Origin of the sequence: Burkholderia sp. AU38729, assembly GCF_020419725.1 — a bacterium.
GTDB lineage: Bacteria > Pseudomonadota > Gammaproteobacteria > Burkholderiales > Burkholderiaceae > Burkholderia.
On sequence record NZ_JAIZQO010000007.1, the window covers coordinates 343053 to 400723 of the forward strand.

The 57671-nt window shown below is 67.0% G+C and carries 52 protein-coding genes (2 of these 52 cut by a window edge); 23 read left to right on the top strand and 29 right to left on the bottom strand.

Annotation, left to right across the window (positions count from 1 at the left end; translation table 11 throughout):
* A protein-coding gene (locus tag LGM56_RS20595) for a fimbria/pilus outer membrane usher protein (RefSeq protein ID WP_226206638.1) crosses the window boundary here: on the top strand, nt 1-905 show its 3' portion. It extends 1480 nt beyond the left edge of the window; 905 of the gene's 2385 nt are visible here — the last part of the coding sequence; the start codon falls outside the window, past its left edge; its stop codon occupies nt 903-905.
* Entirely contained in the window at nt 887-1864 is a 978-nt protein-coding gene (locus LGM56_RS20600) for a spore coat U domain-containing protein (RefSeq protein WP_319000775.1), read from the top strand. The genes LGM56_RS20595 and LGM56_RS20600 overlap by 19 nt, the downstream gene beginning before the upstream one ends.
* Before the next feature lie 35 nt (nt 1865-1899).
* Here LGM56_RS20600 and LGM56_RS20605 read toward each other — a convergent pair whose 3' ends face one another.
* The 4 genes from LGM56_RS20605 to LGM56_RS20620 form a co-directional block, all read right to left on the bottom strand.
* Nucleotides 1900-2208 carry a hypothetical protein gene (locus tag LGM56_RS20605; protein ID WP_089494547.1) on the bottom strand — a complete coding sequence of 103 codons (309 nt, stop codon included), beginning with the start codon at nt 2206-2208 and terminating at the stop codon, nt 1900-1902.
* A 104-nt stretch (nt 2209-2312) separates the two neighbouring features.
* Nucleotides 2313-3335: a histone deacetylase family protein gene (locus LGM56_RS20610; protein ID WP_226206640.1), complete on the bottom strand. Its 1023-nt coding sequence runs from the start codon at nt 3333-3335 to the stop codon at nt 2313-2315.
* Between the two features lie 41 nt (nt 3336-3376).
* The gene (locus tag LGM56_RS20615) at nt 3377-4648 is read right to left on the bottom strand and encodes a Zn-dependent hydrolase (protein WP_226206641.1); all 1272 of its coding nucleotides are present in this window, start codon (nt 4646-4648) and stop codon (nt 3377-3379) included.
* A 31-nt stretch (nt 4649-4679) separates the two neighbouring features.
* The gene (locus LGM56_RS20620) at nt 4680-5990 is read right to left on the bottom strand and encodes an MFS transporter (protein WP_226206642.1); all 1311 of its coding nucleotides are present in this window, start codon (nt 5988-5990) and stop codon (nt 4680-4682) included.
* Nucleotides 5991-6180: 190 nt separating this feature from the next.
* Between LGM56_RS20620 and LGM56_RS20625 the strand changes: the two genes are divergently transcribed.
* A complete protein-coding gene (locus LGM56_RS20625; RefSeq protein ID WP_124575889.1) occupies nt 6181-7137 on the top strand; it encodes a LysR family transcriptional regulator in 957 nt (318 codons plus the stop codon).
* 57 nt (nt 7138-7194) lie between these two features.
* Here LGM56_RS20625 and LGM56_RS20630 read toward each other — a convergent pair whose 3' ends face one another.
* The 4 genes from LGM56_RS20630 to speB form a co-directional block, all read right to left on the bottom strand.
* Nucleotides 7195-8265 (bottom strand): porin, encoded by a 1071-nt coding sequence (locus LGM56_RS20630; protein ID WP_226206643.1) that lies wholly within the window; start codon nt 8263-8265, stop codon nt 7195-7197.
* Nucleotides 8266-8426: 161 nt separating this feature from the next.
* Entirely contained in the window at nt 8427-9857 is a 1431-nt protein-coding gene (locus LGM56_RS20635) for a purine-cytosine permease family protein (RefSeq protein WP_226206644.1), read from the bottom strand.
* Between the two features lie 303 nt (nt 9858-10160).
* The gene (locus LGM56_RS20640; RefSeq protein ID WP_226206645.1) at nt 10161-10838 is read right to left on the bottom strand and encodes an SOS response-associated peptidase family protein; all 678 of its coding nucleotides are present in this window, start codon (nt 10836-10838) and stop codon (nt 10161-10163) included.
* Nucleotides 10839-10933: 95 nt separating this feature from the next.
* Nucleotides 10934-11890: an agmatinase gene (gene speB, locus LGM56_RS20645; protein WP_226206646.1), complete on the bottom strand. Its 957-nt coding sequence runs from the start codon at nt 11888-11890 to the stop codon at nt 10934-10936.
* A gap of 127 nt (nt 11891-12017) precedes the next feature.
* Here speB and LGM56_RS20650 point away from each other — a divergent pair, with 127 nt between their 5' ends.
* On the top strand, nt 12018-12935 hold the full coding sequence (locus LGM56_RS20650) for a LysR family transcriptional regulator (RefSeq protein ID WP_226206647.1): 918 nt from the start codon (nt 12018-12020) through the stop codon (nt 12933-12935).
* 24 nt (nt 12936-12959) lie between these two features.
* On the opposite strand, the gene LGM56_RS20655 is transcribed toward LGM56_RS20650, so the two are convergent.
* Nucleotides 12960-13589: an NAD(P)H-binding protein gene (locus LGM56_RS20655; protein ID WP_226206648.1), complete on the bottom strand. Its 630-nt coding sequence runs from the start codon at nt 13587-13589 to the stop codon at nt 12960-12962.
* Nucleotides 13590-13715: 126 nt separating this feature from the next.
* Entirely contained in the window at nt 13716-14744 is a 1029-nt protein-coding gene (locus LGM56_RS20660) for an AraC family transcriptional regulator (protein ID WP_226206649.1), read from the bottom strand.
* Nucleotides 14745-14989: 245 nt separating this feature from the next.
* Between LGM56_RS20660 and LGM56_RS20665 the strand changes: the two genes are divergently transcribed.
* Nucleotides 14990-15940 (top strand): alpha/beta hydrolase, encoded by a 951-nt coding sequence (locus LGM56_RS20665; protein WP_413226792.1) that lies wholly within the window; start codon nt 14990-14992, stop codon nt 15938-15940.
* An 18-nt stretch (nt 15941-15958) separates the two neighbouring features.
* On the opposite strand, the gene LGM56_RS20670 is transcribed toward LGM56_RS20665, so the two are convergent.
* From LGM56_RS20670 to LGM56_RS20685, 4 genes are all read right to left on the bottom strand, one after another.
* A complete protein-coding gene (locus LGM56_RS20670; RefSeq protein WP_226206651.1) occupies nt 15959-17023 on the bottom strand; it encodes a porin in 1065 nt (354 codons plus the stop codon).
* 238 nt (nt 17024-17261) lie between these two features.
* Nucleotides 17262-18713 (bottom strand): aldehyde dehydrogenase family protein, encoded by a 1452-nt coding sequence (locus tag LGM56_RS20675; RefSeq protein ID WP_069353680.1) that lies wholly within the window; start codon nt 18711-18713, stop codon nt 17262-17264.
* Between the two features lie 29 nt (nt 18714-18742).
* Nucleotides 18743-19537 carry a class II aldolase/adducin family protein gene (locus LGM56_RS20680; protein WP_089430853.1) on the bottom strand — a complete coding sequence of 265 codons (795 nt, stop codon included), beginning with the start codon at nt 19535-19537 and terminating at the stop codon, nt 18743-18745.
* 141 nt (nt 19538-19678) lie between these two features.
* On the bottom strand, nt 19679-20635 hold the full coding sequence (locus tag LGM56_RS20685) for a LysR family transcriptional regulator (RefSeq protein WP_226206652.1): 957 nt from the start codon (nt 20633-20635) through the stop codon (nt 19679-19681).
* Between the two features lie 211 nt (nt 20636-20846).
* Here LGM56_RS20685 and LGM56_RS20690 point away from each other — a divergent pair, with 211 nt between their 5' ends.
* Nucleotides 20847-22517, top strand: coding sequence for a GMC family oxidoreductase (locus tag LGM56_RS20690; RefSeq protein WP_226206653.1), 1671 nt, complete (start codon nt 20847-20849; stop codon nt 22515-22517).
* 67 nt (nt 22518-22584) lie between these two features.
* Entirely contained in the window at nt 22585-23532 is a 948-nt protein-coding gene (locus LGM56_RS20695) for an MBL fold metallo-hydrolase (protein WP_089430852.1), read from the top strand.
* A 46-nt stretch (nt 23533-23578) separates the two neighbouring features.
* Here LGM56_RS20695 and LGM56_RS20700 read toward each other — a convergent pair whose 3' ends face one another.
* The 8 genes from LGM56_RS20700 to LGM56_RS20735 all read right to left on the bottom strand — a co-directional run bounded on the left by LGM56_RS20700 (nt 23579) and on the right by LGM56_RS20735 (nt 29928).
* A complete protein-coding gene (locus LGM56_RS20700) occupies nt 23579-24142 on the bottom strand; it encodes a DUF924 family protein (protein WP_089424953.1) in 564 nt (187 codons plus the stop codon).
* Between the two features lie 83 nt (nt 24143-24225).
* Nucleotides 24226-24495 carry a hypothetical protein gene (locus tag LGM56_RS20705; RefSeq protein WP_089424952.1) on the bottom strand — a complete coding sequence of 90 codons (270 nt, stop codon included), beginning with the start codon at nt 24493-24495 and terminating at the stop codon, nt 24226-24228.
* Between the two features lie 11 nt (nt 24496-24506).
* A complete protein-coding gene (locus LGM56_RS20710) occupies nt 24507-25883 on the bottom strand; it encodes an aldehyde dehydrogenase family protein (protein WP_226206654.1) in 1377 nt (458 codons plus the stop codon).
* Nucleotides 25884-25943: 60 nt separating this feature from the next.
* Nucleotides 25944-26261: a nuclear transport factor 2 family protein gene (locus LGM56_RS20715; protein WP_069353673.1), complete on the bottom strand. Its 318-nt coding sequence runs from the start codon at nt 26259-26261 to the stop codon at nt 25944-25946.
* A 99-nt stretch (nt 26262-26360) separates the two neighbouring features.
* On the bottom strand, nt 26361-27134 hold the full coding sequence (locus LGM56_RS20720; RefSeq protein WP_069353701.1) for an SDR family oxidoreductase: 774 nt from the start codon (nt 27132-27134) through the stop codon (nt 26361-26363).
* A 94-nt stretch (nt 27135-27228) separates the two neighbouring features.
* Nucleotides 27229-28128 (bottom strand): SDR family oxidoreductase, encoded by a 900-nt coding sequence (locus LGM56_RS20725; RefSeq protein WP_069353672.1) that lies wholly within the window; start codon nt 28126-28128, stop codon nt 27229-27231.
* A gap of 52 nt (nt 28129-28180) precedes the next feature.
* Nucleotides 28181-28918 carry an SDR family oxidoreductase gene (locus tag LGM56_RS20730; protein ID WP_089424951.1) on the bottom strand — a complete coding sequence of 246 codons (738 nt, stop codon included), beginning with the start codon at nt 28916-28918 and terminating at the stop codon, nt 28181-28183.
* Between the two features lie 158 nt (nt 28919-29076).
* Nucleotides 29077-29928, bottom strand: a complete 852-nt coding sequence (locus LGM56_RS20735; RefSeq protein ID WP_226206655.1) for an oxidoreductase — start codon at nt 29926-29928, stop codon at nt 29077-29079.
* Between the two features lie 388 nt (nt 29929-30316).
* Here LGM56_RS20735 and LGM56_RS20740 point away from each other — a divergent pair, with 388 nt between their 5' ends.
* Entirely contained in the window at nt 30317-31678 is a 1362-nt protein-coding gene (locus LGM56_RS20740; protein ID WP_226206656.1) for an AraC family transcriptional regulator, read from the top strand.
* Between the two features lie 131 nt (nt 31679-31809).
* Here LGM56_RS20740 and lpdA read toward each other — a convergent pair whose 3' ends face one another.
* The 5 genes from lpdA to LGM56_RS20765 all read right to left on the bottom strand — a co-directional run bounded on the left by lpdA (nt 31810) and on the right by LGM56_RS20765 (nt 37995).
* Entirely contained in the window at nt 31810-33201 is a 1392-nt protein-coding gene (gene lpdA, locus LGM56_RS20745) for a dihydrolipoyl dehydrogenase (RefSeq protein WP_226206657.1), read from the bottom strand.
* Between the two features lie 7 nt (nt 33202-33208).
* The gene (locus tag LGM56_RS20750) at nt 33209-34537 is read right to left on the bottom strand and encodes a dihydrolipoamide acetyltransferase family protein (RefSeq protein ID WP_226206658.1); all 1329 of its coding nucleotides are present in this window, start codon (nt 34535-34537) and stop codon (nt 33209-33211) included.
* A gap of 1 nt (nt 34538) precedes the next feature.
* The gene (locus LGM56_RS20755) at nt 34539-35579 is read right to left on the bottom strand and encodes an alpha-ketoacid dehydrogenase subunit beta (RefSeq protein WP_089439648.1); all 1041 of its coding nucleotides are present in this window, start codon (nt 35577-35579) and stop codon (nt 34539-34541) included.
* Between the two features lie 2 nt (nt 35580-35581).
* Nucleotides 35582-36814 carry a 3-methyl-2-oxobutanoate dehydrogenase (2-methylpropanoyl-transferring) subunit alpha gene (locus LGM56_RS20760; RefSeq protein WP_089455926.1) on the bottom strand — a complete coding sequence of 411 codons (1233 nt, stop codon included), beginning with the start codon at nt 36812-36814 and terminating at the stop codon, nt 35582-35584.
* Between the two features lie 470 nt (nt 36815-37284).
* Entirely contained in the window at nt 37285-37995 is a 711-nt protein-coding gene (locus tag LGM56_RS20765) for a response regulator (RefSeq protein WP_197523792.1), read from the bottom strand.
* Between the two features lie 372 nt (nt 37996-38367).
* Here LGM56_RS20765 and LGM56_RS20770 point away from each other — a divergent pair, with 372 nt between their 5' ends.
* From LGM56_RS20770 to LGM56_RS20800, 7 genes are read left to right on the top strand one after another with little or no spacing between them, the layout of a single operon-like run.
* Nucleotides 38368-39003: an energy transducer TonB gene (locus tag LGM56_RS20770; RefSeq protein ID WP_226206659.1), complete on the top strand. Its 636-nt coding sequence runs from the start codon at nt 38368-38370 to the stop codon at nt 39001-39003.
* 56 nt (nt 39004-39059) lie between these two features.
* Nucleotides 39060-39848, top strand: a complete 789-nt coding sequence (locus tag LGM56_RS20775; RefSeq protein WP_226206660.1) for a MotA/TolQ/ExbB proton channel family protein — start codon at nt 39060-39062, stop codon at nt 39846-39848.
* Between the two features lie 3 nt (nt 39849-39851).
* Complete coding sequence (locus tag LGM56_RS20780) at nt 39852-40283, top strand: ExbD/TolR family protein (protein ID WP_226206661.1); 432 nt, start codon at nt 39852-39854, stop codon at nt 40281-40283.
* A gap of 28 nt (nt 40284-40311) precedes the next feature.
* Nucleotides 40312-40740, top strand: a complete 429-nt coding sequence (locus LGM56_RS20785; protein WP_089494522.1) for an ExbD/TolR family protein — start codon at nt 40312-40314, stop codon at nt 40738-40740.
* Nucleotides 40741-40764: 24 nt separating this feature from the next.
* Nucleotides 40765-42126 (top strand): MFS transporter, encoded by a 1362-nt coding sequence (locus LGM56_RS20790; RefSeq protein ID WP_226206662.1) that lies wholly within the window; start codon nt 40765-40767, stop codon nt 42124-42126.
* A gap of 22 nt (nt 42127-42148) precedes the next feature.
* Entirely contained in the window at nt 42149-43168 is a 1020-nt protein-coding gene (locus tag LGM56_RS20795; protein ID WP_226206698.1) for a dipeptide epimerase, read from the top strand.
* A 9-nt stretch (nt 43169-43177) separates the two neighbouring features.
* Complete coding sequence (locus LGM56_RS20800) at nt 43178-44839, top strand: serine hydrolase domain-containing protein (RefSeq protein WP_226206663.1); 1662 nt, start codon at nt 43178-43180, stop codon at nt 44837-44839.
* 33 nt (nt 44840-44872) lie between these two features.
* On the opposite strand, the gene LGM56_RS20805 is transcribed toward LGM56_RS20800, so the two are convergent.
* Both LGM56_RS20805 and LGM56_RS20810 read right to left on the bottom strand, forming a co-directional pair.
* Nucleotides 44873-46339 (bottom strand): M81 family metallopeptidase, encoded by a 1467-nt coding sequence (locus LGM56_RS20805; RefSeq protein ID WP_226206664.1) that lies wholly within the window; start codon nt 46337-46339, stop codon nt 44873-44875.
* 126 nt (nt 46340-46465) lie between these two features.
* Nucleotides 46466-47458: an ATP-binding protein gene (locus LGM56_RS20810; RefSeq protein WP_226206665.1), complete on the bottom strand. Its 993-nt coding sequence runs from the start codon at nt 47456-47458 to the stop codon at nt 46466-46468.
* A gap of 264 nt (nt 47459-47722) precedes the next feature.
* Between LGM56_RS20810 and LGM56_RS20815 the strand changes: the two genes are divergently transcribed.
* The 8 genes from LGM56_RS20815 to LGM56_RS20850 all read left to right on the top strand — a co-directional run.
* A complete protein-coding gene (locus LGM56_RS20815; protein ID WP_226206666.1) occupies nt 47723-50101 on the top strand; it encodes a TonB-dependent receptor in 2379 nt (792 codons plus the stop codon).
* Nucleotides 50102-50119: 18 nt separating this feature from the next.
* Complete coding sequence (locus tag LGM56_RS20820) at nt 50120-51787, top strand: serine hydrolase domain-containing protein (RefSeq protein WP_226206667.1); 1668 nt, start codon at nt 50120-50122, stop codon at nt 51785-51787.
* Between the two features lie 857 nt (nt 51788-52644).
* Nucleotides 52645-53670, top strand: a complete 1026-nt coding sequence (locus LGM56_RS20825) for a substrate-binding domain-containing protein (RefSeq protein ID WP_226206668.1) — start codon at nt 52645-52647, stop codon at nt 53668-53670.
* Between the two features lie 67 nt (nt 53671-53737).
* Nucleotides 53738-54766 carry an ABC transporter substrate-binding protein gene (locus LGM56_RS20830; protein ID WP_226206669.1) on the top strand — a complete coding sequence of 343 codons (1029 nt, stop codon included), beginning with the start codon at nt 53738-53740 and terminating at the stop codon, nt 54764-54766.
* Nucleotides 54767-54782: 16 nt separating this feature from the next.
* Nucleotides 54783-55607, top strand: a complete 825-nt coding sequence (locus tag LGM56_RS20835) for an ABC transporter permease (RefSeq protein WP_226206670.1) — start codon at nt 54783-54785, stop codon at nt 55605-55607.
* A 10-nt stretch (nt 55608-55617) separates the two neighbouring features.
* Nucleotides 55618-56520, top strand: a complete 903-nt coding sequence (locus LGM56_RS20840) for an ABC transporter permease (protein ID WP_226206671.1) — start codon at nt 55618-55620, stop codon at nt 56518-56520.
* A 13-nt stretch (nt 56521-56533) separates the two neighbouring features.
* Nucleotides 56534-57565: an ABC transporter ATP-binding protein gene (locus LGM56_RS20845; RefSeq protein ID WP_039352318.1), complete on the top strand. Its 1032-nt coding sequence runs from the start codon at nt 56534-56536 to the stop codon at nt 57563-57565.
* A gap of 84 nt (nt 57566-57649) precedes the next feature.
* Nucleotides 57650-57671: the 5' portion of a phosphodiesterase gene (locus LGM56_RS20850; protein ID WP_226206672.1), read on the top strand. The gene runs 803 nt beyond the window's last position; the window shows 22 of its 825 coding nt (coding positions 1-22); its start codon is at nt 57650-57652; its stop codon lies beyond the right edge, outside the window.

The following is a 57671-nucleotide window of genomic DNA, read 5'->3' on the forward strand; positions in this document are numbered from 1 at the left end:
GCACCGTGTCGTACACGCTGGGCCTCGGCGATCTCGCGTCGCTGACCATGAGCGCGTACCGCGATTTCGCGCAGCAGGGCGCGAGCGGCGCGTTCGTATCGCTGAACATCGGGCTCGGCCGCACCACGTCGATCAATACGACCGTCGGCCGACAGCGCGGCCAGTCGAACTACACCGTCGACGCGAGCCGCCCGCCCGACTACGACGGCGGCTGGGGCTGGGGCGTACAGGCCGGCGGCACGGGTGCGGTGCCGTACCGGCAGGCACAGGTCCGCTATCTCGGTCATGCGGGCGAAGTCATCGCGGCCGCGCAGAACATCGACCGCCAGAGCGGCGCGTCGCTCGACGTCAGCGGCGCGCTCGTGTTCATGGACGGCAGCCTCCTGTTGTCGCGCCGCATCACCGACGGCTTCGCGCTCGTGTCGACCGACGGCGTCGCGGGCATCCCGGTGCTGCACGAAAACCGCGTGATCGGCACGACCGATCGTGCCGGGCACCTGCTTGTGCCCGACCTGAATGCGTACCAGAACAACCGGATCGCGATCGATGCGATGAAGCTGCCCGCCGATGCGCGGATCGCCCGCACGTCGATGACGGTCGTGCCGCAGGCGCAATCGGGCGTGTTCACGCATTTCGGCGTGTCACGCTATCGCGCGGCATCGGTGATCCTGCATGACGATACCGGCCGCCCGCTGCCGGCCGGCGCGCGCGTGCATCACGCCGAAAGCGGCGCGGATACGATCGTCGGCTACGACGGGCTCACGTTCATCGACGGACTGCAGGACGACAACCACCTCGCGATCGACTACGGCACGCAGCACTGTGTCGCGGCATTCGCGTTCACCGCGCCCGGCAACGGCACGCTGCCGACCATCGGGCCCCTCACGTGCCGGACGACGCCGTGAGGATCGCGCTGCTGGTTCTCGTCGCCTTCATCGCGTGGTGCGGCTCGCCCCGTCACGCACAGGCCGAAAGCTGCACGGCGACCGCATCGAACGTGAGCTTCGGCTCGGTCAGCCCGATCTCGAACGCGCCGGTCGCCGCGACCGGTACGGTCAGCATCACCTGCACGTGGTCGGCCGTCTCGCTGACGCCAAACGTGCTCGTGTGCCTGAACCTCGGCGGCACAAGCCCGCGCAGCCTCGTCAACGGCAGCAACGCGATGCAATACGACCTCTATCTCGACGGCGGGCATTCGGTCGCATGGGGCTCGGTGTATTCCGGCACGACCCCGGCGTCCGTCACGCTGGTCAAGCCCGCGCTCGGCACGAGCGCGTCCGCGACGGTCACGGTGTACGGACAGATCACCGGGAACCAGCCGACCGTCCCGACGACCGGCAACAGCACCACGACCTACTCGCAGACCTTCGGCGGCAACACGACATCGATCAACACCGGGTTCTACCTGCTCGGCGCGCCGACCTGCGCGTCGCTGACGACGTCGAACGGGACCTTCCCGTTCAGCGCGACGGCGAACGTCGTCAACAACTGCAACATCAGCGCGACCAATGTGAGCTTCGGCACCGCGAGCCTGCTGTCGGGCTCGCTCACGGCGAGCGGTTCGATCACCGCGCAGTGCACCAACGGCGACGCATGGCAAATCGCGCTGAACGGCGGCGGCAGCGGCAGCGTGACGGCGCGCCAGATGCAGCGCAGCGGCGGTGGCGGCGCGATCGGCTACGGGCTTTACACGGACGCCGCGCGCTCGATCGCGTGGGGCGACGGCACGGGCGGCAGTTCGACGGTCACGGGCGTCGGCACGGGCACGTCGCAGGTCGTGACCGTGTACGGCGCGGTGCCGGCGCAAACGACGCCCGCGCCCGGCAACTACAGCGACACGATCACCGCGACGATCAGTTTCTAGCGTTCAGGGGTACGAGCGAGCGGGCGCGCGCCCGCTCAAAACATGACGGTCCATGCGGACGGCGCGCCCGCACCCGCGCCCACGCCGCGCGACGCCGACCGCGCATCGGGCAGCGGCGCGTGGCTGAGCATGAACGGCGTGCCGTGCGCGCAACTGACACTCGGGATGCCGGTATCGGCGACGCCCTGCGGCGCGCCGGTGCCGATCGTGCACGTTTCCGGAATGGTGAGACTGACGCGCAGCGGAATCGAGGGCTCCGTCGCGTTCGCGAGGGACCCTACGCCGGGCGCGGCGAGCGCGAGCGCGAGCGCGATCGCACCGCGTCTGATTGGGTCGGCTGTCATCGTGCGGCTCTCCTTCGTGCATCCACTCAGCATATGCGCGAATTATCGGCGTGCGGGCGGAAAACCTGAACCCGCACGCACGTGGCCGTGCGCCGCCGCGCCGGTCAGCGCGCGGCGGCGAACCCACCGAAAAACGCCCGCGCATTCGCATCGAGGCTGTCGAGGTGATAGCCGCCTTCCTGCACGATCACCGTCGGCAACCCGAGCGCGCCGATCGCGCCGCCGAGCCGCCCGAAACCGTCGGTCGTGACGGCCACCTGCGATTGCGGATCGTCCTTGTAGATATCGAAGCCGAGCGCGAGCACGAGCGCATCGGGCTGGAACCGCACGAGCGCGCGCAGCGCATCGTCGAGCCGCTCGAAGAACGCCGACTCCGGCGCACCGTGCGGCATCGGCAGGTTGAGGTTGAAGCCGTCGCCGGCCCCCGTGCCCGTCTCTTCCTCATAGCCCGCGACGACCGGGTAGAAGTTGGTCGGGTCGCCGTGGATCGACACGTACAGCACGTCGTCGCGGCCGTAGAAGATCTCCTGCACGCCCTGCCCGTGATGCATGTCGGTGTCGAGGATCGCGACCCGGCGGTGGCGGCCGAGCAGCGACTGCGCGGCGATCGCCGCATTGTTCAGGTAGCAGAAGCCGCCGGCCGCGTCGCGACGCGCGTGATGGCCGGGCGGCCGGCACAGCGCGTACGCCTCGCGCGCGCCGTCGTTGACGTCGGCCGCGGCCGCCAGCGCGCCCTGCGCGGACCAGTACGCGGCGCGCCACGTGTTCGCGCCGACCGGGCAACTGCCGTCGGCGAGGTAGCGCGCGGCTTTCGCGAGCACGCCGCGCAGCGGATTCGGGTCGCGCACGAACACGTTCGACATCACTTCGTCGCCCCAGTCGTCGGGCATCTGCTTCCAGTCGCGATGCGCCTCTTCCAGGAAGCGCAGGTAGTTCATGTCGTGCACGGCCGCGATCGGCTCGGTGCCGCGGTCGGCCGGCTCGCGCACGTCGAAGTCGAGCGACCGCACGGCCGCGACGAGCCGCGCCGCGCGCTCGGGGACTTCCTGCGGCTCGCGCATCTGGCCGCGCGACAGGTAGCTGCGCGGATGGTGCAGCAACTGCTCGGGATGGAAATAGGTTTTCATCGTTCGCCCTCGTCGGTTTTTCGAATTATCGGTTCGCTGCGTCATGCATCCTGCATGGCGACCGCCACGGCAACGCCCGCCGCGACGCCGGCGCGCGCGAGCACCGCATGCAGCAGCACGTTCGTGCCGCGCGTCACGTCATCCGGCAGCGCATCCTCGGCTTCGTTGTGCGACAGGCCGTCGACGCACGGGATGAACACCATCGCGGTCGGCACGCAACGCGCGAGCAGGATCGCGTCGTGCCCGGCGCCGCTGACGATCCGTTCGTTCGTATAGCCGAACGCGGCCGCCGCCTGCGCGACCTGCTCGACGCAGTCGCGATCGAACGGCGTCGCCGGGCTGCGCCAGCAGGTTTCAATCGCGACCTGCACGCCGCGCGCGGCGGCGACACGCGTGCACGCGTCGCGCAAGTCGCGCTCCATTGCATCGACCTGCGCATCGTCGTGATGGCGGAGGTCGACCGTGAACGTCACGTCGCCGGCAATGGTGTTGCGCGATGCGTTGCGGATGCCGACCTGACCGATCGTCGCGAGCCCGCGCGGTGCATGACCGGCAACGATCCGTTCGAGTTCGAGCGCCATCTGCGCGCTCGCGAAAGTCGCGTCCTTGCGATACGGCATCGGCGTCGTGCCCGCATGCGCGGCCACACCCGTCACCGTCACGTCGAGCCAGCGGATCGCCTGCCCGCCCGTGACGATGCCGATCGTCGTGCCGTTCGCCTCGAGCACGGGGCCCTGCTCGATATGCGCTTCGAAGTACGCATCGACCGCGCCGCCGGTCGCCCGCGTGCCGCGATAGCCGCATGCGTCGAGCGCCGCGCCGAGCGTGACGCCATCGGCGTCCTGCTTCGCGAGCGCTTCGTCGAGCGGCAACGCGCCCGTAAACACCGCCGAGCCGAGCATCGCCGGCGCGAAGCGCGCGCCCTCCTCGTTGGTCCAGGACACGATCTCCAGCGGCTTGTCGGTCGCGATGCCGGCGTCGTTCAGCGTGCGCACGAGTTCGAGCGCGGCGAGCACGCCATAGACACCATCGAAGCGGCCGCCTTCGGGCTGCGTGTCGAGATGGCTGCCGATCAGCACAGGAGCCGCCTGCGCATCGGTGCCGTCGCGCCGCGCGAACAGGTTGCCGACGGCGTCGACGCTCACCGTCATTCCCGCGTCGCGGCACCACTGCGCGAACAGGTCGCGCCCGCGACGATCGTCGTCGGTGAGCGCGAGGCGCCGCACGCCGCCGCGCGGCGTCGCGCCGACACGCGCCATGTCCACCAGGCTTTGCCACAAACGGGCGCCGTCGATTTCCAGCAGGTCTTTCATGTGCACTCCGGATGAATTCTTTTGATGAGGGTCACTGCGAGCCGAGCGCTTCGGCGGCGGCCGGCCGTGCCGCGCGGCGGGCGTCGAGCGCGACGATGCACAGCAGCGAGATGCCGGCGAGACACGTGTAGAACACCGCGAGCGGCCACCACTGGCCCGCGAAGCGATGGGCGAGCCACGTGCCGACGAGCGGCGTCAGCCCGCCCGCGATCGCACCGCAGATCTGGTAGGCGAGCGAGATCGCCGAATAGCGCACGTGCGCAGGGAACACGTCGCTCACGAAGCCCGCAATCACCGAATAGAAGCCGGCCATGCAGACCACCGCGAGCGCGATGCCCGCGATCAGCGACGCGGACCTGCCGCCCTGCACGAGCATGAACATCGGATACGGCGACAGCATCGCGAGCAGCGCCGCGAGCTTCAGGAAGCGCGCGCCGCCGATTCGCTCGGCGATCCACGCAGCGATCGGCTGTGCGACGAACTGGATGATCGCGACCGCGAACAGGCTGTCGAGGATCAGCGAGCGCGACACGCCGACGTACTGCGTCGTGTACGCGATCATGAACGTGTTCGTGAAATAGACGCCCGCGATGCCGATCGTGTTCGCGCCGATGCAGAGCGCCACGAGCCCCGACGCGGAGCGGAACACTTCCGCGACCGGCAACTTCACCGTGCGATTGGTTTCCTTCACACGCGCGAATTCCGGCGACTCGTTCACGCCGAGCCGGATCAGGATGCCGACCACGAGCAGCACCGAACTCGCGAGAAACGGCAGGCGCCAGCCCCACGCGAGGAAGTCGGCCTTGTCCATCGACGTGACCGCGCGGAACGCGATCAGCGACAGGATCAGCCCGGCCGGGCTGCCGAGCTGCGCGAACGACGCGAAGAACGTGCGGCGCCCCTGCGGCGCATGCTCGCCCGCCATCAGCACCGCACCGCCCCATTCGCCGCCGACCGCGATCCCCTGCACCACGCGCAGCGCGACGAGCAGCACCGGCGCGAGCATGCCGACCTTCGAATAGTCGGGCAGCAGCCCGACGCAGACGGTCGCGACGCCCATCATCATCAGCGTCGTCATCAACGCCTTCTTGCGGCCGATTCGATCGCCGAGATGACCGAAGATCACGCCGCCGAGCGGGCGCGCGAAGAAGCCGACCGCGAACGTCGCGAACGACGCCATCGTGCTGACGAAGCGGTCATGCGACGGGAAATAGAGTTCGCCGAACACGAGCGCGGCGGCGGTCGCGTAGATGTAGAAGTCGTACCACTCGATCATCGTGCCGATGAATGCGGCCGTCGCGGCGCGCGCCGGCTGGCGGGCGGAAGAAAGGGACTGGGTCATGCGGGCTCCTGATGCGCGCCGCGGCGGGCGACGCGCAATTCGTGTGAGACAGCCGTCTGTCGCGGCCTTGCGCCGCACGCTGCGGCGCCCCTCCTTTATCGGCGACCGCAAATCATTAGTCAAATTTCAAGTTATTATTCGCCGTATAAATTCAGCTAATACCCACCTTGACGGCTCGCCCGGAGACCCGATGCGCCCCGACCTCGCCCCGTTCCTGAACGACCGCCTCGACTGGAACCTGTTGCGCACCTATCTCGTGATCATCCAGGAGCGCAGCGTGAGCCGCGCGGCCGCGCGCCTGCACGTCACGCAGCCTGCGGTGAGTCAGGCCTTGCGGCGGCTCGAGGACGCGCTCGAGCGCAAGCTGATCGAGCGGCGCGGCACGCACTTCGCGCCGACGCCTGCCGGCGAAGCCGTCTACCGGATCGCGAGCGACATCTACGGCGGCATCTCGCGCCTCGAAACCGAAATCGACGACAGCACCGCCGACCTGACCGGATCGATCCGGCTGCTGACGGTGAGCCGCATCGAGTCGCCCGTCTACGACGAATTCCTCGCGGACTTCCATCGCGCGTACCCGCGCATCGACCTGCAGATCGAGGTGATGCGCTCGTCGGACATCCTGTCTTCGCTGCTGCAGAAAACGGCCACGGCCGGGCTCGGCCTGTGCCGCACGCCGCACGACAAGCTGGAGATGCGCTGCTTCCTGCGCCAGCGCTACGCAATCTACTGCGGCCGCCATCACCGGCTGTTCGGGCAGACGCAACTGCGGATGGACGATCTGCTCGCCGAGAATTTCGTGTCGTTCACGAGCGACCAGATCGGCGACAGCCTGTCGCCGCTCACCGTGTTTCGCGACCAGCGGGGTTTCACGGGGCGCATCGTCGCGTCGTCGCCGAGCCTCGAGGAAGTGCGGCGGCTGATCTTCGCCGGCTACGGAATCGGCTGCCTGCCCGAGCACATCGTGCGCGACGACATCGCCCAGCAGCGGCTCTGGCGGCTGCCGCCCGACGACGGGCTCGTCGATGTCGACGTGTTCCTGCTGTGGCATCGCGATCGCAAGATGAACGCGGCGGAGCACGCGTTTCTCGACGCGATGGAGCGCTGCATGCAGCGCTATTCGCTGGCGGAGCGGTTGGGGAAGTAACGGCGCGAATGCGCGGGAAAAAGCGCCGGGCACACACGGCCCGGCGCGTCGGCCTCGTCAGAACCGATGCACGATTCCCAGCTGCACACCCCGTGCATTCGCCCCCGGATACGCGAGCGGCAAGCCGGGGTTCGCCGCACCGGCGAGCGTATAGCCGGCCTGCTTGCGATTGCGCAGGTACGACAGCGCACCGTAGAAGCTCGTACGCTTCGACAGGTCGTACTCGTACATCAGCCCGAGCTGGTCCGCATGGTTGCCCTGCGACGACTGGTCGTGCAGATACGCGTAGCCGAGCGCCACGTAGTTCGCCGGATTGAACTGGTATTTGACCGACAGCCCGTACACGCGCGAATCGATGCCGAGATCGGCCCACTTCACCGCGGAGAAGCCGCCGTACACGGTGGCCTTGCCGATCTCGTACGACGCGCCGGCCATGATCGTGCGATCGGTCGTGGTCGCCGTCGCGTTCTTCAGCCACTGGCCCGCGACGAACGCGCCGAACGGCCCGTGTTCGTAGGTCAGGTCGAACTGCTGGCTCGAGCCTGCCGAGCGCACGCCGCCCGCATCGCCGAACCCGAAGTACAGCCCGCCCTGGAAGCCCGCGATCTCCGGGCTCTGGTACGACAGCGTGTTGCTGGTGCGGAACGCGAACACGGTCAGGTTGTCCATGCCGGACGCCTGCGTGACGCCGCCGAACGCATCCTGTCCGCCCTGGTCGTTGAACAGCGGCGAATTCTGGCGGCCCGCCCGCACCTTGCCCCACTGCCCCGCGATGCCGACCCACGCCTGCCGGTTGAACAGGCTGCCCGCACTCGCGAGCGAACCGTCGTTCGGATTGAAGCCGTTCTCCAGCGCGAACTCGATCTTCTGCCCGCCGCCGAGATCCTCGCCGCCCTTCAGCCCGAACCGGCTGCCCCACTGGCCGCCAGAATTGATCGCCGCCGTATAGCCGTTGCCCGTATTCACGTACTGCGCGAATTCGTCGATCACGCCGTACAGCGTGACGCCGTCCTGCGCGAACGCGGCCCCCGGTCCGGCGACGCACGCCATCGCGACCGTCATGCGAAGACCGGCGTGCACCATCCGCGCCCGGGAATCGCTTCCGCGCGCTATCGTTTGTTTAGTCATACTATTCAATGGTCAGAGAATGAAACGACACCGGGCGCGGCAGTCGCGCCGCACCGGCATCGCGGGAAAGGAAACGTGGGGGAAAACCGGGCGCAGGCAGCGCCCGGCTCGACGCGGCACTCAGGCCGGCAGCCGGCCGGCCCGAGGCGCGTGACGTGTCGTCAGTGGTGAACTTCGCCGCGTTCGAGCGGCAGGATCAGGCGCTCGGGAATGCTGCGGCGCGATGCGCGTGCGCCGATGTAGTACAGCACGGCCGGCACGACCAGGCCGAGGATCCACGAGATGTCGGTGCCGCCGAGCGCATCGACGAGCGGCCCCGTGTAGATGTGCGTCGACATGAACGGCAACTGCACGAGGATGCCGACCACGTAGATCGTGATCGCCATCACGTTCCAGCGGCCGTAGCGGCCGTCCGGATCGGACAGCGCCGGCACGTCGTAGCGCGAGCGCGTGAAGCAATAGTAGTCGACCAGGTTGATCGCGCTCCACGGCGTGAAGAACGCGAGCAGGAACAGGATGAACGCGGTGAATTCCTTCAGGAACGAATGGCGGCCCGCGAGCGCGATGAGCGTGGATACGCAGATCATCCCGAAGATGTACACGAGGCGGCTGCGCGACGACACGGCGTGCTTGCCGCGAAAGCCGCTGACGATCGTCGCCATCGACATGAAGCTGCCGTACGCGTTGAGCGCCGTCACCGTCACCTTGCCGAACGCGATGCTGAAGTACAGCAGCGCGGCCACGGCGCCCGTCGAGCCGAGACCGACGATATACGCGACCTCATGGTGCGCGAACTGGCCGTCGGCCAGCGCGGCCGCAAACACGCCGAACACCATCGCCGCCTGCGCGCCGATCACCGAGCCCAGGCCGACCGCGACGAACGTCGCGACCGACGACGTCGAGCGCGGCAGGTAGCGCGAATAGTCGGCGACGTACGGGCCGAACGCAATCTGCCACGACGCGGACAGCGACATCGACAGCAGGAAGCTCGCGAGCGAGAAATGCTTGTTCGCGAGCAGCGCGCCGATGTCGTGGTTCGCGAACAGTTGCGTGAACATGTAGACGAACGCGGCGATGCCGACCACGCTCGCGATCCGGCCGACGGCGTGGATCGCGCGATAGCCGAACACGGTCAGCACGACGATCACGGCCGCGAACAGCAGAATGCCGGCCGCGTCGTCGATGTGCAGCAACTGCGCGACGGCCTGCCCGGCCAGCACCGAGCCGCTGGCGGAAAAGCCGATGTACATCAGGCACACGAGCACGATCGGGATCATCGCGCCGTAGACGCCGAACTGCACGCGGCTCGAGATCATCTGCGGCAGCCCGAGCTGCGGCCCCTGCGCGCCATGCAGCGCCATCACCGCGCCGCCGATGAACTGGCCGAGCAGCAACGCGACCAACGACCAGAACACGTCGCCGCCGAGCACGACCGCGAGTGCGCCCGTGACGATGGCCGTGATCTGCATGTTCGCCGACAGCCACAGCGTGAACTGGCTCAGCAAGCCGCCGTGGCGCTCGGCGTCGGGAATGAAGTCGATCGAACGGACTTCGATCAGGCCGCCGGCTTTTCCACTGGGATTCGTTGACACGGGGAAATCTCCAAAATACTCAGGATCACAAATGGTTTGAACGAGACGGGAAGCTGCGAGCCGCCCTTTCGGCTCGGCGGGTGCGGGGCGCCGTGGATCGCCGGCATGCGCCACGCACGCATGGTCTGCGCACTGGCGCGCAAGCGGCACGACGTGTGCCGACATTGCCAGCGGATGATCTTGTATATACAACTTGCGAGGTATCGGTGATTACCCGGAATCCGCCGATTTTCGAAAATGTCCGAATCATCGGACTACGTTCGGCTTGTCCAGTAGAAAGTCGGATGTCGGAATAATGAAAGCTCAGGCGCGTGCGGGCGAGGCCTGATCGGGCTCGGCCGTCATGTCGGCGGCGGGCAGGAGGTTCAGCATGCGCCGGGCGGCCTCGATGTCGCGCCCATGCAGCCATTCGTCGTAGTCGTCGCGGCGCAGCATCACGACGCCCCGCTTCTCTTCGCCGGACCGATGCATCCGCGCGAACAGCGGGTGCGTGTCCGCGTTGACCGTGAGCATCGCCATGCCCACGCGCTCGCGGCCGTCGTCACCTTCGTAGCGCCGCCAGATGCCGGCGACACAGCACGGCTGCCAGCCGTCGACGCCAATCCGCTGCCACACGTTGCGGCCGGTTTCGTAGCAGGGCTCGAAGATCCAGCGCACCGGGATCAGACAGCGCTGGCCATTGCGCCACGCGTTGCCGTAGAGCCGCGACGAGCCGACCGTTTCCGCCCGTGCGTTCACCGTGTCGAGCTTCTTCCTTTTACGGCCGTTCTCGTCGAGCCGCTCCGGCTGCATGAATTTCGGCCAGAAGCCGAACACGGCCGATACGACTTCGAGGCCGTCGCCAGCGGGACGCGCGATCGGTGCCGCGTAGTCGGGATACACATCGGGGGCCCACGGGTCGCGGCGATACAGATCGCCGATGCCGATCTTCAGTTCGCTGATGCCCGGATCTTCGTCGGGGGCGCGGTAGTGAGTGCACACGGTTCGGCGGACGATGGATGCAATGTCTCCATCGTAGATCAGCGCAGCGGCCGCGGCCGCGCTCTTGTTTGGTATGACGAAACAGTTTTACGAATCTATTTTCCCGTCGCTCGCCGCCGGCGCGATGCGTACAGGCAGATCAGTTCCAGCGCGATCGTCGCGCCGGCCAGCGACGTGATTTCCGCATGATCGTACGGCGGCGACACTTCGACCACATCCATGCCGACCAGGTTGATGCCGTCCAGATGCCGCAGGATCTCGAACGCCTGATGGCTCGACAACCCGCCCGAGACCGGCGTCCCCGTGCCCGGCGCGAACGCCGGATCGAGACAGTCGATGTCGAACGTCAGGTACACGGGATGGTCGCCGACCCGCTCGCGAATGCGCGCGGCGGTCGCGGCGGGCGTCGACGCATGCACCTGGCGCGCATCCTGGATGTCGAAGTCCATCGGCTCGTCGTTGGTCGTCCGAATGCCGATCTGCGCCGATCGTTCAGGCACGACCCACCCTTCCCGCGCCGCGTGATAGAACATCGTGCCGTGATCGATGCGCTTCACGTCGCGGTCGGGCCACGTGTCGGTATGCGCGTCGAAATGCACGAGCGACAGCGGCCCGTGCACCTTCGCATGCGCCTTCAGCAGCGGATACGTGATGAAGTGATCGCCGCCGAGCGTCAGCATCGCGCAGCCGCGCGCGAGGATCGCATCCGCATGCCGCTCGATCGCACCCGGCACCAATTCGGGCTGCCCGAGGTCGAATGCGCAATCGCCGTAGTCGACCGCGGCCAGCACGTCGAACGGATCGAACGACCACGGCCACGGGCGCTCCCACGCGATGCCCGTCGACGCAATCCGCAACCCGCGCGGGCCGAAGCGCGTGCCGGGCCGATGCGACGCGGCGGAGTCGAACGGCACGCCGGTGATCGCGAGGTCGACGCCGCCGAGATCGCGGCTGAAACGCCGGCGCATGAAGCTCGTCGCGCCCGCGAAGGTCGGTTCGGCCTGCGTGCCGTAGAGGCTGGCGCGCGTGAAGGCGAAATCGTTCTGGCTCATCGTCGGATTCCTGTCTGGTGGGAAACGGCCGCGCGGCTGGCGACCTCGTGCCCGATTCTGCCGTCACGGCATCCGACGAAAAATATGAACTAACATAAGCCGACTTCACGAAACGCGACGTATCGCCATGCTGACCCGATTGAGAGACATGGATTTGCAGCTGCTGCGGCTCTTTCTGACGATCGTCGAAAGCGGCGGCTTCAGCGCCGCGCAGGGCACGCTCGGCATGGCGCCTTCGACGATCAGCACGCAGATGGCCAAGCTCGAGACGCGCCTCGGGTTCCGGCTGTGCGATCGCGGCAAGAGCGGCTTCCGGCTGACGCCGAAGGGCGAACGCGTGCTGCAGTCGACGCGGCGGCTCCTGCACGCGATGGACGTGTTCACGCGCGATACGCAGCACGTGTCGGGTACGTTGCTCGGCGAACTGCGCATCGGGCTGTCCGAGCGGCTCGCACCGGACATCGTCGAATCGATCGCGGCGAGCGTCGGCCGCTTCCGCGAACGGGCGCCCGATGTGCTGATCGAGATGATCGCGGTGCCGCCCGATGAACTGGAGCGCAGGTTGCTGAAGGGCGAACTGCAGCTCGCGATCGGCTACTTTTCCGGCCACCAGGCCGGCCTGCACTACGCACCGCTGTTCGTCGAACACCAGTCGCTGCACTGCGGCGCGCGGCACCCGCTGTTCGCGAAGAAGACCGTGTCGGTCAACGACATTGCGAACGCGAGCAACGTCGCGCGGCTCTACAAGACGACTACGTCGGGTGCGGCGCCACGCAACGCGCAACCGACCGCGTTCTCCGAAAACGTCGACGCCGACGTGATCTTCATCCTGTCCGGCGCGCATGTGGGGTTCTTGCCCGACCACGTCGCGGCGCCGTGGGTCGCCGCGGGCAAGATGCGCCGGCTGCTCGCGAGCAAGCTGAGCCATACGGTCGCATTCCAGCTCGCGACGCCAAGGAACTGCGATGGCAGCGAAGCGCTGGCGGCGTTCACGGCGGCGCTTGCCGAACGGTTCGGCGGGCTCGACGGCTTCGCGGATCAGTGACCGGCGCGCGCCGTCCGCTTTGCGTCAGACGAGTTGGTCCGACGCGATGACCTGCACACCCGGCCGCGCGTCGATTGCCGCGTCGAGCATCGCGCGGGCAATCCGCGACGCGGGATTCACGCGCCACTTCACCGGCAGCACGGGCCGGGCCACGTTCAACACGGACACCAGCAGCCGCTCGCCGAACCTGAATTCGTCGCGGCTGCCGCCGATCAGGCCGGGCCGCACGTAAGTGAGCGACGCGAACCCGACGCCGGCGAGCGCCTGCTCGACCTCGCCCTTCACGCGGTTGTAGAAGATGCGCGACGCCGGATCCGCGCCGAGTGCGGAATTCAGCACGTAAGCCGGTGTGCCGTGGCGGTGTGCGAGCCGCGCGACCGCGAGCGGATAGTCGTGGTCGACGCGCCGGAATGCCGGCTGGGAGCCCGCAGCGCGCATCGTGGTGCCGAGCGTGCAGATCACGGCGTCGGCGTGCCACCAGTCGGCCGTGTCGGGCAGATGATCGAAATCGACCTCGAGCGCGCGCATCTTCGGGTGCGGCGACAACGGGCGGCGCGCGACGACGATCACCTGATCGACCCGCGCATCGGCGAGCGCGACTTCGAGGACGTGACGCCCGACGAGTCCGGTCGCGCCGACGAGCAGCAATTTCATGTCCGATCCTTGCGTGTAGAGCCTGCGTTGGCGAGCCGGGAACGGCCCGGCTTACGGCTTCCCCCATGATCGTCGGCCGACTCGGCGCCGACAACCCTCCAACATCTCCAAAAGTTACAGGGTGCGCTACAAACCCGCCGCATGTCGCGACACGCTCGGCGCGACACCCGTCCAGCGCTTGTACGCCTGCGAGAACGACGACATGTCGCTGAATCCCAGTTCCTGCGCGATTTCCGTGATCGACAGCCGCCCTTCCGCGATCAGCGCCTGCGCGCGGGTCTTGTGCACCGCGCTCGAAATGTCCCGGAAGCACGCGCCCTCCTCCTGCAGCCGGCGCTTCAACGTGCGCTCGCTGGTGTTGAGCAGCGTCGCGATGTCCTTCAGCTGCGGCGGCCGGTCGAACGGGCGCGTGGCCAGGTACTCGTTCAGGAACGACACGAGGTCGACGCGCGTCCGCCTGCGCGTGATCAGCTCGGCACACATGCGCTCGCACATCGCCGCGGTCGCGGCATTCGCCTGCGGCAACGGCCGCTCGAGATGCGCATGCTCGAACGTGAGCGTGCTGGCGGGCTGGCCGTGCCGGATCTTCGCGCCGAGCACCGGTTGCTGCGCGTCAGCGTCAGTGCCGGGGCCGACGCCATACGCAAGATCGAACGTCGCGAGTGCGAACGCGCTGCCGATCACGTCGCGCAGCACGCGGCACGTCGCGCCCATCGCGCGTTCGACGAAGAAGCGCTGCACGTTCGCTGCGAGCTCCGGCGACGCGTCGAACTGAATCACGTCGCGCTGCCCGGCCCGGCGGAACGTCATCCCGACGAACGTATAGGTCAGCGCCAGGTAGCGGCCCGCGAGCGCGATCGCGTCCATGCCGGTCGCGCTGCTCAGCAGCCCGTAGCCGAGCAGCCCGTATGCCGAAAGCTGGTACGACAGGCCGACCTTGAGGCCGACGCCGGCCTCGCCGGCGGTCAGGTCGAGCAGGTTCGACGCCACCGCCAGTTCCTGCGCGGCCAGCACCGTGAAGTCCGGGTCAGCAAGCTGCTTCAGCGTGAGCTGCGACCCCTTGAGCAACGCCTGCGGCGCGATCTTGCGGTCGCGGCCGAAGTCGATCATCAGCAGGACGGAAGCCGGGCTGCGGGCAAAGTTCCAGACATTCATCAGACGCATCGCGACGTGGGTTGGCCTAGATTCTAAAGCGGTTGGCCCGCCCCAGCATGGATCGCGCGAGCCCGCGCGCCGATGATGAACGACATCGCAACCGCACGGCGTCGATCCCCATGAAGCGCTCCTCGCTCTTTCGTCCTGCCCGCACGCTGCTGCTGGCCGCCGGCCTGTCGAGCGCATCGCTCGCACCGGCACTGGCCGACGACGCCGTTTCGCCCAATCCACCGGAGTCCGCCACCATGCCCAAGACCTACGCCGACCATCCCGTCTGGCGCGACATGCAGACATTCCTTCCGACCGACTTCCAGTGGAAGGACGGCCAGCAACCGGCGGAAGAATGGTGGTCCTGGCACGGCCATCGCATGCATCTCGACACGTACCGCAACCGCCAGGCGCGGGTGAAGGTGATCCTGTTCCATGGCGTGGGCACCAACGGCCGGCAGATGTCGATGATCCTCGGCGAGCAACTGGCGCGCCGCGGCTATGAAACGCTCGCGGTCGATATGCCCGAGTACGGGATGACCGAAGTCGCCAAGGGCACACTGGTCCGCTATGACGACTGGGTGCGGGCGGGCAGCGACCTGATCGACGCGGAGCGCGCGAAGGACGGCCGGCCGATCGTGCTCTACGGGCTGAGCGCGGGCGGCATGCTCACGTATCACGTGGCCGCGCTGAACGGCAAGGTCAAGGGCATCGTCGGGATGACCTTCCTCGACCAGCGCCTTCAGCAGGTGCGCGACGAAACCGCGCGCAACGTGTTCATGAGCCGCGTCGGCGGCCCGATGATGCATCTCACCGCGACGACGCCGCTGAAATCGATGCGCGTGCCGATGACGCTCGCCAGCAAGATGTCCGCGCTCGTCAACGATCGGGACGCGCTGAAGGTGTGGCTGTCCGATCGCACGTCCGCCGGCAACGCGATGACGATCGCGTTTCTCGATTCCTACATGTCGTACCGGCCGGCGGTCGAGCCGGAGGATTTCGCCGTGTGCCCGATCCTGCTCACGCAACCGGCCGCGGACCGCTGGACGCCGCTGCACCTGAGCGAACCGTTCCTGCAGCGCGTGCGGAAGGTGCCGGTGAAGGTCGTCATGCTGGACAATGCGGGCCACTATCCGCTCGAACAGCCGGGGCTGTCGCAGATGGTGGAGGCGATCGATGCGTTCTATCGGGAGGTGACGGCAAAATGAATGCCGGGCGCGGATCGCCTAGAACACCGTTCGAACGCCGACCCGCAACACGCCCTGCCGCGCGCCCGACGATGCGGTGAACGTGCCGCACACCGATGCGATCACGTCCTCGCCGCCGCTCGCCTGTTGATACACGGCACTCATGTAGACGTCGGTCTTCTTCGACAACAGGTAATCGAGCGTGATGCCGGCCTGGTTCGAATGATTGCCGGTCAGCTGCCGGTTGCCCTTCGCGTACAGGTAGTTCGCATACGCGAAGAAATCCGGCGCGAACCGGTACAGCCCGCCGATCTCGTAGGTGTCGACGTGCGCGCCCGTCAGCGTGTTGCGCGTATTCACGTACAGCGCGTCGAGCGCGAAGTCGCCGAATGTATAGCGTCCGCCCGCGCCGGCATTGCGGATGCCGAGGTGCCCGTTGTCGATTCCCTCTTCCTTCGAATACGTGTACGCCGCATCCAGCCGCAACGGCCCGTTGTCGTAGGACACGCCGAAGCTCGACAGGTTGTTGCTGCCGGTCTGCCCGGCGATGTTGCTGAAGCCATACAACGCGCCGAACCGGAACCCGCCGTAATACGCGGACGTGAACTTGATCGCGTTCGGTGTTGCGCCCCCGCCCGCCGTACGCGTGTAGTCGAAGGTGCCGAGCGCCGCGCCCAGTTTCGAGAACGGGCCGCCCGGCAGCTGGTACAGGCTGACATACGAAATCTCGTGCCCCCAGCGATGCAGCGACAGGTTGTCGAACATGTAGTCGAACTGCCTGCCGAGCGTCACGGTGCCGTACGGCGTGACGATGCCGACATAGGACTCGCGTCCGGACAGTGCGCCGCCGCGCACCGTGCCGCTGTTGATATCGGGCTGCGACGCCATGAAGACGAGCGCCTGGAACCCGCCGCCGAGATCCTCGACCGTGCGGATCCCGATCAGGTTGGGCGCCTGGATGCCGGACATCGCCTGAACCAGCGCCTTGCCGCCCGAATTGCTCACGTACGAAATGCCGTTGTCGACCAGACCGAACAGCGTGACCGAACTCTGCGCGTGCACGTGGCACGACACCATCGCCAGCGCGACGGCCAATGTCTTCATTCTCACGGATGCTGTCTCCAAACCGTCAGTGTCCGACGCGCCGTTCGCATACGAGCGAACCGCACGCCGGCCTGTCATTTTTATTAGTAAAACTATCTAATCGGCGCGTGCGGGATATGTGTTCCCCGCTCGATGCGCCGCCGTGGGCCGGGTTACCCGGCGTCGACTGATGGATCGCGCGCGCCGTCGCCGGCCGAACCCGTCGATGACGGGAACGACCGGCGGCGAGTCGCGCCTGTTACAGCATCACGTTGATGACCTTCTTCTCGACATAGCTATACATTTCCTCGATCCCCTCTTCCCGGTCGACGCCGCTGTTCTTGAAGCCGCCCCATGGCACGCCGAGGAAGTGCGTGTTGCTGCCGTTGACGAACACGCTGCCCGCACGGATGCGACGCGCGGTGTTGAGCGCCTGCCGGATGTCGTTGGTCCAGATCGCGGCCGAGAGCCCGTATTCCGTGTCGTTGGCCATCGCGACCACTTCGTCGACATCACGCCATCGTGCGACCGACAGAATCGGGCCGAAGACTTCCTCGCGCCACAGCCGCATCTCGGGCGTGACATCGGCATAGACGGTCGGCTCGACCCAGAAGCCTTTTTCGAAAGCGTGCCCGGGCGGGCGGCGGCCGCCCGTCATCAGCCGCGCGCCATGCGTCTGCGCCGGGTCGAGAAAGCTCATCACGTGTTCGTAGCTCTTGCGCGAATTGATCGGGCCCATGCCCGTGTCGGGCAACATCGGATCGCCGACGCGGATCGCGGCCACGCGCTCGACGACACGCGCGAGCACGTCGTCGTAAATGTCGTCGTGCACCAGCAGCCGCGAATTGGATCCGCACGACTGGCCTTGCCATGAGAAATTCATCCCGCGCACCGCGCTCTCGGCCGCCGCATCCGGATCCGCGTCAGGAAACACGATCATCGGATTCTTGCCGCCCAGCTCGAGCGTCACGTGCTTGACGCCCACCTCCGCCGCGCTGCGCTGGATCGCCTGCCCGGTCGGCACGGACCCGATCAGCGCAAGACGCTTCACGTCCGGATGGCGCACCAGCGCATCGCCGACTTCCGCGCCCGTGCCGTTGACGATGTTGAACACGCCGGCCGGCAATGTCTCGCGCGCGACCTCACCGAGCACGAGCACGGACAACGGCGACGTTTCGGGCGGCTTCACCACCACCGTGTTGCCGGTCACGAGCGCGGATGCGGTACGCGCCGCGGAGAACATCGCCGGATGATTGAACGCGGCGATCCGGCCGACGACGCCGTACGGCTCGTACACGGTCATGTGCAGATGGCGGCCGGTGGCCGGGATCGTCTCGCCGTGCAGCCCGTGCACGAGCCCCGCGTAATAGCGCAGGCTGCGCACCGTCTCGTGCATGCTCGCGAGCGTCGGCACGTAGGTGTTGCCTGAATCGAGCACCTCGATGCGTGACAACGCCTCCGCGCGTTCGAGCAAGCGCTCGCCAAACCCGCGCAACAGTTCGCCGCGCTCCTCGCCGGTGCGTTCGGCCCACGCAGGCCACGCGCGCTGCGCAGCGTCTACTGCACGCGCGACGTCCTTGCGCGAACCGGCTGGCGCGCGGCCGATCACTTCCTCGGTAGCCGGGTTGATCGACGCCGCCCACTCGCCGGTCTCGCTTTCCACCAGTTCCCCGTCGATCAGCAAACGGCCGGTTATCCACTGCTCGTCCATACTCGTCTCCTCGATGATTCGATCGCCGGTCAACGCGCGCCCGTGTGTTGCTCGTGCTGTACGCGCCGCTTCCACAGCGCCCACGGGCGCTCGACCTGCGTTTCGATGTTCGCGCACGCGGTCGCGGCTTCCTGCTCGCTCAGATAAACCACGTCACCCAGTTGCAGCGCCTCGATCTGCATCCGCGCGTTCACTTCCGCGTAGACCGCGCGATACACGGCCTGCTTGAGCGTCGGCGCGACCACGGTCGAACCGTGACCGCGCATCAGTACGAACGCCGCACTGCCGAGCCGCTGCGCCAGCGCCGCGCCGAGCGCGTTGTCGCGCACGAGCAGGTCCGTCGCATCGCCGGCGGTATCGCGAATCTCGAACACCGGCGTACCCGCGCCGAGAAATCCGCTCATGTGGCACACCGGCCGCAGCGGCGTGCGTTGCGTCACGCTGAACGGCAGCACGGTCGGCGAATGGCTGTGGACGATCGCCTGCACGTCCGGACGCGCTTTGTAGATCTCGCCGTGGATGAAACGCTCCAGATAGACGGCGCGCCCGCCGGCATTGACCGGCACGCCGTCCAGCGTGAATTCGACGATGTCGTCGATGCCGACGGTGCCCGGCGCCATGTTGCGCGCCAGCAGGAAGCGCTGCGGATCCTTGTCGTGACGGACGCTGACGTGACCGAAGGCATCGACGATGCCCTGGTCGAACAGGATGCGGTTCGCGCAGACGAGATCCTCGACGAGCGCGGGATCCGGCGCATCGGCGGGACGCCCGGCATCGTCCGCATACGCGGCTGCGCCGCCGGATTGAAGATGAAGAGTACACATGGGTCGGCCTGTTTTCGGGTTGACTGGCAGTGCGCACGCCCGCTTCGCGTCGCGAGGCGGACCGTCAAGCACCCGGCCAGCTTAGGACCGCGCCGACCATAGGTCTATTAGCTATTGATCGCCAAACTGATAGCCCGATGACTATGAATTCGGGACGCCCGCTGCCGCGCCCGGCGACGCGGAATCGACGATGAACTGCACGAGTTCGGCCTGGAACGCCGAGAAGCGCTTGTCGTCGCGATGCACGAGATAGATCGGCACCTTCATCGACAGCTCCGGGCGATCGAGCACGACCAGTTCGCCGCGCTCGATCTCCGCACGCACCGCCGACGCGAACATGAAGCTCACGCCGAGGTTCTCGCGCACCACGTGTTTCATCGCTTCCGGATGCCCGAGTTCCATCACGACCTTGCGCTGTTCGAGGCCGCGCTCGCGCAGCAGCGCCTCTTCGAGCTCGCGGCGCGGCTGGTTGCGCGGCGTGCTCACGAACGGCACGCGGCGCAGGTCGAGATCGCCGGCCGGCTGCGCGGCCCACGGGCTCGACGCGCCGCACACGAGCAGCAGTTCGTCCTCCCACACGGGGATGGTCGCCAACCCTTCGAGATCCTGATTGGCCGCGATCAGGATGACCGCGAAATCGCAACCGCCGACACGGGTCGCATCGACGGCCGCCTGCGGCGTCAGGATCTGCACGGTCACGAGCCCGTCGGGCTGCCGCCGGTGGAACTCGGCGAACAGCGGCGGCAACGCGTACGAGCCGATCGACATCGACGTCGCCACCACCGCGGTGCCCATTTCGCCCTGCTCGAGACCGGCGAGTTCGCGCTCGACCTCGCGAGTGCGCGTGATCACCTCGGTCGCCCACCGATAGATGCGCTCGCCGGCTTCCGTGAGTGCGATGTTGCGGCCGGCGCGCTTCACGAGCGCGTAGCCGAGCCGCTTCTCCATGCTGCGCACGTGCGCGGTCACGACCGGCTGCGCGATGCACAGGCGGTCGGCCGCGCGCGTGACGCTGCCGAGCTCGACCACCGTGCAGAACACCTCGAGCTTCTGAAAAGTGAGATACGAATCGAATCCGCGCACAGTCCCCTCGCCCATAGCCATCCGGGTATCGGATGGCACCGTAATACGTATTGGAAGATATGTTTCAGGTTACGCACAATCGAATGAACCCACAACCGAGAGGCCTGCGTTCAGGCCCACCTGGAGACATCATGGTTCGTTTGACGTCTGTTCCGGCCGGTCGCCGCGCCCCGCGTTCGCGGGTCGCGCCGGCCTGCCCTGCCGCCCGGCACCGCGAGGTGCGTCGATGAAAACCGATACGTACGACTACGTGATCGTCGGCGCCGGCTCGGCCGGTTGCGCACTCGCCTACCGGCTCGGCGAGGACCCGAACGTCCGCATCCTCGTGATCGAGGCCGGCGAGCAGGATCGCTCGCCGTACATCAAGGTGCCGCTGACGTGGGGCCAGATCCTGAAGAACCGGCTGTTCGACTGGGGCTATTTCACCGAGCCGGAAGCCGGCATGGACGGCCGCCGGATCGAATGCGCGCGCGGCAAGGTAGTGGGCGGCTCGTCGTCGATCAACGGCATGGCCTACGCACGCGGCGCGCGGGAAGACTACGAAGGCTGGGCCGACGAATTCGGCCTGACCGACTGGTCCTACGACGCGGTGCTGCCGTACTTCAAGCGCTCCGAATCGTGGGAGCGCGGCGAATCGGCGCTGCGCGGCGGCCGCGGCCCGCTCACCGTGATCCGGCTCGACTATCGCGACCCGTTGGTGGGTGGCTTCCTCGACGCGACACGTGCCTGCGGCTATCCCGAGAACGACGACTACAACGGCGCATCCGTCGAAGGCTTCGGGCCGATGCAGGCCACGATCCGCAACGGCCTGCGCTGCAGCGCCGCGGTCGCCTACCTGCGCCCGGCGCTCGCGCGCGGCAACGTCACGCTGGTGACGGGCGCCCTCGCGAAGCGCATCGTGCTCGATACCGACCGGGGCACGCCGCGCGCCATCGCGATCGAGTATCGCCGGGGCGAATCCGACTACCGCGCCGATGCGCGCCGCGAAGTCATCCTCTGCGGCGGCGTGATCAATTCGCCGCAACTGCTGATGCTCTCCGGCATCGGCGCGGCCGACAGCCTGCGCACGCACGGCATCGCGTCGACGGTCGAATTGCCCGGCGTGGGCACGAACCTTCACGATCACATCGTGTTCGACCTGCGCTGGAGCCGCAAGGAACCCGGCCCGCTGCACCGGATGATGCGTGCCGATCGCATCGCGTTCGACGTAGTGCGCACGTTTGCCGGCGGCAACGGCTTCTCGAGCACGATCCCCGCCGCCGCGCTTGGCCTGGTCAGGAGCCAGCCTCACCTGCCGCTGCCGGACGTGCAGCTGATCCTCGCGGCCGGCGCGATGAACGCCGCGCCGTATTTCGAGCCGTTCAAGGATGCGTATGCCGATTCGTTCGCGATCAAGGGCATTTTCCTCACGCCCGAAAGTCGCGGACGCGTGTCGCTGAAGTCGGCCGATCCGGCCGAGCATGCGCGGATCGAACAAAACTTCCTCGCCACCGAGAACGATCGCATCGCTGCGCGGGAGATGTTCCGGCGCATGCGGGAAATCGGCGCGCAGGCCGGACTGCGCCCGTTCATCGACGCAGAGATCGCACCGGGCCCGCAAGTCCAGAGCGATGCAGACGTCGACGCGTTCATTCGTCGCATCGCGATCACCCTTCATCACCCGGTCGGCACGTGCCGCATGGGCCGCGACGACGATCCGGCGGCCGTGGTGGATACGCAGATGCGCGTGCGCGGCGTGGCCGGCTTGCGGGTGGTCGACGGCTCCGCGATCCCGCGCATCATCCGCGGGCCGACCAACGCGCTGATCATGATGATGGCCGAACGCGCGGCGGATTTCATGACCGGGAAAGTCGTGCCGGTGCCGCAGGCGCAGGCACGCGCCACGGCACGGATATAGACAGTCGCGCGCGGGGCAGCGCACCACGCCCCGCTTCGATTCATTCCAATTCATTCAGGAGACACCGATGACCCATTCCTGCGGGCATGCGCATTGCCATGCACACATCACGAATGCCGAACCGCATGCTTTTTCCCTCGCGCTCGGCAACGTCGAAATCATCCGGCTGTACGACACGACGCTGCTCGGCGAAACCGCGCAGAGCTGGCTGCCGGACTTCGACCGCGCACGCGTGGCGGAACACGAGCACTGGCTCGCGCCGACACACTACGATCCCGAAAGCGGCCGCATCCCGATGCCCGTGCACAGCTGGATCGTGCGGACCGGCCGGCATACGGTGCTGATCGACAGTTGTATCGGCAACCACAAGGAGCGGCCGGGGCTGCCGGAAATGCACCGGCTGTCGACGCGCTATCTCGACCGGATGCGCGCACTCGGCATCCAGCCCGAGGAAATCGACTACGTGATGTGCAGCCACCTTCACGCCGATCACGTCGGCTGGAACACGCAGCTCGTCAATGGTGTGTGGGTGCCCACCTTCCCGAACGCGCGCTACGTGATCTCGCAGGTCGAGCACGATCACCTGGTCCGCGCGATCCGGGGCGAAGGCCCCGCCGGCCCCGCGTGGTTCAGCCCGATGTACAACGACAGCGTGCTGCCCGTGATCGAGGCCGGCCAGGCCACGATGTTCGACGACACCTACGAGCTCGACGACACGTTCCTGATCCGCCACGCGCCGGGCCATTCTCCGGGTCACGTGCGCATCGAGCTGACGTCGCAAGGCTCGCGCGGCGTGTTCAGCGGCGACATGCTGCACTCGCCGATCCAGATCCCGTTCTGGCAATGGAGCAGCAAGGTCTGCGACGATCGCACGCTCGCCGCGAAGAGCCGCTTCGAGCTGCTCGCGCATTGCGTCGAGCACGGCGCACTGCTGCTGCCCGGTCATTTCGAGGCACCGCACGCGGGGCATATCGTCGATACGGCCGGCACGTTCGGCATCGAGTTCCTGCGCTGACGCACGCATGGCCGCCGCGGCGGCCATGCCGCGCGAACCGGTGGGCTCATCCGGCGAAGCCGCCGGATGCGAGAAAGCGCGCCTCGTCGCGCGTCGTCTCGCGGCCGAGCAGCGCGTTGCGATGCGGGAAGCGGCCGAAGCGCGCGACGATCTCCCGGTGCCCGATCGCATGCGACAGCCACGGCTGGCCGAGCCTGCCGTTCAGTTCGACGGAAATCCGCTGGTCGTCGAGGTCTTCGGAATGGGCGAACGGCAAACAGAAGAACAGGCGCAGCGGCCGCTCGACCTGCGCCATCTGATCGTGCTCGTACGCGTGCATCGCGAACTGCCGTGCGAGCGCGTCGGTCGCATACATGCGCGCGGTGCCGCGAAACGCATTGCGCGGAAACTGGTCGGTGAGCAACAGCAGCGCGAGCGTCCCGTATGGCGTCGACAACCAGCCGTCCAGCTCGCGCCTTGCAGCGGCCAGGTGCGTATCGAGAAAGCGCTCGCGAAAGCGGCGATCGAAATCGGGATGCTTTGCGAACCATTGCGCGGGCCCGGCATCGATCCAGAACGTGATGACGGCCTGCGCCGGCGGCGCGGCAAACAATGGCATATCGATCTTCATGGCGAAGAGATGAACGACGGGTGAATGGAAGCGGCACGTCGACGACGGCCGTGCCCGCACACGGCCCGTCGTCCTCCTGCGATTCAGGTGCGTTGGAACAGCAGCGTGGCAGCCACCGCAACCACGGCCGGCACGCCGAATACGATCGCGAGGATCGGCAGCTCCTCGCGTACGCCGTAGCCGGCCCGATGCACGCCAACCCACAGGTTGGCCAGCGAGACAACGAGCCAGACCGGCACGAACGCCTGGGCGGCAAACGCCAGCGATGCCGCGTGCGTGCCCCACAATTGCCCGAACAACAGGAACACGGCCAGCAACAGCACGCCGGCGACGATCGTCCAAAGTGTATGCATCGTGCCCCCGGTTACGCGAAGACGCCGAGCATCTTGCCGATGTCCTTTCCCGCATACGGCGGGAACACGTCGAGCACCGCGTCGGGATTGCCGATCAGCATCGCTTTGGTATTGCTCAACGCGTCGAAGCCGGCCTTGCCGTAGTACTTCCCCATCCCGCTGTTGCCGACGCCGCCGAACGGCAAACTGTCGATCCAGCAATGCAGGTTGGTCTGGTTCACGCATCCGCCGCCGAACGACAGGCTGTTGAGCACGCAGTCGACGCTCGCCTGCCGCTTGCTGAACACGTAGCACGCGAGCGGCTTCGGCTTGCGCTTCATGATGCCGACGATCTCGCGCAGGTCGCGGTACGGCAGCACGGGCAGCACCGGGCCGAACACTTCCTGTTGCATCGCCGGATCGTCCCAGGTCGACGGGTACAGCACGGTCGGCTCGACATAGCGTGCCGCGATGTCGTGGCGGCCGCCGTGCACGACCTTGTCGGCGACGATGTAAGACGCGACGCGTTCGGCATCGTGTTCGCTGATCATTCGCGCGAAATCGGGGCTTTGTTGCGGATCGTCGCCGTACATCGCGGTGATCGACGCCTTGAGCTTCGCGATGAAGGCCTCGGCCACCGATTCATGCACGTACACATAGCCAGGCGCGATGCACCATTGTCCCGAGATCGCGTTGTGCCCCCACGCGACACGGTCGGCCGCGATGTCGAGATTCGCGGTTTCGTCGACGATGCACGGGTTCTGCCCGCCGAGTTCCAGCAAGACCGGTGTCAAATGCTCGGCGGCGGCGCGCATCACGACCTTGCCGACCGCCGAGCTGCCGGTGAAGAAGATGAAGTCGAACGGCAATTCCAGCAATGCGCCGATTTCCTGGCGACCGCCCGTGACGACGGCGACGTCCTCCGGTGAGAAGTACTGCGGCACGAGCCGGCTCAGCAGCGCGGCCGTCGCGGGCGTGGTGTTCGCCGGCTTCAGCACCACCGTATTGCCGGCTGCCAATGCCGCGATCGCCGGATCCAGCAGCAACAGAATCGGCGCGTTGAACGGGCCGATCACGAGCGTCACGCCGTACGGCTCCTTGTAGATCATGCCGGCGTTGCCGGCCGCCTCCAGCGCGGGCGGAATCGCCACTGTCTGCGGCGCCATCAGTTCGTGCAGATGCTCGCGGTAGTAGCGGATGACACCGGTCGGCACGGAGATTTCGAACAGTTGCTCGAACGGCGGCTTGCCGAAATCCTCGTACAGCGCCGCGCACAGTGCGTCCTGGTGATCGTGCAGCATCCGCTCCATCCGGTCGAGCTGCGCGATGCGCCATGCATGGGTTTTCGTGACGTCCGAGTCGAAGCGCGCACGTTGCGCGTCGAGCACGGACTGGTAGGGGTTCGACATGGTCGCGTTCTCCTTGGGGAAGCCGCCGGCCGGAGCGGCAACGGGCGGCATGCGGACGGCTCAGGCCTGCCCGATGTCGAGCCGGGTAATCCGGCCATCGGCGTCGACCCGGAACTTGAAGTACGTACGGAACGTGCCCCAGCGATCCGAATGAAACCGGCCGTGGATCTCGAGCCCGTCGTTGTCGACGCGATCGATCGTCGTGAAGCGCTCGGTCCCGATCGCGTCCCGGTTGAATGCGTGCAGGTCTCGTGGCCGGCCGTCGTCGTACAGCGTCGCATCGGGCGCGAACAGCGCGGCCCATGCCGCGCCATCGCCTTGCTGGAGCGCGTCGATCGCCCGCCGCACGACCGGATGGTGGAGTATGTCGGTGTTCACGATGCCGATCCTCGATGAAAGAAGGCCGCCCGTCGTCCTGCCCCGACCCGTGACGGGCAGGCAACGCGCGCCGGACGAAACTCGGGCAGCCGAGGTGTGTTACTTGGTCGTATAGCCACCGTTGATCAGGATCGTCTGGCCGGTGATCCACCAGCCGTCGCTGACCAGGTGACGAATGAACGGCACGACGTCCTCGATGTCGGTCAGCCCCGTCTTCGAATACTTCGACAGCGCGGCGGCCGTCTTGTGATACGCGACCGCGTCCGCCCCCTCCTCCGGGTAGAAGAACGGCGTGTCCATCGGTCCGGGCCCCACTGCCGTCACCGAAATGCCGCGCTCGCCGAACTCCTTCGCCGCCGCGCGCGTGTAGTGCTCGACGGGCGCCTTCGTACCCGCATACGCGGCGTAATAAGGCGTGAATGCGCCGAGCAGCGCCGTCACCAGCGAGACGATCTTGCCGTTGTCGTTCACGTGCCGCCCCGCTTCGCGCAGGAAAAAGAACGCCGACTTCGCGTTCACCGCGCTCATCTGGTCGTATTCCGCTTCGCTGATTTCGGTGAACGGCTTTTTCAGCACCTTGCCGACCGTGTTGATCGCGATGTCCGGGCGGCCGACCGCCGCAACCGCATCGGCGAACAGCTTCTCGACGGCCGCCGCGCTCGTCAGGTCCGCCTGGAATGCGACCGCCTCGGCGCCGGCCGCCTTGATCGCCGCGACCGTCGTCTCCGCGTCCGCCTTCGAGCTTGCGCTGTTGTAGTGAATCGCGACGGCCTTCGCGCCATGCGCGGCCAGATCGCGTGCGATCAGGCCACCCAGGTTCTTCGCGCCGCCGGCGATCAGTACGGTCTTGCCCTTGATTTCATGATTTGCCATTTCGCTCTCCTGATTCATTTCCTGTTCGATCCACGTCCGAGATGACGTTCCGGATCAGTGGCCCCGCGCCGGCTGCGGCCGGCCGCCCGGCGCATTAAGCATTCGCTTTCGGCTGCAGCAGGTCGGACAGGCCGACGCGATGCAGCATCTCCGCACGCACGCGGTCGAGCACCGCGAAGCCGACGGCCGCGCCGTCCTGCGTCGGATCGATGTGCACGCGGAACGGACGCTTGCCGAACGGCATGCCCACGATGTCGACGATCGCACGTGCCACCTCGCTTGCATCGGCGTCGGCCGGCACGATGTCCGCAAACGCCTTCAGCACCTGCTCGCCGAAGCCCGCATACGGCCCCGCATCGTATTCGGCCGCACGCGACGCGTCGGCCGGCGCGCCCGCATGCGCGAAATGGTTGGTGCCGCCGGTAAATGCACCCGGCACGACGATCGACGTCTCGATGCCCCAGCGCGACAGCTCGCGCGCATACTGCACCGCGATCGCATCCATTGCGGCCTTCGCCGCGAAATACGGCGCCAGGTACGGCGGCGTGCCGCCCGCCGAGCTGCTGCTGGAGACCCAGAGCAGCAGGCCTCGGGCGCTTTTCCGCATATGCGGCAACACCGCGCGGTTCACGCGCTGCGTACTCAGCACGTTCACGTCGTACAGGTGCGCATACTGCTCCGGCGTAAACGCTTCGGCGGGACCGAACACCATGTGCCCCGCGTTGTGCACCAGCACGTCGATGCGGCCGGCCTCGGCGATCACGCTGGCGACGCCGGCGTCGACGGAATCCTGCGACTGCACGTCGATCTCGACGGTGCGCAGATCGATGCCCTGCGCTTTCGACTGCGCGGCCATCTGCGCGACGACCGGCGCATTGCGTCCGGCCGTATCGCGCATCGACGCGAACACGGTGTGGCCGGCCGCCGCCAGCGCTTCGGCCGTCAGGCGGCCGAAGCCGCTCGACGCACCGGTAATGAGAATGGTCTTGCCCATGACGACGCTCCTTGATTGACGACTGCGATCCTTCGATACGATCCGTGCGGACTCAAACCATCCCGCCGTTGCTGCGCAGCACCTGCCCGTTGATCCAGCCGCCGTCCGGACCGACGAGGAACGCGACCGCGTTCGCGATATCGGCCGGTGTACCGAGACGCTCCAGCGGATTCATCTTCGACAGGCGCTCGATCAGCTCCGCCGACTTGCCGTTCAGGAACAGGTCGGTCGCGGTCGGCCCCGGCGCGACGGCGTTGACGGTGATCGAGCGACCGCGCAGCTCCTTGGACAGGATGCCCGTCATCGCTTCGACCGCTGCCTTGGTGGCCGTATAGACGCCGTACGTCTCGGGCCTCAGTCCGACCACGCTGCTCGACAGGTTGACGATGCGCCCGCCGTTGCGCAGCCGGCGCGCCGCCGCGCGCAGCGTGTTGAACGTCCCCTTCAGGTTGATGGCGATCTGCGTGTCGAACAGCGCGTCGTCGCTATCGACCAGTGGCGCCAGCTTCATGATTCCGGCGTTGTTCACCAGCACGTCGACGCCGCCGAACTTCGCTTCGGCCACATCGAACAGCCGCGCCACGGCAGCCGGATCGCTGACGTCCGCCTGGACCGCGACCGCCCGCCCGCCCTCGCCCGCGAGATCGCTCGCCAGTTCCTCGGCCTCGCTCGCCTTGCCTGCGTAATTGATGACGACGGCCAGCCCGTCGTCCACCAGGCGCCGCGCGATTGCCGCGCCGATACCTCGCGATGCGCCGGTCACGATCGCCACGCTTGTTCGATTGTTCATGTCTGCTTCTCCACGGTTTCGCGTCCAGCGCATCCGGACGCATGCCTGGCCCGCGCGATATCGATCGCGACGAGGGCCGATTCACGACGATTCCTTCCCGTTACTTAGCACACCGATACTATTGATCCGGACCTTACCCGAACGAACCGGATACCCGCTCAGTCGCGCTGAGTCGATCGCGACACGGTTTCCCATGCGCGGATATCACGCTCGATCGATTCGGCTCGGCCGAGCATCGTTCCCACCGCATCGGCACCGAGCGCGAGATGGACCGGCGGCTTCTCCGCCTTGAGGATATCGACGATCGCCTGTGCGCCCTTTTCCGGCACATTGGGCTGCTTGCCTTGCAGTTGGCCGATGAATCCGCGGAACTGGCCGGCCGGCGTGTCCGCGTAGTCGTCGATCCGGTTCGACGTATACGCCAGCGAACGTCCGGCGAACTGGGTTTCGAAAATGCCGATCGTCAGCACCGTCACATGAATGCCGAGCGGTGCGAGCTCGCCGGCCAACGCCTCGCCGAGCACGCCGGTCGCGGCCTTGGCCGCGGCGTACACGCCCAGCCCCGGGTAGCCCGCGAACCCGGCGATCGACGAGAACTGCACGATGTGCCCCGAGCGCTGGCGGCGCATGGTGGGCAAGACCTCATGAATCAGGCGCAACCCGCCGAAGAAATTCACGTCGAAGATCTGCTGCGCATCGGCTTCGGTCGTCTCTTCGACCGCGCCGACCGTGCCGACGCCAGCATTGTTGGCGAGCACGTCGATCCGGCCGAACTGCTCGATCACACGCTGCACGCCCGCCGCTACCGTGTCGGGCTGCGTGATGTCCATCAGGACACCGAGCGCACGCCCGGGCGCAAGCCGTTCGAATTCGGCGACCTGCTCCGCGCCGCGTACGGTGCCCGCGACCCGCGCGCCTTCTGCGAGCAGCCGTTGCGCCAGTTCGCGACCGAGACCGGACGAGACGCCAGTGATCAATACGACCTTGTCTGCCATCGATGCTGTGTTCATTCGAAAACTCCGGATCACTGAAAGTATTGGGATGGATCGAGTGTAGTCGAGCCGATGGCGCGAATGAACGGGGCGCGTCGAGATGCACTATCCACGATTGACTAACAATCGGTTCAACCATATTAGCGTTCCGACCGTGCCGGTTCTTTCAAGAATGCGTACCGGAAAAATGAAAATCCGGAAGCCGGCCGAGCGGACCCATCGACGTTGCCGCGCGGTGTTTCATCAGACAACACGGGCCTTCCGCGTGCAGCCGCCCGTTTGACAATTCTTGACGCACGGTGCGCCGGCAAGGTGCAATAGTGGCCACGCACGCCGGTTGCGTGCGTCCCGTCACACCGCCGCCGGCATCGAGTCGCGCCGGCATCCGTTCGGAGTGGAAACCAGCATGAGCGACCCGCTTCACAGGACGCACCGGTTTCACAGCGACGACCCCGACGAAGTGTCCGATTTCATCGGCACGATCTATGCCGACAACCAGTTCACGGCGCAGCACGCGGTTCGTCGGAATGTCAGCATGACGGGACATGAATGGAACGGCATCGGCGTCTACGACGTCGACTACCTGATGCCTTTTCACTTCCGCTCGAACGATGCGCGTCCGAACTACCTGTTCCTGTCCTGCCGTCGCGGCCAGGCTCGTTACGAAAGCAACGGTGACGATGCGGCCTGCACGACGGGTGACGTCATGCCGATTTCGTCGACTGGCCACTCGTTCTGCACGACGGGTGGCGACGGATTCGGCCATCTGTCGGTCATCATCGATGCGGACCGGGTCAACCGCTTTCTCGCACAATGGATTGGCCGGCCGGGGCTCGAGCCGGTCGAGTTCGGGCTGACACCGGTCTCGCCCGAGCTGCGGATGCAATGGAATGCCGCGGCCGGCTGCCTGCGCCGGATGATCAGGATGTCGCCCATTCCCGGCGTCGCCGTCGACGCGTTGCTCGAACACATGCTGAAGATCATGGTGGCCGGCCACGCGAACAACCACGGCGCGCTGTTCGACCGCGACCATTGCACGCCCGAACACCAGACTCGCATGGCAATCCACATGCTCGAGGACGCGCCGCTGCGGTGGAAAACGCTCGGCGCGATCGCGCACGTGCTCGGCTGCGCGACCGAGGCGCTGGAGCACGGCATCCGCCGCCTGACAGGCCGGTCATCGACCGAGCTGCGCAACGAAGCGCGCTTTCGCCACGTGAACCGCGCGCTCGCGCGAGGCGACGGGCCGGATTTCGATGCGACGTTGCATGCGCATGGATTCTCGATCACGGCGCGCTTCATTCGGGAGTACTACCGTCGCTTCGGCGAACCGCCCGGCGCCACCTACCGGCGAAACCCGCACGCCGCCGATCAGCCGTTGACAGCCGACGCCGCCAGCGCGCCGCTGTGCGCACAGACAATCAACCGGTTCATCGATGCGTCGCTGGAAAGCCGTATCGACACGGCCGACCTCTGCCGACTGGTTGGCATGAGCGAGCGCGCGACGATCGACGCATTCAGGATGCAGTTTTCCCGCACGCCGGCGCAATACATCATCGAGCGGCGGCTGGAACGCGCACGCCTGCTGCTCGAACATACGTCGGACAGCATCCTGTCGATCGCACTGGACTGCGGATTCGGCACGCAAAGCTACCTGTCGACCGCGATTCGGCGGCACTTCGGCGTAACGCCGCGGGAATTGAGGATGCGGGCGGCATCCGCCGGCCGCAGCAGGACGGACGACGGTCAATACGATCCGGAGGGCTAGGCGAACCCCCGGAGCAACGGCATCGCAGCGTGCCGGATATCGAATGAACGTGTCTGCCGTCTACCTGGCGTAAATATCGCCGCGGATACGCACGTTGCGCATCCGCGGCGCTTTTTCAGGAGGCTCGCCCGTCACACATGCACCGCGTGCCCCAGCGCACGCAGCGCCGCCTCCTGCAGCGCTTCGCCGAGCGTCGGGTGCGCATGGATCGTGCCGCCGATATCCTCCAGCCGCGCGCCCATCTCCAGCGACTGCGAGAACGCCGCCGCCAGCTCCGACACACCGCGCCCGACCGCCTGCCAGCCGACGATCAGATGGTTGTCGCGCCGCGCGACGACCCGCACGAAGCCGTCGGTCGCCTGCAGCGTCATCGCGCGCCCATTCGCCGCGAACGGGAACGACGCGCTCACGCAATCGACATCGGCCGCCCGCGCGTCGTCCGGCGACCAGCCGGCCGTGACGATCTCCGGATCGGTGAAGCACACGGCCGGAATCGACGCGGGCATGAACTTGCGGCGCTTGCCGGCGATCAGCTCGGCCACCATCTCGCCCTGCGCCATCGCACGATGCGCCAGCATCGGCTCGCCGGCGACGTCGCCGATCGCCCAGACGTTGCGCATCGACGTCCGGCATTCGTCGTCGATCCACAGCGCGCGGCCGTTGCGATCGAGCGGCAGCGACTCGAGCCCGAAGCCGTCGACGCGCGGCCGGCGGCCCACCGCCACCAGCACGCGGTCGGCCGGCAACGTCTGCTCCGCGCCATCGGCGGCCTGCACGCGCACCGCGCCGTGCTCCGCGAGGCCGAGCACCGTGTGGCCGAGCAGCAGCCGCACGCCCAGCCGCGCGAGCGAATCGGCAACCGGCCGCGCGAGTTCGGCATCGTACGCGGGCAACACGCGCTCCGCCGCTTCGACGACGCTCACGTCGACGCCGAGCTTGCGATAGACGATCCCGAGTTCGAGCCCGATATACCCGGCCCCGACGACGACCAGCCGCTTCGGCAACGTCTCAGGCGACAGCGCCTCGGTGGACGACACGACATGCCCGCCGAACGGCATCGACAGCAGCGCGACCGGCTCGGAGCCGGTCGCGAGCAACAGGTGCTCGCAGCTGATGCGCGTCGTATGGCCGCCGCCGACGACGTCGACGGTCTTGCCGTCGACCACCTGCGCATCGCCGTGCAGCACGCGCACGCCGTTCTTCTTGAGCAGCGCGCCGACCCCGCGCGTCAGCCGGTCGACGATGCCGTCCTTCCAGGCGACGCTTTTCCCGATGTCGATCTCGGGCGTGCGCACGCGGATCCCGAGTGCGCCCTCGCCCGCGTGACCGCGGGCCTGTTCGAATGCATCGGCTACGTGGATCAGCGCCTTCGACGGAATGCAGCCGATGTTCAGGCACGTGCCGCCGAGCCGGTCGCGCTCGACGAGCACGGTCGGAATGCCGAGCTGGCCGGCGCGAATCGCGGCGACATAGCCGCCCGGGCCGCCGCCGATCACCAGCAGCGTGGTGTGTTCGTTCTTCATTGCGTGATCACTCCACGAACAGTAGTGCCGGGCGCTCGAGCACCGCGCGCACGGCCTGGATGAATTCGGCCGCATCCGCGCCATCGACGACGCGATGGTCGAACGACGACGACAGGTTCATCATCTTGCGCGCGACGACCGCGCCGTCGCGGATCACCGGCCGCTCGACGATGCGGTTCACGCCGACGATGCCGACTTCAGGATGATTGATGACCGGCGTCGACACGATGCCGCCGAGCGCGCCGAGGCTCGAGATCGTGATCGTCGAGCCGCTCAGCTCGTCGCGCTGCGCGCGGTTCGTGCGCACCGCATTGGCGAGCCGCGCGATCTCGGCGGAAATCGACCACACGTCGCGCGCTTCCGCATGACGCAGCACGGGCACCGTGAGACCGCCGTCCGTCTGTGTCGCGACGCCCATGTGCACCGCGCCGTAGCGCGTGACGACACCCGCTTCGTCGTCGAAACGCGCGTTGATCTGCGGGAAGTCGCGCAACGCGATCACCATCGCGCGGATCAGCAGCGGCAGCGGCGTGAGCTTGCCGCGCGTGTCGCCGTGGCGGCGATTCAGTTCCGTGCGCAACGATTCGAGCTCGGTGACGTCGATCTCCTCGACGTAGCTGAAGTGCGGAATGCGGCGCTTCGCTTCCTGCATCTTGCGTGCGATCGCGCGCCGCAGGCCGATCACCGGCACGTCGGTTTCGTCGTTGCGTTCGGCGTAGCCCTGCGCGTGCGAACCGCGCGCCGCACCGCTGCCAGTGCCCGCATACGCATCGAGGTCCGCGTGCAGGATCCGCCCTGCTTCACCGGTGCCGCGCACATAGCGCAGCTCGATGCCCATGTCCCATGCGCGCTGGCGCACGGCCGGCGACGCGAGCGGCCGTTCGCCCGGCGCGAGCGCCGCGCGCGGCGGCTCCGCTTTCTCCGCGTGCTCGGCCTGCTTCGCACGACGCGGCTCCGCCGGTGCGTGCTTCGTGGCCGGCTTGGCGGACGATTCCGCCGGCGCGTCGGCTACCGCCTTCGACGGCGCTGCCGCGACCGGTGCGGTTGCTACCTTTGATTCCCGCACCGGTGCGCCGGGCTTCAGGTTGCCGTCGCCTTCGACCTCGAGGCGAATCAGCTCGCTGCCGACTGCCATCATCTCGCCGATCCGGCCGCCGAGCTCGATCACCTTGCCCGTCACCGGCGACGGAATCTCGACCGCCGCCTTGTCGGTCATCACATCGGCGAGCGGCTGGTCTTCCTTGATCGTCTGCCCGACTTCCACGTGCCAGGCCACCAGCTCGACCTCGGCAATCCCTTCGCCGATATCCGGCATCTTGATGACATGAATCCCCATCTCACGCCTCCATCACGCGTCGCAACGCTTCACCGACCCGGGCCGGGCCCGGAAAGTACGCCCACTCCTGCGCATGCGGATACGGCGTATCCCAGCCCGTCGTGCGCTCGACCGGCGCCTCCAGGTGGTAGAAGCAATGTTCCTGGACCAGCGACACCAGTTCCGCACCGTAGCCGCAGGTGCGCGTCGCCTCGTGCACGACGACGCAGCGGCCGGTCTTGCGCACCGACGCGACGATCGTGTCGAGATCGAGCGGCCACAGCGTGCGCAGGTCGATCACCTCCGCATCGATGCCCGTCTCCTCGGCCGCGGCGAGCGACACGTGCACCGTCGTGCCGTAGGTCAGCACCGTCACGTCGTTGCCGGGGCGCACCACGGCGGCCGTATCGAGCGGCACCGTGTAGTAGCCCTCGGGCACCGCGCTGGCCGGATGCTTGAGCCACGATGTGACCGGCCGGTCGTGATGGCCGTCGAACGGCCCGTTGTACAGCCGTTTCGGCTCGAGGAAGATCACCGGATCGTCGTTCTCGATCGACGCGATCAGCAGCCCCTTCGCGTCGTACGGATTCGACGGCATCACGGTGCGCAGCCCGCACACCTGCGTGAACATCGCCTCCGGGCTCTGGCTGTGCGTCTGGCCGCCGTAGATGCCGCCGCCGCAGGGCATGCGGATCGTCATCGGCGCGATGAACTGGCCGGCCGAGCGATAGCGCAGCCGCGCGCCTTCCGACACGATCTGGTCGGACGCCGGGTAGAAATAGTCGGCGAACTGGATCTCGCACACCGGGCGCAGCCCGTACGCGCCCATCCCCACCGCCGCGCCGACGATCCCGCTTTCGGAGATCGGCGCGTCGAACACGCGCGACTTGCCGTATTTGTTCTGCAGTCCTTCGGTGCAGCGGAACACACCGCCGAAATAACCGACGTCCTGCCCGAACACGACCACGTCGCTGTCGCGCCCGAGCATCACGTCCATCGCCGAGCGCAGCGCCTGGATCATCGTCATCGGCTGCGTTGCCGTGCCTGCCTCTTGTTGCGCCATGATCACGCTCCCAGTTCCTGGCGCTGACGGCGCAGGTGCGCGGGCAGCTCCTTGTACACGTCGTCGAACATCGACGCCGGCGACGGAATCCGGTCGTCGGCCAGCGTGCCGAATTTCTCCGCTTCCTTCTGCGCGGCGATCACCTCCGCTTCGAGCTCGGCCGTCAGCGCTTCGTGCGCGCTGTCGGACCAGATGCCCTTGACGATCAGGTGGCGCTTGAAGCGCTCGATCGGATCGCCGAGCGGGAAATGGGACCAGTCGTCGCTCGGCCGGTACTTGGTCGGATCGTCCGACGTCGAGTGCGCGCCCGCACGGTAGGTCACCCACTCGATCAGCGTCGGGCCGAGATTGCGGCGCGCGCGTTCGGCCGCCCAGCTCGACGCCGCGTAGATCGCGAGGAAGTCGTTGCCGTCGACGCGCAGCGACGCGATCCCGCAGCCGACGCCGCGCCCGGCGAAGGTCGTGCCTTCGCCGCCCGCGATCGCCTGGAACGTCGAGATCGCCCACTGGTTGTTGACGACGTTCAGCACGACCGGCGCGCGGTACACGTGCGCGAACGTGAGCGCGGTATGGAAGTCGGATTCGGCCGTCGCGCCGTCGCCGATCCACGCGGACGCGATCTTCGTGTCGCCCTTGATCGCCGACGCCATCGCCCAGCCGACCGCCTGGATGAACTGCGTCGCGAGGTTGCCGGAGATGGAGAAGAAGCCCGCTTCGCGGTCCGAGTACATCACGGGGAGCTGGCGGCCTTTCAGCGGGTCGCCTTCGTTCGACATCAGCTGGCAGATCATCCGTTCGAGCGGGACGTCGCGCGTGATCAGGATGCTCTGCTGCCGGTAGGTCGGGAAGCACATGTCGCCGTCGCGCAGCGCCATCGTGTGCGCGGTGCCGATCGCCTCTTCGCCGAGGCTCAACATGTAGAAGGAGATTTTCTTCTGACGCTGCGCGATCATCATGCGCGCGTCGAAAATGCGGGTCTTGAGCATCGCGCGCAGGCCGGCGATCAGCCGCGCATCGTCGAGATCCGGTGCCCACGGGCCGACGGCCTTGCCGCTGTCGTCGAGCACGCGCACGAGGCTGCGGGCGAGATCGGCGGTGTCCGCCGCGGCAACGTCGATCGGCGGGCGGCGAACGGCGCCGGCCGGCGATAGATGCAGATAGGAAAAGTCCGTCTTGCAGCCCGGGCGCCCGGTGGGCTCCGGCACATGCAGACGCAATGGCTCTGACAGGCTCATCGTGTCGTCTCCACGCTCGATTGTGTCTCACGCTGATTAGGAACGCGCGGCCGGTTGCCGGCCTGCGCGCGGGTTGGCGTGCGGATAGGCACGTCAACCTTGGAAATCTATGCCTTGCGGCGGCGGACGTCGATGCCCAAGCCGCTCGATTGCGGTGAGCAGATTTGCCATGTCGGACACCGGACGACCAGCGGGCGGGGCCGCCGTGGCGCGCGAACACGCGTGGCCGTGCCCCTTCGAACCGGGCCCGGACGGGAATTTGCCGGCGTCGCCGCGGCCGCATACCGAATGCGTCGGACGATATCGCCACCGTGCCGCCGACGCGGGAATCAGCCGATCCCGGGTGGGATGCCACGCCCGCCCGATCGAGGCAGGCACGTACCCGCGAGCGACCACGACGACCCGCGGCTCACGTTCGGCTGCGCGCCGCAACAACCGCACGCGATCACGGCCACGATCGGCACGCAACCCTAACGATGACCGACATCCAGCATGTACCCTTCCCCGCGAATCGTGCGAATCAGGCGCGGCTCCTTGATGTCCTCGCGCAACTTCTGACGCAAGCGTGATATCTGCACGTCGATGCTGCGGTCGAACGTGTCGATCGACTTGCCGCGCGCGGTATCCATCAGGTATTCGCGGCTGAGGACTCGCCCCGGCGCGGCGAGGAACGCATTGAGCAGGCGAAATTCCGCGTTCGACAACGGAATGACCGTGTTGTCGGCCGCGATCAGGTGGCGTCCGATCTGGTGAAGCCGCCATCCGGCGAAGCGGCTTTCCTCCTGCGCCCGCGTCCGGCCCTGCGTTTGCGCACGCACGCGGCGCAGGATCGTCTGGATGCGCGCGACCAGTTCACGCGGCTCGAACGGCTTGACGATGTAGTCGTCGGCGCCCAGTTCCAGCCCGACGATCCGGTCGGTCATCTCGCCGCGCGCGGTCAGGATGATCAACGGAATCTCCGAGGTCGCACGAATCTCGCGGCAGAGATTGAGGCCGTCGTCGTCCGGCAGCATCAGGTCGAGCACCACGAGATCGAAGCCGCCCTCGCCGAGCGCGTGATGCATTTCCGCGCCGCTGCCGGCTTGCGCGGTCGTCATGCCGAAGTCTGCCAGGCAGTCGCACAACAGGCTGCGAATCTGCGAGTCGTCGTCGACGACGAGAATACGAATCGCTTTGTTCACGGCGTCTTGTCTCCGATGTTGCGGCGGTGAGATGTGCCTCACTCATTATTGCTCGCCAATATAAGGGCTTTTTGCACGAATTGTTGCAGCGTTGAAATAATTGCCCCGGCACCTTGCCCCACAAGGTCATCCGGAACGATCGGGATGCCTGACGAGCGTTCACGTCATGGATAACCCGCCCGGTATTTTCCCGAAGAGACGCCGCTGGCCATCGTCCGCCTTCGCCGCTCCGTCTGGTTTCCCGAGTCCCGCCGCGACAAGGCCCATCCGGAAAGACTTTGTGTCAGCGCCGATACAAAGCCGATATGAACCAGAAATGCCCGGGTTTTAACGTGGCTCCCAAGTCATATCGACGCAGGAGACACGCGGGACATGAACTACGCACAACCCAAGCCGCCTGTCCGGCGCATCGGCGGCATCGCCTTCGTGGTCGGATTGCATGCGGTGATCGTCTACGCACTGCTCACCGGTCTCGCGACGAAAGTCGTGGACGTGATTCGTCAGCCGATCGAGACGCGCATCATCGAAGAGATCAAGCCGCCGCCGCCCCCACCGCCGCCGCCAAAGCACATCGCGCCGCCGCCGAAGCACGTCGCGCCCCCGCCGCCGTTCGTGCCGCCCCCGGAAGTGCGCGTCGCGGCACCGCCGTCGCCGAACGCGATCGCCGCGCAGTCGACCACGCCCGCGCCGTCGGCCCCCGTCCCGCCCCCGGCGCCACCCGCCCCGGCGGCACCGGTGTCGACGAGCGTCGGCGTGGTGTGTCCCAACTCGACGCAGGTCCGCGCCGCCATTCGCTATCCGCGTGAAGCGCTCAAGGACAACCTGACCGGCGACGTCGTCGTGACGTTCGTGGTCGGCACCGACGGCAACGTCAAGGACCTGAGCGTGACCCAGTCGGCCGCGCCCGTTCTCGACCGGGCCGCGGAAAACGCCGTGCGGCAGTTCCACTGCGTCGCACAGGGCGAGGAAGTCCGCGTGCAGGTGCCCTTCTCTTTCAAGCTCGATTGAGGCTGCCCTCGACAGCCGTTCCCTTTCCACTTGGCAACGCATTTCAGGAGACATTCATGCTCAACCGAACCCGCAAGGCCGCCCTGGCGACGGCACTGTTCCTCGCGGCCAGCGCCGCCCACGCCGCCACCGATACGGTGACGAATCCCTACGGCCTCGATGCGCTCTGGAAAGGCGGGGATTTCATCGCACGCGGCACGCTGCTCATCCTGGTCGTCATGTCGATGGGCAGCTGGTACATCATCGTCGCGAAACTGCTCGAGCAAGCGCGTGTGCTGCGCCGCGCGAAGGCGGCGGAAACGGGTTTCTGGAAAGCGGGCAGTCTCAGCGAAGGCACGAAAAAACTGGACGCCGGCAGCCCGTTCCGCTTCATCGCCGAAACCGGTCTCGCGGCGTTCGACCATCACGAAGGCGCGCTGGTCGAACAGGTCGACCTCAACCAGTGGGTCGCGGCGGCCATCGAGCGGGCGACCACGTCCGTCTCGAGCCGCCTGCAGGACGGCCTCGCGTTTCTCGGCACCGTCGGTTCGACCGCGCCGTTCATCGGCCTGTTCGGCACGGTGTGGGGCATCTATCACGCGCTGACGGCGATCGGCATCGCCGGTCAGGCCTCCATCGACAAGGTCGCGGGGCCGGTCGGCGAAGCGCTGATCATGACGGCCATCGGCCTGGCCGTCGCGGTGCCCGCCGTGCTCGGCTACAACTGGCTCGTGCGCCGCAACAAGGCGGTGATGGAACGTGTGCGCGGGTTTTCGACGGAACTGCACATCGTCCTCCTGACCGGCACGACCACGGCCGGGGCCGCCGCCGCGACCAAGGCCGCCGCCCTGACCCGCGTGGGGTAAGCCATGGCCATGACCACAGGCTCCCGCGACGGCGCCGAGCACGACGAGACCATGTCGTCCATCAACACGACGCCGCTGGTCGACGTGATGCTGGTGCTGCTGATCATCTTCCTCATCACGATTCCGGTGGTCTCGCACACCGTGCCGGTCACGCTGCCCAAGGAGACCGTGCAGCCGCTGCAAACGACGCCGCAGAACGTGATTCTCGCCGTGACGAAAGAGGGCGACGTGTTCTGGGACGAACGGCGCGTGCCCGACGCGGCAACGCTCGTCGAGAAACTCAAGGCGGTTGCCGTGCAGTCGCCGCAACCCGAAGTCCACATCCGCGGCGATCTCGACGCGCGCTACGCCGCCGTCGGCCGGGTCGTGTTTGCCTGCCAGCGGGCGGGCATCGTCAAGGTCGACTTCATCACCGAACCGCCGCCGCGCCAATGATCCCTTCATACCGACCAGGAGACCCGAGATGGCCATGACGATGCCCACCGGCAACGCCGACGAACCCGACGTGATGATCGAGATCAACACCACTCCGCTCATCGACGTGATGCTGGTCCTGCTCATCATGCTGATCCTCACCATTCCGATCCAGACGAACGCGGTCAAGCTGGACATGCCGACCGGCGCGCCGCCGTCGCAACCGCGGACACCGCCGGTGGTGCAGATCGATATCGCGGCCGACGGCGCCATCGCATGGAACGGCGAGACGCTGCATTCGCGCGAGCAACTGGAAACGCGCTTGCACGACGTCGCCGTCGACCCCGCGCCGACCGAACTGCATTTGCGACCCGACAAGGCGGCGCCTTACCGCGCCGTCGCCATGGTCATGGCCTCCGCGCAGCGGCTCGGCGCGAACCGCATCGGGCTCGTGGGCAACGAGCAGTTCATGCAGTAACCGCCTTCTCATCACGGAGCCCTCATGTTCGACTCCAACCCCGACGTGCTCGCCCCCGTGGCGGCCTCGAGCCCGCCATCCGATTCACCGGCCGGGCCGCGCGCATGGTTCGGTCTCGCGATTCTGGTGATCGTGGCGTTCTTCGCGTTCGTCGATCGTCAGATGCTGATCCTGCTGACGGAACCCATCCGCCACGATTTCGGGCTGACCGACACGCAAATCGGCCTGATGCAAGGCGCAGGCATCGCCCTGTTCGCCGGCGTGGCGTCGTTGCCGATCGGCTGGGTCGCCGACCGCGTGGATCGCCGTGTCGTGCTGGTCGCGTGCGTCCTCGTCTGGAGCGCCGCCACCGCGATCTGCGGCATGACCACCCACTTCTGGCAGTTGTTCATCGCCACCGTCGGGCTGGGAATCGGCGAAGCCGGACTGGTGCCGGTGATCTACGGCCTGATTCCCGATCTGTTCCCTGCGCGCCGGCGCGTGCTCGCCAATGCGATCTTCGCGCTCGCCAACCTGTTGGGCTCAGGGGCGGGGATGGCGCTCGGCGGCGCACTGATGCACGGCATCGCGGCGGCGCACGGCGCGTTGCCGGCGGGACTCGCCGATCTCGAACCGTGGCGGCTCGCGTTCTTTGCCGTTGCGTTGCCCGCCCCCGTGCTGGCCGTGCTGGTTCTGCTCATCCGCCCCGGCAAGCACGGCGATACGGAAGCAGCCACCGCGCGTCACCGGAGTTCCGCGCCGCTGCCGTCCGCACCGGTCTACTTCCGGCGCGAAGCCATCATGATGCTCAAGTTCTTTGGCGCCATCGGGCTGGTCAACCTGTCGTTCGGCGGTGTCGCGACATGGATGCCGGTCGTGGCGGTGCGAACCTTCGGCGCGACACCGGCTGAAGCGGGCGGCGGCATGGGTGTGGCGGCGATGGCCGGCGGCATCGCGGGTTGCGTGCTCAGCGGACTCGTTGCCGGCCGCATGCGAGCGCGCTTCGGCGTGCTCGCGCCATTGCGTGTGTGTGAATGTGGCGCGCTGGTCGCCGGCGGCCTGTCGTTCCTGTATCTGGCCGTGGGCTCGCTGACGCCGGTCTACGCGCTCTTCGGCGCACAGCTCGCCTGCATGGTCGCCGGCATGGTGCTGTTTCCCACCCTCATGCAGAACATCTGCCCCGCTCACCTGCGCTCGCGCGTGGCGGCGATCGGCGCGCTGACGTCGATCATCGTGCAGTCCGGCAGCCCCGTGTTCATCGGATTCATGTCGGATCGTCTGCACGCGTTCAGCCAGGGCTTGCTGTGGTCGATCGTCTGCGTGGCGGCGTTCGGCTTCTTTGCCGCCTGCCTGCTGATGCGCGCGGCGGGCCGCGGTGTGCGCGACGCAATCGAACGCTATGCGTGATTCCCTTCCTCCTTCCGCTCCCATGTCACCCCGCCCGCTCTCACTTTCGCTGCGTATCGAACGTTGGCCGTTGGCCACGCCGTTCCATATCACCGGCCACGTCATCGACGCCGCTCGCCTCGTGAGCGTGACCGTCGACGACGGGCACCACGCCGGCAACGGCGAAGCCTCCGGGGTCTTTTACCTCGGTGAAACGCCGGAATCCATCGCCGCGCAAATCGAGCGCGTCCGACCATCGATCGAAGCGGGCATCACGCGCGCGCGATTGCTCGACGTATTGCCGCCCGGCGGCGCACGCAATGCGGTCGATGCGGCATTGTGGGCGCTCGAATCGCAACGGCAGGCGATGCCTGCCTGGCGCATCGCGGGCCTCTCCGAGCCGCATCCGTTGCGGACCACGATGACGATCGGCGTGGATACGCCGAATGCGATGGCCGGGGTCGCGCAGGGATTGCCCCACGCGCGGGCGCTGAAGGTCAAGCTGGACGGCAGCGCCGCTGACGCCGCGCGCCTCTTCGCCATCCGTGACGTGCACCCGGAAATACCGCTCGCCGTCGACGCGAATCAGGGCTGGTCACGCGCGCACTTCGACACGATGCTCCCCGTGCTGCAACAGCTTGATGTCGGCATGCTCGAACAGCCGTTTGCGATCGGCGTGGACGCCTGTCTCGAAGCAATCGATTGTCCGGTCCCGCTCGCGGCCGACGAATCGTTTCAGGATCTCGGCGACCTGCCCGCCGTCGCGCGCCGCTACGACATCGTCAACCTCAAGCTCGACAAATGCGGCGGCCTGACGCGCGCACTCGACCTTGCCGCGCGGGTGCGCGAAGCGGGCTTGTCCGTGATGGTCGGTTGCATGGCAGGCACCTCGCTGGCGATCGCCCCCGCGTTTCTGCTCGGGCAACTGTGCGATCACGTCGATCTCGACGGACCGATCTTCCTCGCACGCGATCGCGAGCCGGGTGTCGCGTACGCCGACGGCCTGCTGCACTGCCCGCCCAACGTCTGGGGCCACGCCGGCGCCCCCGCCTCCTCTCGCTGAGCCATCGACATGACATCCGACTCATCCACCACGACGACGCAGCTCGACACGCTGTTCGCGCGTGATCACCACGCCGATGCACCCGGATTGATCGCCGGCATCGTCCATCGCGACCAGCTGCTGTATCGGCGCGCGTTCGGCCTGGCCAGCCTCGAACACGGCATCGCCAACACGCCGGCCACCCGCATGCGCATCGGCTCGGTCAGCAAGCATGTCACTTGCCTCGCCGTGCTGCTCCTGTGCGAGCGCGGCGCGCTCGACGCCGATGCCCCCATCGGCACGTATCTGCCGGCGCTGCCGCCGGCCGCCGGCCGACCGACGCTGCGGCAGTTGATGTCGCATCGCGGCGGGCAGCGATGCGCACTGGATCTGGCGCTCCTGACGCAGGGTCTCGCCATGTCGCCGCCTGGCGCGTTCCTCGCCTCGCAGCAACGTCAGCACGACGAAAATTTTCCGCCGGGAGAACGCATGATGTACTCGAACGGCGGCTATCACCTGCTTTCGCTTGCCGTCGAACGTGCGAGCGGGATGCCGTTCGACGCGTTCCTCGCGACCCATATTTTCGCGCCCCTTCTCATGCATGACACCGCATGTGTACCCAACGACATGGAGATCGAGCACGGCATCGCGACGATGCATGTGCCTGACGGCATGGGCGGATTCCGGCGCGGCATCTTTCCGACGTGGGAACTGCTCGGCGAAGGCTCGATCGTCTCGACCGTCGACGACATGCTGCGATGGACCGCGCACCTGCGATGCAGCGAGAAGATCGTCGGCAACGCCGACACCTGGCGCCAGATGCTGGCGTTGCCCGTATTCTCCAGCGGTCTGCGCAGCCAATACTCGCTCGGTCTCACGCAGAGCACCTACCGAGGTGTCGAGCTGATGCAGCATTCCGGTGGCGTCGTGGGTGGAACTTGCCAGATGCTGGTATCGGTGGCGCACGGGCTTGACATCGTATTGCTCAGCAACGGCGCGCTCGACGCACCGCTTGAACTGTCGAAGCGTGTCGTCGACATCGTGCTGGCGGACGAGCTGGATGGCGATGGCCCGCCTGTCGCGGCGCGCGCCGCGGATCACGCAGCACGCCTCGGCAGCTACCGGTCGGCCCGCACCGGCGCCGTGTATGCCCTGGAGGATCATGACGGTGCGCTGGTGCTGGCGGGCCCCCTTTGCCCCAGACGCTCGATGACGCTCTACGACAGCGCCGATGAACTGGACGACGTCCAGCTCGAAGCGAGCGGCGACGGTCTGTTGGCGCTGCGGTGGGGATCGTCCTGCACACCGAACGATCTCTCCAGCCTGCGCATCGTGCATTGCGGCCATGTCGACACGTTCGCACGCCTCGGCGAAGCGCCCGCGATGACGCCGGATCTCGCCGCTGCGATGTCCGGCACATTTGCAAGCCACGACGCCGATGCCCACGCGATCATTCGGCTCGACGACGAAGCCCTCGTGCTTCGCCTGCACGGCGCGGTGGGCCATTGCGACTACCGCCTCACGCCGCTGGCCCACGATGCTTTCGAACTGGTGCCGATCGATCCAGTGAACATCACGACCGGAATGCTTACGTTGACGCGCGACGCAACGCGCGGCGACATGACCGGCTTTCGCGTCGATACGCCGCGCACCCGGCATCTGGCCTTCACACGGGTACACGCCGAAGCCTGATACGTGCCGGCGCCGAACCGCGCCGGCATGTATTCACCTCGCCGACGCAAACGGATTCGACACGCGCGGCCAGTAGTTGAGGTCACGAAGCCGATAGTCCAGTTCGGCGAAGTTCATCGTGAGCGCCCCTGGCGCGGCGATATGAAAGACGGCTTTCGAACGCGGCGCGAAGTCGGTCTGGAAATGCTGCGTCGATTTCACGACCACGAGCTTCTTGCCGGCGAAGTCGATGCCAAGGCCGGTGAATGCGTCCACGCCGAGCACCTGGGTGCGAACCGATATCAGCGCGATGTCGAGCCCGTTGTCCGCTTCCACCCACACTGCCCGGCCAAGCGGTTGCTCGAGGCCCATGATGCTTTGCGTATGCCGCTCGACCACGTTGCGGACGGTGACGCGCAGGTCCACCGGTTCGCCGGAGTACACACTGCACTTGCCGCCGATGCGCAGATTCAGCGTGGCCCCGACACCCGCGTCCTTGCAGATCTGGATGGCACCGAGATCCCAGAAGCACCCGATCGCTACATTGGAAATCCGTCGCTCGACCACGCGACGCAGAATGAACGTGCTGTCGCACGGCGCGCCGCCGCCGGGATTGTCCGCGACATCCGCCAGCACGACCGGCCCGCCCTCGACCGCCAGCGCGCGATCCAGCCCGGCATCGATATCGAGCCATGCGGGGCGTGTCGCGTCGCGCAACTCCCAGAACTCGCGCGCCAGTTGCGCCGCCAGCGCGTCGGCCTTGGCGAGATCGTCGTCCGTCACCACCCAGAGTTTCGCGCCGGCTTCCGGCACGTCGCCCCACGGAAACCCATGGCCGAGCGACACCGACAGCACGCCGTCGCGCCCTTCGAACGACTGCATGCGCCGGACGAACCCCGCCATCGGCTCGCTGGTGGTGTGCCAGGCGCCGACCATCCGGCAGTCGAACACGCCGATCGTCGGACGGATGCGTCCGGCAGCCATATCGAGCGTCAGTCGATAGGCGTCGCGCGCCCGCTCGACGGCGTCGATGTGCGGATACTCCTTGTAGGCGATCAGGACATCGGCCGACGCCTTCATCAATTGCGTGAAGTGACAGTGCGGGTCGAGCGTGACCGAGATCGGCACGTCGGGGCCGACCACCGCGCGAACGCCGGCGAGCAGGTCGCCTTCGCAATCGTCGTAGCCCTCCGCCACCATCGCGCCGTGCAGCAGCAGAATCACGGCATCCAGCGGCAAGGCGGCCTTTACGCCATCGAGAATTTCGTCCCTCAGGGATTCGTAGACCGCACGAATCGTGCGGCCGGACGGCTGGGCTTCGGCGCACAGACCTTCAGCAATTTCGTGACCGTCGGCCTGCGCGAGGCACCGCACTTCCGCGAGCACGTGCCCCACGCCGTCGGGCTCGCGCACACTCGCGTCGCCATGAAAAATCGTGAACTCTTCGAAGCCGCCCCATCCGGTCGGGCACGGGGCAAAGGTATTGGTTTCCGTCGAAAGCTGAGCCGTGAATATTTTCATGACGAGGTCCGCCGAATGGGAGTGAAGGGTGTGAAACGACTATAAGCACGCGCTATTTCCGCTTTGTGAGCAATCTGTATCAAGCGTGAAACAGAGCAGCGCCAACGGTCGGTCCGACCACCCGCCCTATCGACGCGGCAACGTGACCTGTGCGACCAGCCCGCCTTCCGGACCGTTGCGCAACGCCAGCTCCCCGCCGTGACGCTTCACGACGTCGTTCGCGATGGCGAGGCCCAGCCCCGTCCCGCCCGTGTTCCGGTTGCGCGAACTTTCCACCCGGTAGAACGGCTCCAGCGCGCGCTCCAGTTGTGACTCCGGGATGCCCGGGCCGTGATCGACGATCTGGATCCGCACGCACGACGGTGCGTCGATCAGGCGGATGTGCGCGTCTTCACCGTATCGAATCGCGTTGGCGACCAGATTCGTCAGGCAGCGCTTGAGGCCCAGCGGCTGCGCCGAGATCGGCGGCACCTCACCACTGATCGTCACTTTTTGACCGTGTTCGGCCGCATCTTCCGCGATGGCATCCACCAGTGCATTGATATCGACCGGACTGAACGCCTCGACCACCTCTTCATTGCGCAGGAACGACAGGGTGGCTTCCAGAAGCTGCGTCATCTCGTCGATGTCGTCCCTGATTCGTTCGCTCAATTCGGTATCCTGAGCGGATCGAAGACGCAGCTTCATGCGCGTCAGCGGCGTGCGCAGATCGTGCGATACGGCGGCGAGGAAGCGGTTGCGCTCACTCATTTGCCGCCGCAGCGAGGCCTGCATCGTGTTGAACACGCTGGCGGCCTGACGTGCCTCGACAGGACCGATTTCCCGGATGGGCGGCGCATCGATATTCCTCGACAGCTCGGCGGCGCCGACGGCCAGCGTTCGGAACGGGGCCGCCAGCATGCGCGCGCCGATCCAGGACGAGATCAGCGCGGGCATCACCTGGATCATCACCGCGGCGCCCCACTGCAACGCCGCGCTCATCCCGGGCGGCGGCTTGAACGGCGCGGTGCTGTAGAGCTTGAAGAGCAACAGGCCGGCACTGATCTGCATCACGAGGATGATCGAGATCATCACGAAGAACAGGCGATAGAAAGCTGAATCGAAGCGGGGTTTGTGCATGGTCCTGGCCAACGGCGAGCGATGGCGTCGATTATCGCCCGTGAATGTAGGGGCCATGTGAGCCCTTTATTGCAAACCCGAAACAAGTCTTCGTCCCGGTTTTGCACCGCGTCGGCCCGTGTGGCGGCCCCGCTCCGTCACCGATCGTTTGTATCAGCACCGATACAAACGCCACATGAACCAGAAATAACCGGCACTTACCGTTCACCCTGAGTTGCGCTACACGGCATCGCGTTCAGTCGATTGCAAAACCAGGAGGAGACAATGGTGAAGATGAAAAACCGGACGAAGCACGCGGCGGTTTCGGTAACGCCACCGCTGCGGCACGGCAGACGTTACGCTCCGCTCTTCGTCGGCCCCGTATTCGGGTTGGCATCGTTGGGCGTGCACGCGCAGGAACAGGCGCGAACGCCCGCGACGACGCAGCAGGTCGCCGCGCCTGACGCGGCGTCCACCGCGACGCCCATCGCCGCGCCCGGCGCCGCGACGCCGAACACCCCTGCGGCCGAGGTGACGAAGGCGCAAGGCAAGGGTGGCGCGACGCTCAATACCGTCGTGGTGACCGCGACACGCCGACGCGAACCGGCTCGCGAAGTCCCCATGCAGGTCAATGTATTGTCGGCCGACGAACTGCAGAAGAGCGGCGCGAAAACGATGTCCGACTTCCTGTCCTCGGAGCCGGGGGTCGACTTGAACGCCAGCGGCGGCAGCGGGGCCGGCCAGGTCAGTATTCGCGGCGTGACGACCGGTGTGCAGACGGGGCCGACCGTCGGCATGTATGTCGACGACGTCGCGTTCGGCGGCAGCACGCTGTTCTCCCAAAGTGCGACGTTCTCGCTCGACATGAGCCTGCTCGACCTCAACCACGTCGAAATCCTGCGAGGTCCGCAGGGCACGTTGTATGGCGCGGGTGCGATGGGCGGCTTGCTGAAATACGTGACCAACGAACCGGACCCGAGTCAGTTTTCCGGGCAAGTCGGCACCGGCGTATCGGGAACGGCGCATGGCGGGGTGAGCGGAACGGCCAACGCAACGTTGAACATCCCGCTGAAGACCGACGTTGCCGCGCTGCGCGTCTCCGTGTTCGGCCAGCACGATGGCGGGTATGTCGACGCAGTGGGCCCCAAGGCGGACACCCACATCGATCGCGGCGACACCTACGGTGCTCGCGCGTCGTTACTGCTGACGCCCACCCGCGATCTGACGGTCCGGCTGACCGCGCTCTCGCAAAACATCAATCGCAACGATCCGAACTACGTTGAATATGGCGCCGACGGCAAGCCGGTCTGGGGGGACCTGACCACGCGACAGTTCGCCCCGCAGCCCTTTCATCAAAACATCCAGCTCTATTCGGCCGGAATCGAATACGAGCTCGGCTGGGCGCGCCTGAACTCGATCACGTCGTATCAAAGGATCAACACGAGTGCGCCGCAGGACCTGACCGGTGTCTACGGGCCGCTATTTGCCGCCCAAGGGCTGAACCTGGGGTCGGTGGTCGCCAAGGACGTGGCTACCACGAACAAGGTGACCCAGGAGTTTCGCCTGACGTCGCCGGGCAACCAGCGACTCGAATGGCTGGCCGGCCTCTTCTATACGCACGAGCGCAGCCATTCGAGCGAAGGCTTTCTGACGACCTTGCCCGACGGCTCGCCCGGCCCGGACCTGTCGGAGCTCCAGGCGCCCAGCACGTACAACGAGTACGCGGCATACGGCGATATCACTTATCACCTGACGCCGCGGCTTTCGCTGACCGGCGGCGTGCGGATCGCCCACAATACCCAGACCTACGAGCAGACGACCTACGGCACGCTCGCCGGCCCGACCCAGACCATCTCGGCACCGTCGTCGGACACCAGCAAGACCTACATGTTCACCGCGCGCTATGCGCTGACCGCCAACAGCAATGCGTATGTCCGCATCGCGAGCGGATACCGGCCCGGCGGCCCGAATGCGCTGCTGATCGATCCCCTCACCGGCATGCGCGCGGCGGGTAGCCCGACCTTCGCACCCGACACGCTGTGGAGCTATGAGGCGGGCTACAAGGCCGACCTGCTCGACAAGCGGCTGTCGCTGGAGACGTCGGTCTACGACATCGAGTGGAAGAACATCCAGCAGCTCGGCACGGTCGATGGCGTCAATCAGGTCATCAACGCCGGCAACGCGCGCATCAAGGGCCTGGAGTTCTCCGGCACGTTCCGCCCCAACCCGCACTGGAACTTCAGTGCGAACCTGTCGCTCATCGACGCCAGCCTGACGAGCGGCAACGCCAACGCGGGGACGACCGCGGGCGCGCCCTTGCCGAACTCGGCCAAGGTCGCCGCTACGCTCTCGGGCACCTATCTGTTCACCGCGCAAGGGTATCCGTCGTATGCGGGTGTGACCCAACGTTTTGTCGGCCGACGTCATAGCGGGTTCGACGCCAGCTCGGGCCGGCCGGATTATCCGTTGCCGGGCTATGCGATCACGGATCTGCAAGCGGGCGTGGATTTCAGGAAGTTCAGCCTGGCGTTCTATGTTCGCAACCTGTTCGACCGTCGCGCGTTGATCGCCGCCGGTACGTCGCTGATACCGATGGGCGGCCCGGCGCTCGTCAGCGTGATTCAGCCCCGCACGATCGGCGCGGCGCTGACCGTTCCGTTCTAAATCATAGGGATACCTAAAATGACTCAAGCATCGCACGACATCGTCGAGCAACTGGATACCCTTTTCGACCGCTTCAACAGGAGCGACGAACCCGGCCTCGTCGTGGCCGTCGCGCATCGAGGCGACGTCCTCTACCGGCGAGGCTTCGGCATGGCAAGCCTGGAACACGGCGTCGCCAACACGCCGGCCACGCGCTTGCGCATCGGCTCGACGAGCAAACACTTCACCTGCCTTGCCGCCCTCTTGCTCGCCGAAGACGGCAAGCTCGACGTCGACGCCGGGATCCGCACGTACCTGCCCGAGCTGCCGCTGCTCGCAGGCGACCCCAGCTTGCGCCAACTGATGACGCATACGGGCGGCTACCGCTGCTATCTCGATCTCACGCTGCTCGCGCAAGGCGTCGCGACGTTGCCGCGTGGCGGCGTGCTGGCGGCGCAAGTGCGGCAACGCGACGTCAATTTTCCGCCGGGCGAGCGGATGATCTACTGCAACGGCGGATATCACCTGCTGTCGCTCGCGATCGAGCGGGTCAGCGGCATCCCCTTCGAGACCTTCCTGAAGGCGCGCATCTTCGACGTGATGGGCATGGTCGACACGGAATCGGTCGCCGACGACATGCGCATTCGCCCTCGCATGGCGACCCAGCATGTGCCGGATGGAAAAGGCGGATTCATGCGCGGCCTCTTTCCGACGTGGGAAGTGCTCGGCGAAGGCGGGATCGTGTCGACGGTCGACGACATGCTGCGCTGGCTCGCGCATCTGCGCGGCCCCAAGCGGGTCGGCAGCGAAGCAAGCTGGCGCCAGATGCTGACCCGACCGCACTATTCGAGCGGCGCGGAAGGCGTCTACGCGCTCGGGCTGATGCTCACGCCGCATCGCGACGTGGAAGTGCTGCACCATGCCGGCGGGGTGTTCGGTGGCTCGTGCCAGATGTTGACCGTGGCCGAGCGCGCATTGGACGTCATCATTCTCACGAACGGCGCGGCAGTCAATCCAGTTGAAGTGGCTACGCAAATCGTCGATATCGTGCTGGGCGATGCCGTCCTTGGCGCGAAGCCCGCCACGCCCCTGCAAACTGCCGGGCACGAAACCTTGCTCGGCAGGTATCACTCGCGTGTGTCCGGGACGTATTGCGTGATCGGCGATCGCAACGGGCAGCTCAACGCGAGCTTTCAGAACGTCGAGCAGATGCCCCAGCCGCTCATCGAGACGGCGGCCGGATTGCGGGTTGACGACGGCACAGGCAGAGCGCTGCTGATCAAACCTCGAGCGTCGACGGCGGCGGCTCGCGTGACGGCTATCGAGCTGGTGGACTGCGGTCACGCGGAGACGCTCGAGCGCTTGCCCGATCACGCGCCGTCGCTCTCCGATGCGTCGGCGGGCCTGGCGGGCACGTATCACAGTCACGATGCCGCGGCACGTGCGACGATCGCCGTGACGAACGGTGAACTCACCCTCACCATGACCGGCGCCGCCGGCAGTGCCGGCTACCGGCTGGAGCCGGTGGCCGACGACATTTTCACGTTCGACCCTGCCGGTCAGATGGCCGTCATGCGCGGCGTCGTGACGGTGGAACGCTCGGGTTACGAGGCGACGGGCTTTCGCATCGACACGTCGCGCACGCGCAATCTGGCCTTCGTGCGCGAGCGGTGTGATTCGTACACTCCGAGTCACTTCATGGCGTGACGTTTGCGTGGTGGGGCGCGCGGCTTCGTCAGGCGGCGCGAGTTCCACCACATGCCTGATGCCGCCGCAGACCGACCTGCCCGTCCATTCGACGCGTCTCTGATGGCAGTGGCGTCGCCGTTCGGTCGCGGGCAACTACCGCCGATGCCACGCCACAAAAACAAAAAACCCGCGAGCGCATGGCTTCTCGCGGGCTTTCGTCCCTTTATCGAATCGCGATGAAGCGATCGTGGTGCCGGGGACCGGACTCGAACCGGCAAGCCAGTTAAGGCGGCGGATTTTCGTCACACTGCTTCTTTCAAAGCCGGCGTCGCGTGCGCGATGCCGTTCGTGCGCTGGACTATGCCTTCGCCGTCGCGCGCGGGCTGACCTGCTGCCCATGCGCCTTAGGCGCCCCCCGTCTAGTCTCTACACCTTCCTCGCGGATGCCGCGAGGCTTGGCTCGGCGTTGCCTCGATGCGCGCATCAGGGGTTTCGCCGAATTTGAAGGGTTCTGCACCGACCGTTTCCGACCGGGCACTCAATCGTTTAAGTCCGCTATGTTTACCAATTTCATCACCCCGGCAAGAGGGCGGACGCGATTCTACCATTGCTTGCCCATGCGTTCCCTTATTCCGCGGCGCCGCATCACACCCCCCACGGATTCATCCGTCGTCGTCGACGCCGCCGCACCGCCGCCAACGATTTACTCCCGCGCCGCAGCATCCCCGATACAATCGAGTCCGCGTCGTCCAACGGCCCTATCCGTCAGACTTTTGTCTCGTGCTTTTTGCGAAACAAGCGTCGCCTAAGTCATCGCGAAGTCACAAACGTTTTCGATAATTTCCCGGCCGAAAACGTTTACATCGCAAGGTTTCATGACCTCGACCATCAAGGACGTCGCTGCCCTCGCGGGTTTCTCGATCGCCACCGTCTCGCGCGCGATCAACGCCCCGCATACCGTCAGCCCCGCCACGCTGCAAACGATCCGCTCCGCGATCGATACGCTGCAGTTCCGCCCGAGCCCGCTCGGCCGGCAACTGCGCGGCGAGCGCACGCGGCTCGTCGGCGTCGTCGTGCCGACGTTGTCGAACCCCGTGTTCGCCGACTGCCTGCAAGGCATCGACGAACTCGCGACCGCGGCCGGCTTCAAGCTGATCCTGATGACGACCGAATACGACGCGGCACGCGAGCGCCACGCGATCGAGACGCTGCGCGAGCAGCGCGTCGAAGGGCTGATCCTCACCGTCGCCGATGCGGATACCCACCCGCTGCTCGACATGCTCGACCACGACGGCCCGCACTACGTGCTGATGCACAACGACACGCAGCGCCGCCCGTCGGTGTCGGTCGACAACCGCTGGGCCGCGTACGACGGCGTGCGGCTGCTGACCGCGCGCGGCCACCGCCGCGTGCTGATGCTGGCCGGCTCGCTCGCCGCGTCGGATCGCGCACGCCAGCGTCATCTCGGCTATGCGCAGGCCCTCGAGGAAATCGGCGTCGCCACGCTGCCGCCGGTCGAAGTCGACTTCAACGCGCCCGAGCTGCCCGACGCGGTGCTCGCGCATCTCACCGCGCACGCGACGCGCCCGACCGCGCTCTTCTGCAGCAACGACCTGCTCGCGATGGTCGTGATGCGCGGCCTGCGCCGCGCGGGCTTCTCGATTCCCGACGACCTGTCGGTGCTCGGCTTCGACGGGATCGCGCTCGGCGAACTGCTCGCGCCGCCGCTCGCGAGCGTCGCGACGCCGAATCGCGACATCGGCCGCCACGCATGGCAGCGTCTCGTCGAAAGCATCGGCGGCGCAGCGATCGAACGCACGTCGCTGATCCTGCCGCACGTAGTACGCGACGGCGCAACCGTGGCGCCGCCGGCCACCGACCTGCAATTGCGCAAGGCCTGAACCCGCGCCGCACACCCTGCACACCACCACCCCACCCCAGCGCCTCACCCTCGCCCGGAGACCTACCGTGTCCTTTCGCCTGACCTCGCTGCTGCGCGCGCTTGCAGCGCCCGTCGCCTGCGCCGCGCTCCTCGCCGGCACGCCCGCCGCCCACGCCGACGAAACGGCGATCTGCTACAACTGCCCGCCCGAATGGGCCGACTGGGCCGCGCAAATCGCGGCGATCAAGCAGAAGACCGGCATCCGCGTGCCGTTCGACAACAAGAACTCGGGCCAGTCGATCGCGCAGCTGATCGCCGAGCAGAAGAGCCCGGTCGCCGACGTGGTCTACCTCGGCGTGTCGTCGGCGTTCCAGGCGAAGGACAAGGGCGTGATCGCGCCGTACAAGCCCGCGCACTGGAACGACGTCCCCGCGAACCTGAAGGACCCGCAAGGCTACTGGTTCGCGATCCATTCGGGCACGCTCGGCTTCTTCGTGAACAAGGACGCGCTCGACGGCAAGCCGGTGCCGCGCTCGTGGGCCGATCTGCTGAAGCCGGAATACAAGGGCATGGTCGGCTATCTCGACCCGTCGAGCGCGTTCGTCGGCTATGCGGGCGCGGTGGCCGTGAACCAGGCGCTCGGCGGCAGCCTCGACAACTTCAAGCCGGCGCTCGACTGGTTCAGGAAGCTGAAGGCGAACGCACCGATCGTGCCGAAGCAGACCGCGTACGCGCGCGTGCTGTCGGGTGAAATTCCGATTCTGCTCGACTACGACTTCGACGCGTATCGCGCGAAGTACAAGGACAGCGCGAACGTCGAGTTCGTGATTCCGAAGGAAGGCACGATCGCCGTGCCGTACGTGATGAGTCTCGTGAAGGGCGCCCCGCACGACGCGAACGGCAAGAAGGTGCTCGACTTCGTGTTGTCGGACGAAGGCCAGAAGCTGTGGGCCAATGCGTACCTGCGTCCGGTGCGCGCGCAGACGCTCGGCGCCGACATCGCGTCGAAGTTCCTGCCGGCGAGCGAATATGCGCGTGCGAAACCGGTCGACTTCGGCAAGATGGCAGCCGGCCAGCAGGCATTCGGCCAGCAATACCTGCAGGTCATGCAGTAAGCGGCGGACCTCATCGATGCTCGACCTGACTTTCCCGCTGCGCTGGCGCGTCGCGCTCGTCGCGCCGGCGCTCGCGGTGTTCGCCGCGTTCTGGCTGCTGCCGATGGCGGCACTCGTGCAGGTGTCCGCCGACGGCGCGTTCTTCCCGCACTACGCGGCGCTGCTCGGCAATGCGCGCTACATGAAGAGCCTCGGCGAAACCATCGCGCTGTCCGCGGGCGTCACGCTCGCGACGCTCGCGCTGTCGACGATCTCGGGCCTCCTGCTCGCTCGCCGCGAATTCGCCGGCAAGCGCGTGCTGCTCGCGCTGCTCACGTTCCCGCTCGCGTTCCCGGGCGTCGTCGTCGGCTTCATGGTGATCATGCTCGCCGGCCGGCAGGGGTTGATCGGCATGCTGTCCGCGAAGCTCACCGGCAACAAGTGGGTGTTCGCGTACTCGGTCGCCGGGCTGTTCATCGGCTACCTGTACTTCTCGATTCCGCGCGTGATCGTCACCGTGATCGCGGCCGCGTCGAAGCTCGACGCGTCGCTCGAGGAAGCCGCGCGTTCGCTCGGCGCATCGCCGTGGCGCATCTTCGTCGACATCGTGCTGCCCGCGCTCGCGCCCGGGCTGATCGCGGCCGGCGCGATCTGCTTCGCGACGGCGATGGGCGCGTTCGGCACCGCGTTCACGCTCGCCACCGACCTGAACGTGCTGCCGATGACGATCTATACCGAGTTCACGCTGAACGCGAACATCGCGACGGCGGCCGGCCTGTCGATCGTGCTCGGCATCGTCACCTGGGCCGTGCTCGCGCTCGCGCGCCGCTTCACCGGCCACACCGCCGCCGCCGCGGCCTGAGGATTCCCGCATGCAATCGCTTTCCGGCTCTTCCGCGCCGTCGCCCTCACCGGCACCCGCTCTCGCTCAGGCGAACGGCGTCGCCCGCCGCGCGCCGCGCGTCACCGGCGCTCGCGCGATCGCCGCGCTGCAATGGGGCGTCACGCTGCTGCTGTGCGCGTTCCTGATCGTGCCCGTCGTGATGTCGGTGCTCGCGGGCCTCACCGTCAACTATTTCCGCGGCCTGTCGAGCGGCCTCACGCTGCGCTGGCTCGAACAGGTGTGGCAGCAGTATCACGGCTCGGTCGCGCTGTCGCTCTATGTCGCGTTCGCGACGCTCGCGATCGTGCTCGCGGTCGGCGTGCCGGCCGGCTATGCGCTCGCGCGCAGCAAGAGCCGCGCCGCGCGCGCGATCGAGGAGGCGCTCGTGCTGCCGGTCGCGCTGCCCGGCCTCGCGTCGGCGCTCGCGCTGCTGGTCGTGTACGGCGGCTTCACCACGTTCCGGATGAGCCTGTGGTTCATCGTCGTCGGCCACGTCGTGTTCACGCTGCCGTTCATGGTGCGTGCGGTGGCGGCCGTCGCGGCCGGCGCCGACCTGCGCACGCTCGAGGAAGGCGCGGCCAGCCTCGGCGCATCGTTCGTCACACGCTTCGTCACGATCGTGCTGCCGAACCTGCGCCCCGGCATCGTCGCGGGGGCGCTCGCCGTGCTCACGCTGTCGATCGGCGAATTCAACCTCACGTGGATGCTGCATACGCCCGACACCAAGACGCTGCCGGTCGGGCTCGCCGATACGTATGCGTCGTTGCGCCTCGAAGTCGGCAGCGCGTACACGATCCTGTTCCTGCTGATGACGCTGCCGCTGCTCGTCGCGATGCAGTGGCTCGGCGTCGATCCGTCCGGCACGCGGGCACTCAAGAAGCGCCCGCGCTGAATTTCTCGCAGACATGAAACTCGATTCCACCCCCATCACCCTGACCCGCTGCGCGAAGACGTTCCGCGGCACGCGCGTGCTCGAACCGCTCGACCTGTCGATCGGCGCGGGCGAAACGCTCGTGCTGCTCGGGCCGTCGGGCTGCGGCAAGACCACGACGCTGCGCCTGATCGCGGGCCTCGACACGCCGGACGCCGGCGGCACGATCGCATTCGGCAACGACGACGTCACCGCGCTGCCGATCGAGCGCCGGCAGGTCGGCATGGTGTTCCAGAACTACGCGCTGTTTCCGAACCTGACGGTGCGCGGCAACGTCGGCTACGGGCTGAAGATCCGCAAGACCGAACCGCGCGCGCTGCGCGAGCGCGTCGACGAGCTGCTCGCGATGATGCGGCTCGACGCGCATGCGGACAAGCCGATCGACCAGCTGTCGGGCGGCCAGCGCCAGCGCGTCGCACTGGCCCGCGCACTGGCGGTGCGGCCGCGCGTGCTGCTGCTCGACGAGCCGCTGACCGCGCTCGACGCGAAGCTGCGCGACACGCTGCGTCGCGAGATGAATACGCTGCTGCGCGAACTCGGCGTGACGACGGTCTACGTGACGCACGACCAGGCCGAAGCGATGGAGCTCGGCGACCGGATCGTCGTGATGGGCGCGGGCCGCATCGAACAGATCGGCACGCCGCGCGACATCTACTACCACCCGGCCAACCGCACGGTCGCGCAGTTCATCGGCACGCTGAACCGGCTCGCCGGGCAATGGCGCGACGGCACGCTGGTGACCACGGGCGGCGCGATCGCGACGCCGCACGCCGCCGACGAGTGGTTCTTCCGCCCCGAGGATGCGCAACTGGCCGATCCCGCGCATGCGCCGCTGCGCGGTGCCGTGAGCGCATGCGCGTTCCTCGGCGAGCGCACGCGGCTCACGATCGAGCACGCGGCCCCCGACGCGCTCGTGATCGACGTGCCGGGCCGCATCGCGCTCGCACGCGGCACGGCGGTCGGCCTCACGGTCGCACCGGAAGGCCTGATCGCGCTCGGCGCCTGATCCGTCCTTCCGGCATCATTCATGCAGCACCCCACCGCGGCGCACGACGCCGCGACAACAATCAGACAATTCCGAGGAACGACGATGCTGCTTGCTCAAATCAGCG

Coding starts and splice junctions, on each gene's coding strand:
- LGM56_RS20605 (WP_089494547.1), bottom strand. CDS start 2,208: ATGACAGCCGACCCAATCAGACGCGGTGCGATCGCGCTCGCGCTCGCG.
- LGM56_RS20610 (WP_226206640.1), bottom strand. CDS start 3,335: ATGAAAACCTATTTCCATCCCGAGCAGTTGCTGCACCATCCGCGCAGC.
- LGM56_RS20615 (WP_226206641.1), bottom strand. CDS start 4,648: ATGAAAGACCTGCTGGAAATCGACGGCGCCCGTTTGTGGCAAAGCCTG.
- LGM56_RS20620 (WP_226206642.1), bottom strand. CDS start 5,990: ATGACCCAGTCCCTTTCTTCCGCCCGCCAGCCGGCGCGCGCCGCGACG.
- LGM56_RS20625 (WP_124575889.1), top strand. CDS start 6,181: ATGCGCCCCGACCTCGCCCCGTTCCTGAACGACCGCCTCGACTGGAAC.
- LGM56_RS20630 (WP_226206643.1), bottom strand. CDS start 8,265: ATGACTAAACAAACGATAGCGCGCGGAAGCGATTCCCGGGCGCGGATG.
- speB (WP_226206646.1), bottom strand. CDS start 11,890: ATGAGCCAGAACGATTTCGCCTTCACGCGCGCCAGCCTCTACGGCACG.
- LGM56_RS20650 (WP_226206647.1), top strand. CDS start 12,018: ATGCTGACCCGATTGAGAGACATGGATTTGCAGCTGCTGCGGCTCTTT.
- LGM56_RS20655 (WP_226206648.1), bottom strand. CDS start 13,589: ATGAAATTGCTGCTCGTCGGCGCGACCGGACTCGTCGGGCGTCACGTC.
- LGM56_RS20660 (WP_226206649.1), bottom strand. CDS start 14,744: ATGAATGTCTGGAACTTTGCCCGCAGCCCGGCTTCCGTCCTGCTGATG.
- LGM56_RS20665 (WP_413226792.1), top strand. CDS start 14,990: ATGCCCAAGACCTACGCCGACCATCCCGTCTGGCGCGACATGCAGACA.
- LGM56_RS20670 (WP_226206651.1), bottom strand. CDS start 17,023: ATGAAGACATTGGCCGTCGCGCTGGCGATGGTGTCGTGCCACGTGCAC.
- LGM56_RS20675 (WP_069353680.1), bottom strand. CDS start 18,713: ATGGACGAGCAGTGGATAACCGGCCGTTTGCTGATCGACGGGGAACTG.
- LGM56_RS20680 (WP_089430853.1), bottom strand. CDS start 19,537: ATGTGTACTCTTCATCTTCAATCCGGCGGCGCAGCCGCGTATGCGGAC.
- LGM56_RS20685 (WP_226206652.1), bottom strand. CDS start 20,635: ATGGGCGAGGGGACTGTGCGCGGATTCGATTCGTATCTCACTTTTCAG.
- LGM56_RS20690 (WP_226206653.1), top strand. CDS start 20,847: ATGAAAACCGATACGTACGACTACGTGATCGTCGGCGCCGGCTCGGCC.
- LGM56_RS20695 (WP_089430852.1), top strand. CDS start 22,585: ATGACCCATTCCTGCGGGCATGCGCATTGCCATGCACACATCACGAAT.
- LGM56_RS20700 (WP_089424953.1), bottom strand. CDS start 24,142: ATGAAGATCGATATGCCATTGTTTGCCGCGCCGCCGGCGCAGGCCGTC.
- LGM56_RS20705 (WP_089424952.1), bottom strand. CDS start 24,495: ATGCATACACTTTGGACGATCGTCGCCGGCGTGCTGTTGCTGGCCGTG.
- LGM56_RS20710 (WP_226206654.1), bottom strand. CDS start 25,883: ATGTCGAACCCCTACCAGTCCGTGCTCGACGCGCAACGTGCGCGCTTC.
- LGM56_RS20720 (WP_069353701.1), bottom strand. CDS start 27,134: ATGGCAAATCATGAAATCAAGGGCAAGACCGTACTGATCGCCGGCGGC.
- LGM56_RS20725 (WP_069353672.1), bottom strand. CDS start 28,128: ATGGGCAAGACCATTCTCATTACCGGTGCGTCGAGCGGCTTCGGCCGC.
- LGM56_RS20730 (WP_089424951.1), bottom strand. CDS start 28,918: ATGAACAATCGAACAAGCGTGGCGATCGTGACCGGCGCATCGCGAGGT.
- LGM56_RS20735 (WP_226206655.1), bottom strand. CDS start 29,928: ATGAACACAGCATCGATGGCAGACAAGGTCGTATTGATCACTGGCGTC.
- LGM56_RS20740 (WP_226206656.1), top strand. CDS start 30,317: ATGAGCGACCCGCTTCACAGGACGCACCGGTTTCACAGCGACGACCCC.
- lpdA (WP_226206657.1), bottom strand. CDS start 33,201: ATGAAGAACGAACACACCACGCTGCTGGTGATCGGCGGCGGCCCGGGC.
- LGM56_RS20750 (WP_226206658.1), bottom strand. CDS start 34,537: ATGGGGATTCATGTCATCAAGATGCCGGATATCGGCGAAGGGATTGCC.
- LGM56_RS20755 (WP_089439648.1), bottom strand. CDS start 35,579: ATGGCGCAACAAGAGGCAGGCACGGCAACGCAGCCGATGACGATGATC.
- LGM56_RS20760 (WP_089455926.1), bottom strand. CDS start 36,814: ATGAGCCTGTCAGAGCCATTGCGTCTGCATGTGCCGGAGCCCACCGGG.
- LGM56_RS20770 (WP_226206659.1), top strand. CDS start 38,368: ATGAACTACGCACAACCCAAGCCGCCTGTCCGGCGCATCGGCGGCATC.
- LGM56_RS20775 (WP_226206660.1), top strand. CDS start 39,060: ATGCTCAACCGAACCCGCAAGGCCGCCCTGGCGACGGCACTGTTCCTC.
- LGM56_RS20780 (WP_226206661.1), top strand. CDS start 39,852: ATGGCCATGACCACAGGCTCCCGCGACGGCGCCGAGCACGACGAGACC.
- LGM56_RS20785 (WP_089494522.1), top strand. CDS start 40,312: ATGGCCATGACGATGCCCACCGGCAACGCCGACGAACCCGACGTGATG.
- LGM56_RS20790 (WP_226206662.1), top strand. CDS start 40,765: ATGTTCGACTCCAACCCCGACGTGCTCGCCCCCGTGGCGGCCTCGAGC.
- LGM56_RS20795 (WP_226206698.1), top strand. CDS start 42,149: ATGTCACCCCGCCCGCTCTCACTTTCGCTGCGTATCGAACGTTGGCCG.
- LGM56_RS20800 (WP_226206663.1), top strand. CDS start 43,178: ATGACATCCGACTCATCCACCACGACGACGCAGCTCGACACGCTGTTC.
- LGM56_RS20805 (WP_226206664.1), bottom strand. CDS start 46,339: ATGAAAATATTCACGGCTCAGCTTTCGACGGAAACCAATACCTTTGCC.
- LGM56_RS20810 (WP_226206665.1), bottom strand. CDS start 47,458: ATGCACAAACCCCGCTTCGATTCAGCTTTCTATCGCCTGTTCTTCGTG.
- LGM56_RS20815 (WP_226206666.1), top strand. CDS start 47,723: ATGGTGAAGATGAAAAACCGGACGAAGCACGCGGCGGTTTCGGTAACG.
- LGM56_RS20820 (WP_226206667.1), top strand. CDS start 50,120: ATGACTCAAGCATCGCACGACATCGTCGAGCAACTGGATACCCTTTTC.
- LGM56_RS20825 (WP_226206668.1), top strand. CDS start 52,645: ATGACCTCGACCATCAAGGACGTCGCTGCCCTCGCGGGTTTCTCGATC.
- LGM56_RS20835 (WP_226206670.1), top strand. CDS start 54,783: ATGCTCGACCTGACTTTCCCGCTGCGCTGGCGCGTCGCGCTCGTCGCG.
- LGM56_RS20840 (WP_226206671.1), top strand. CDS start 55,618: ATGCAATCGCTTTCCGGCTCTTCCGCGCCGTCGCCCTCACCGGCACCC.
- LGM56_RS20845 (WP_039352318.1), top strand. CDS start 56,534: ATGAAACTCGATTCCACCCCCATCACCCTGACCCGCTGCGCGAAGACG.